The 57671-nt window shown below is 64.0% G+C and carries 52 protein-coding genes (2 of these 52 running past the window's edge); 36 read left to right on the top strand and 16 right to left on the bottom strand.

Translation table 11 applies throughout. The annotated features are described in order from the left end of the window. From IE116_RS14620 to hslU, 6 genes are all read left to right on the top strand, one after another. Positions 1 to 902 carry the 3' portion of a CobW family GTP-binding protein gene (locus tag IE116_RS14620; protein ID WP_189613528.1) on the top strand. The gene continues 244 nt to the left of window position 1, outside the view, so 902 of the gene's 1146 nt are visible here — the last part of the coding sequence; its start codon lies off the left edge, out of view; its stop codon occupies positions 900 to 902. 154 nt (positions 903 to 1056) lie between these two features. After that, positions 1057 to 1434, top strand: coding sequence for an RNA polymerase-binding protein DksA (dksA, locus tag IE116_RS14615; RefSeq protein WP_229828472.1), 378 nt, complete (start codon positions 1057 to 1059; stop codon positions 1432 to 1434). A gap of 202 nt (positions 1435 to 1636) precedes the next feature. Beyond that, positions 1637 to 1849: an AbrB/MazE/SpoVT family DNA-binding domain-containing protein gene (locus IE116_RS14610; RefSeq protein ID WP_189613523.1), complete on the top strand. Its 213-nt coding sequence runs from the start codon at positions 1637 to 1639 to the stop codon at positions 1847 to 1849. Next, positions 1849 to 2178, top strand: coding sequence for a type II toxin-antitoxin system VapC family toxin (locus IE116_RS14605; RefSeq protein WP_229828182.1), 330 nt, complete (start codon positions 1849 to 1851; stop codon positions 2176 to 2178). Before IE116_RS14610 ends, IE116_RS14605 begins: the two co-directional genes overlap by 1 nt. A 186-nt stretch (positions 2179 to 2364) precedes the next feature. After that, positions 2365 to 2901 (top strand): ATP-dependent protease subunit HslV, encoded by a 537-nt coding sequence (hslV, locus tag IE116_RS14600; RefSeq protein ID WP_189614663.1) that lies wholly within the window; start codon positions 2365 to 2367, stop codon positions 2899 to 2901. A 2-nt stretch (positions 2902 to 2903) separates the two neighbouring features. After that, positions 2904 to 4220 carry an ATP-dependent protease ATPase subunit HslU gene (hslU, locus tag IE116_RS14595; protein WP_189614662.1) on the top strand — a complete coding sequence of 439 codons (1317 nt, stop codon included), beginning with the start codon at positions 2904 to 2906 and terminating at the stop codon, positions 4218 to 4220. 54 nt (positions 4221 to 4274) lie between these two features. On the opposite strand, the gene IE116_RS14590 is transcribed toward hslU, so the two are convergent. From IE116_RS14590 to IE116_RS14575, 4 genes are all read right to left on the bottom strand, one after another. After that, positions 4275 to 4859, bottom strand: coding sequence for a TetR/AcrR family transcriptional regulator (locus IE116_RS14590; RefSeq protein ID WP_189613521.1), 585 nt, complete (start codon positions 4857 to 4859; stop codon positions 4275 to 4277). A 114-nt stretch (positions 4860 to 4973) separates the two neighbouring features. Beyond that, the gene (locus IE116_RS14585) at positions 4974 to 5261 is read right to left on the bottom strand and encodes a copper-binding protein (protein WP_189613519.1); all 288 of its coding nucleotides are present in this window, start codon (positions 5259 to 5261) and stop codon (positions 4974 to 4976) included. A 148-nt stretch (positions 5262 to 5409) separates the two neighbouring features. Then, entirely contained in the window at positions 5410 to 5820 is a 411-nt protein-coding gene (gene cueR / locus IE116_RS14580) for a Cu(I)-responsive transcriptional regulator (protein WP_189613518.1), read from the bottom strand. 1 nt (position 5821) lies between these two features. Continuing rightward, the gene (locus IE116_RS14575; RefSeq protein WP_189613515.1) at positions 5822 to 8101 is read right to left on the bottom strand and encodes a heavy metal translocating P-type ATPase; all 2280 of its coding nucleotides are present in this window, start codon (positions 8099 to 8101) and stop codon (positions 5822 to 5824) included. Between the two features lie 274 nt (positions 8102 to 8375). Between IE116_RS14575 and argB the strand changes: the two genes are divergently transcribed. The 3 genes from argB to slmA all read left to right on the top strand — a co-directional run bounded on the left by argB (position 8376) and on the right by slmA (position 10777). Beyond that, the gene (gene argB, locus IE116_RS14570; RefSeq protein ID WP_179583787.1) at positions 8376 to 9311 is read left to right on the top strand and encodes an acetylglutamate kinase; all 936 of its coding nucleotides are present in this window, start codon (positions 8376 to 8378) and stop codon (positions 9309 to 9311) included. Continuing rightward, positions 9311 to 10126, top strand: a complete 816-nt coding sequence (locus IE116_RS14565) for a pyrimidine 5'-nucleotidase (protein WP_189613513.1) — start codon at positions 9311 to 9313, stop codon at positions 10124 to 10126. The genes argB and IE116_RS14565 overlap by 1 nt, the downstream gene beginning before the upstream one ends. Positions 10127 to 10195: 69 nt before the next feature. Continuing rightward, positions 10196 to 10777 carry a nucleoid occlusion factor SlmA gene (slmA, locus tag IE116_RS14560; protein ID WP_189613511.1) on the top strand — a complete coding sequence of 194 codons (582 nt, stop codon included), beginning with the start codon at positions 10196 to 10198 and terminating at the stop codon, positions 10775 to 10777. Between the two features lie 13 nt (positions 10778 to 10790). Here the strand turns inward: slmA and IE116_RS14555 are convergent, their stop codons facing one another. The 4 genes from IE116_RS14555 to gpmA all read right to left on the bottom strand — a co-directional run bounded on the left by IE116_RS14555 (position 10791) and on the right by gpmA (position 15396). Then, a complete protein-coding gene (locus IE116_RS14555; protein ID WP_189613509.1) occupies positions 10791 to 11540 on the bottom strand; it encodes a HesA/MoeB/ThiF family protein in 750 nt (249 codons plus the stop codon). Positions 11541 to 11550: 10 nt separating this feature from the next. Beyond that, entirely contained in the window at positions 11551 to 13068 is a 1518-nt protein-coding gene (locus tag IE116_RS14550; protein ID WP_189613507.1) for a S41 family peptidase, read from the bottom strand. Positions 13069 to 13201: 133 nt separating this feature from the next. Next, positions 13202 to 14647: a murein hydrolase activator EnvC family protein gene (locus IE116_RS14545; protein WP_229828181.1), complete on the bottom strand. Its 1446-nt coding sequence runs from the start codon at positions 14645 to 14647 to the stop codon at positions 13202 to 13204. Then, a complete protein-coding gene (gene gpmA, locus IE116_RS14540; RefSeq protein WP_189613505.1) occupies positions 14644 to 15396 on the bottom strand; it encodes a 2,3-diphosphoglycerate-dependent phosphoglycerate mutase in 753 nt (250 codons plus the stop codon). Before gpmA ends, IE116_RS14545 begins: the two co-directional genes overlap by 4 nt. 160 nt (positions 15397 to 15556) lie before the next feature. On the opposite strand from gpmA, the gene IE116_RS14535 reads away from it, so the two are divergent. From IE116_RS14535 to IE116_RS14510, 6 genes are all read left to right on the top strand, one after another. After that, a complete protein-coding gene (locus IE116_RS14535) occupies positions 15557 to 16018 on the top strand; it encodes a rhodanese-like domain-containing protein (protein ID WP_229828180.1) in 462 nt (153 codons plus the stop codon). Positions 16019 to 16022: 4 nt separating this feature from the next. Beyond that, positions 16023 to 16286, top strand: coding sequence for a glutaredoxin 3 (gene grxC, locus IE116_RS14530; protein ID WP_189613503.1), 264 nt, complete (start codon positions 16023 to 16025; stop codon positions 16284 to 16286). 130 nt (positions 16287 to 16416) lie between these two features. Next, on the top strand, positions 16417 to 16941 hold the full coding sequence (gene secB / locus IE116_RS14525; protein WP_179583794.1) for a protein-export chaperone SecB: 525 nt from the start codon (positions 16417 to 16419) through the stop codon (positions 16939 to 16941). A gap of 22 nt (positions 16942 to 16963) precedes the next feature. Next, the gene (locus tag IE116_RS14520; protein WP_189613501.1) at positions 16964 to 18016 is read left to right on the top strand and encodes an NAD(P)H-dependent glycerol-3-phosphate dehydrogenase; all 1053 of its coding nucleotides are present in this window, start codon (positions 16964 to 16966) and stop codon (positions 18014 to 18016) included. Further along, positions 18017 to 18601: an LOG family protein gene (locus IE116_RS14515; RefSeq protein WP_189613500.1), complete on the top strand. Its 585-nt coding sequence runs from the start codon at positions 18017 to 18019 to the stop codon at positions 18599 to 18601. It abuts the gene before it with no gap. 43 nt (positions 18602 to 18644) lie between these two features. After that, the gene (locus IE116_RS14510; RefSeq protein ID WP_373303000.1) at positions 18645 to 19649 is read left to right on the top strand and encodes a Bug family tripartite tricarboxylate transporter substrate binding protein; all 1005 of its coding nucleotides are present in this window, start codon (positions 18645 to 18647) and stop codon (positions 19647 to 19649) included. A 14-nt stretch (positions 19650 to 19663) separates the two neighbouring features. Here IE116_RS14510 and IE116_RS14505 read toward each other — a convergent pair whose 3' ends face one another. From IE116_RS14505 to IE116_RS25940, 6 genes are all read right to left on the bottom strand, one after another. Continuing rightward, a complete protein-coding gene (locus tag IE116_RS14505; RefSeq protein WP_189613498.1) occupies positions 19664 to 20134 on the bottom strand; it encodes a tRNA (cytidine(34)-2'-O)-methyltransferase in 471 nt (156 codons plus the stop codon). Between the two features lie 2 nt (positions 20135 to 20136). After that, positions 20137 to 21726 carry an efflux transporter outer membrane subunit gene (locus IE116_RS14500; protein ID WP_189613496.1) on the bottom strand — a complete coding sequence of 530 codons (1590 nt, stop codon included), beginning with the start codon at positions 21724 to 21726 and terminating at the stop codon, positions 20137 to 20139. Beyond that, the gene (locus IE116_RS14495) at positions 21723 to 24836 is read right to left on the bottom strand and encodes a multidrug efflux RND transporter permease subunit (RefSeq protein WP_189613493.1); all 3114 of its coding nucleotides are present in this window, start codon (positions 24834 to 24836) and stop codon (positions 21723 to 21725) included. The genes IE116_RS14500 and IE116_RS14495 overlap by 4 nt, the downstream gene beginning before the upstream one ends. Further along, positions 24833 to 27949 carry an MdtB/MuxB family multidrug efflux RND transporter permease subunit gene (locus tag IE116_RS14490; protein WP_189613491.1) on the bottom strand — a complete coding sequence of 1039 codons (3117 nt, stop codon included), beginning with the start codon at positions 27947 to 27949 and terminating at the stop codon, positions 24833 to 24835. Before IE116_RS14490 ends, IE116_RS14495 begins: the two co-directional genes overlap by 4 nt. Next, the gene (locus tag IE116_RS14485) at positions 27949 to 29295 is read right to left on the bottom strand and encodes an MdtA/MuxA family multidrug efflux RND transporter periplasmic adaptor subunit (RefSeq protein ID WP_189613488.1); all 1347 of its coding nucleotides are present in this window, start codon (positions 29293 to 29295) and stop codon (positions 27949 to 27951) included. The genes IE116_RS14490 and IE116_RS14485 overlap by 1 nt, the downstream gene beginning before the upstream one ends. Before the next feature lie 95 nt (positions 29296 to 29390). Next, positions 29391 to 30269 carry a ComFC family protein gene (locus IE116_RS25940; RefSeq protein WP_229828179.1) on the bottom strand — a complete coding sequence of 293 codons (879 nt, stop codon included), beginning with the start codon at positions 30267 to 30269 and terminating at the stop codon, positions 29391 to 29393. Positions 30270 to 30423: 154 nt separating this feature from the next. On the opposite strand from IE116_RS25940, the gene IE116_RS14475 reads away from it, so the two are divergent. The 7 genes from IE116_RS14475 (at position 30424) to IE116_RS14450 (ending at position 36340) form a co-directional block, all read left to right on the top strand. Continuing rightward, positions 30424 to 31371 (top strand): methyltransferase domain-containing protein, encoded by a 948-nt coding sequence (locus IE116_RS14475; RefSeq protein ID WP_229828178.1) that lies wholly within the window; start codon positions 30424 to 30426, stop codon positions 31369 to 31371. Between the two features lie 190 nt (positions 31372 to 31561). Next, positions 31562 to 32722, top strand: coding sequence for a cytochrome c oxidase subunit II (coxB, locus tag IE116_RS14470; protein ID WP_189613484.1), 1161 nt, complete (start codon positions 31562 to 31564; stop codon positions 32720 to 32722). Between the two features lie 112 nt (positions 32723 to 32834). Further along, a complete protein-coding gene (gene ctaD / locus IE116_RS14465; protein ID WP_189613482.1) occupies positions 32835 to 34442 on the top strand; it encodes a cytochrome c oxidase subunit I in 1608 nt (535 codons plus the stop codon). After that, positions 34439 to 34552 carry a cytochrome oxidase small assembly protein gene (locus IE116_RS25935; protein ID WP_229828177.1) on the top strand — a complete coding sequence of 38 codons (114 nt, stop codon included), beginning with the start codon at positions 34439 to 34441 and terminating at the stop codon, positions 34550 to 34552. Before ctaD ends, IE116_RS25935 begins: the two co-directional genes overlap by 4 nt. Before the next feature lie 9 nt (positions 34553 to 34561). Continuing rightward, positions 34562 to 35164, top strand: coding sequence for a cytochrome c oxidase assembly protein (locus tag IE116_RS14460; RefSeq protein WP_189613481.1), 603 nt, complete (start codon positions 34562 to 34564; stop codon positions 35162 to 35164). Then, the gene (locus IE116_RS14455) at positions 35161 to 35382 is read left to right on the top strand and encodes a DUF2970 domain-containing protein (RefSeq protein ID WP_189613480.1); all 222 of its coding nucleotides are present in this window, start codon (positions 35161 to 35163) and stop codon (positions 35380 to 35382) included. Before IE116_RS14460 ends, IE116_RS14455 begins: the two co-directional genes overlap by 4 nt. An 82-nt stretch (positions 35383 to 35464) precedes the next feature. After that, positions 35465 to 36340, top strand: coding sequence for a cytochrome c oxidase subunit 3 (locus IE116_RS14450; RefSeq protein WP_189613479.1), 876 nt, complete (start codon positions 35465 to 35467; stop codon positions 36338 to 36340). Positions 36341 to 36468: 128 nt separating this feature from the next. On the opposite strand, the gene IE116_RS14445 is transcribed toward IE116_RS14450, so the two are convergent. Further along, positions 36469 to 36669, bottom strand: a complete 201-nt coding sequence (locus IE116_RS14445) for a twin transmembrane helix small protein (RefSeq protein ID WP_179583819.1) — start codon at positions 36667 to 36669, stop codon at positions 36469 to 36471. A 75-nt stretch (positions 36670 to 36744) separates the two neighbouring features. Between IE116_RS14445 and IE116_RS14440 the strand changes: the two genes are divergently transcribed. The 5 genes from IE116_RS14440 to IE116_RS14420 all read left to right on the top strand — a co-directional run bounded on the left by IE116_RS14440 (position 36745) and on the right by IE116_RS14420 (position 40944). Next, positions 36745 to 37596, top strand: a complete 852-nt coding sequence (locus IE116_RS14440; protein ID WP_308428235.1) for an SURF1 family protein — start codon at positions 36745 to 36747, stop codon at positions 37594 to 37596. Further along, entirely contained in the window at positions 37565 to 38218 is a 654-nt protein-coding gene (locus IE116_RS14435; protein WP_229828176.1) for an SCO family protein, read from the top strand. The genes IE116_RS14440 and IE116_RS14435 overlap by 32 nt, the downstream gene beginning before the upstream one ends. Positions 38219 to 38243: 25 nt before the next feature. After that, the gene (locus IE116_RS14430) at positions 38244 to 39350 is read left to right on the top strand and encodes a COX15/CtaA family protein (RefSeq protein WP_189613478.1); all 1107 of its coding nucleotides are present in this window, start codon (positions 38244 to 38246) and stop codon (positions 39348 to 39350) included. Between the two features lie 14 nt (positions 39351 to 39364). Next, the gene (gene cyoE, locus IE116_RS14425) at positions 39365 to 40258 is read left to right on the top strand and encodes a heme o synthase (RefSeq protein WP_189613477.1); all 894 of its coding nucleotides are present in this window, start codon (positions 39365 to 39367) and stop codon (positions 40256 to 40258) included. 65 nt (positions 40259 to 40323) lie between these two features. Then, positions 40324 to 40944, top strand: a complete 621-nt coding sequence (locus IE116_RS14420) for an SCO family protein (RefSeq protein ID WP_373302999.1) — start codon at positions 40324 to 40326, stop codon at positions 40942 to 40944. Between the two features lie 409 nt (positions 40945 to 41353). Here IE116_RS14420 and rpoH read toward each other — a convergent pair whose 3' ends face one another. After that, a complete protein-coding gene (rpoH, locus tag IE116_RS14415; RefSeq protein ID WP_189613476.1) occupies positions 41354 to 42265 on the bottom strand; it encodes an RNA polymerase sigma factor RpoH in 912 nt (303 codons plus the stop codon). A gap of 311 nt (positions 42266 to 42576) precedes the next feature. On the opposite strand from rpoH, the gene IE116_RS14410 reads away from it, so the two are divergent. The 9 genes from IE116_RS14410 to mlaD form a co-directional block, all read left to right on the top strand. Continuing rightward, positions 42577 to 43314, top strand: coding sequence for a hypothetical protein (locus IE116_RS14410; RefSeq protein ID WP_189613475.1), 738 nt, complete (start codon positions 42577 to 42579; stop codon positions 43312 to 43314). A 346-nt stretch (positions 43315 to 43660) separates the two neighbouring features. Then, positions 43661 to 48436 (top strand): glutamate synthase-related protein, encoded by a 4776-nt coding sequence (locus IE116_RS14405; protein ID WP_189614654.1) that lies wholly within the window; start codon positions 43661 to 43663, stop codon positions 48434 to 48436. 88 nt (positions 48437 to 48524) lie between these two features. Continuing rightward, positions 48525 to 49994: a glutamate synthase subunit beta gene (locus IE116_RS14400; RefSeq protein WP_189613474.1), complete on the top strand. Its 1470-nt coding sequence runs from the start codon at positions 48525 to 48527 to the stop codon at positions 49992 to 49994. A gap of 556 nt (positions 49995 to 50550) precedes the next feature. Beyond that, positions 50551 to 52473 carry a PrkA family serine protein kinase gene (locus IE116_RS14395; protein ID WP_189614653.1) on the top strand — a complete coding sequence of 641 codons (1923 nt, stop codon included), beginning with the start codon at positions 50551 to 50553 and terminating at the stop codon, positions 52471 to 52473. Between the two features lie 12 nt (positions 52474 to 52485). After that, complete coding sequence (locus IE116_RS14390; RefSeq protein ID WP_189613473.1) at positions 52486 to 53745, top strand: YeaH/YhbH family protein; 1260 nt, start codon at positions 52486 to 52488, stop codon at positions 53743 to 53745. After that, on the top strand, positions 53742 to 55280 hold the full coding sequence (locus IE116_RS14385) for a SpoVR family protein (protein ID WP_229828175.1): 1539 nt from the start codon (positions 53742 to 53744) through the stop codon (positions 55278 to 55280). Before IE116_RS14390 ends, IE116_RS14385 begins: the two co-directional genes overlap by 4 nt. Positions 55281 to 55577: 297 nt before the next feature. Then, positions 55578 to 56429 (top strand): ABC transporter ATP-binding protein, encoded by an 852-nt coding sequence (locus IE116_RS14380; RefSeq protein ID WP_189613472.1) that lies wholly within the window; start codon positions 55578 to 55580, stop codon positions 56427 to 56429. Positions 56430 to 56442: 13 nt separating this feature from the next. Continuing rightward, positions 56443 to 57231, top strand: a complete 789-nt coding sequence (gene mlaE, locus IE116_RS14375) for a lipid asymmetry maintenance ABC transporter permease subunit MlaE (RefSeq protein ID WP_189613471.1) — start codon at positions 56443 to 56445, stop codon at positions 57229 to 57231. Positions 57232 to 57331: 100 nt separating this feature from the next. Further along, positions 57332 to 57671: the 5' portion of an outer membrane lipid asymmetry maintenance protein MlaD gene (gene mlaD, locus IE116_RS14370; RefSeq protein ID WP_189613470.1), read on the top strand. Its footprint extends 251 nt past the window's final position; the window shows 340 of its 591 coding nt (coding positions 1-340); its start codon is at positions 57332 to 57334; its stop codon lies beyond the right edge, outside the window.

The following is a 57671-nucleotide window of genomic DNA, read 5'->3' as shown; positions in this document are numbered from 1 at the left end:
TGGTGCGCATCCTGCTCGAACTGAAGGCCAAGCGCTACGCCGGCAAGCTCAATTTCGAGCGTGTGATCATCGAGACCACCGGCATGGCCAACCCCGGCCCGGTGTGCCAGACCTTTTTCATGGACGACGACGTGTCGTCGTACTTCAAGCTCGACGCCGTGATCACGGTGGTCGATGCCAAGCACGGCATGACGACGCTGGATGAACAGCCCGAAGCCCTGAGCCAGGTCGGCTTTGCCGACCGCGTGCTGGTGTCGAAGATCGATCTGGTGGCCGATGCCGAGTACCAGGCGCTGCGCTCGCGACTGTTGCGTATCAACCCACGCGCAACGATCACGCCTGTAAATTTTGGTGAGGTCGACCTCAAGGAAATCATCGATATCAATGGCTTCAATTTGAATGCCATCCTTGATATCGACCCCGAGTTCCTGGCCGAAACCCACCCCGACGCCAAAGAATCTCACGACCACGATCATGGGCACGACCACGATCATGGGCATGACCACGGACACGAGCACGCGCACGACGATCACGACGCCGCGACGTGCACCGATCCGACCCACGATCACGGGCATGGCCACGCACATCATCACCATCACGACGACGCCATCGGCGCCTTCGTTTTCAAGTCGGATAAGCCTTTCGACTCCATGCGTTTGGAGGAGTTTCTGGGGGGCATTGTGCAGGTGTACGGAACGGATTTATTGCGGTACAAGGGAATTCTGTATATGGACGGCGTCAACCGTCGCATGCTGTTCCAGGGCGTGCACATGCTGATGGGCGCAGATGTCGGTCGGGCCTGGGGTCCGAACGAAAAGCGCTCCAGCAAAATGGTGTTCATCGGCCGTAACCTGCCGAAGGACGTCTTCATGCACGGGCTGGAGCAGTGTCTGGCTGCTTGAGCCCGCTCAACGCCATATTGGCACTCGAAGCGCGGGGCATGCGATGGTAACGAAAGCGGCACCAAAAACCCAAGAAGTCACTCAGGAGGACGCGTTGGAAAGCGTGATTACCAAACCGGCCACGGCCGTGATCTCGGAACAAGCGCTGTTGGCCATGCCAGAAGCCGAGTACATGAACGACGTGCAGCTCGCCTTCTTCAGGGCCCGTCTGCAGGAAATCGAACGCGAACTGCTCCAGAACGCCGGTGAAACCACCGAGCATCTGCGCGAAACCCCCTTCGTGCCCGATCCCGCCGATCGCGCCACGATCGAGGAAGAACATGCGCTGGAACTGCGCACCCGCGATCGTGAACGCAAGCTGCTCAAGAAAGTGCAGCAGGCGCTGCAGCGCATCGACGGTGGCGACTACGGCTGGTGCGAAGAGACCGGCGAGCCGATCGGTGTGCCGCGCCTTCTGGCCCGTCCGACCGCCACGCTCTCGCTCGAAGCGCAGCAGCGCCGTGAGCTTCGCCAGAAGCTGTACGGCGACTGAGTCCGCATTTCCGCCGGCCCACGCCGGCGGCGTATCACGCTGTCCATGAATCCCTGCGTCAGGCCCGCCCGTGTATCGGGCCGGTCAACGACGCGGGGATTTTTTTATCCTGCCGAACCGGTGTGTGCGCAAAGCAAAACTGCTAACGTAATGAAGCAGGATTATTCTTACCATATTGCGATCGGTGCTTAAGAGGTATGAAGTGGCAGCTACCGCGACGTTGTCCAGCAAGTTCCAGATCTCGATTCCCAAGGCCGTGCGCGAAGAGCAGCATTGGGAAGCAGGGCAGGAGCTGGTGTTCATTCCCAAGGGCGCGGGGGTGCTCGTCATGCCTGTCCCCACGTTCGACCAGCTGTCAGGCATTGCCAAGGGCGCGCGAACTGACGACGTCCGCGACCGCAAGGACCGCTACTGATGGCGACCGCGTGGCGGGTGGTCGATACCTCTGCCTGGATCGAGTGGTTGACAGGCAGCCCGCTGGGAAAAAAGCTGGGGAAGCAGTTCCCGGACAAGCCGCAGTGCATCGTGCCGACTATCGTGCAGCTGGAGCTCTCGAAGTGGCTGAATCGTGAGCTGGGCGAAGACCAGGCTGACCAAGTCATTGCCTACACGCAAAAGTGCGTCGTGATCCCCTTGGACACCTCCATCGCCCTGTTGGCTGCGGAGCTGCATCGCGACCACAAGTTGGCGACCGCCGATGCCATTGTCTACGCGACTGCACGCATCAGCGTGCGGAACTGCTGACGTGCGATGCCCATTTCAAGGGCCTTCCTGACGTCGCGTTCTTCTCTAAAACGGCATAAGGGCGCCTGCAAACGGTCCCGTGCATCAGGCCGGTCAACGACGCGAGGATTTTTTTCGTCCATTTTTCGTTCCGGGGTCTTGCCTGGTCCGCGGGCTGTCCCCATCTGTCCTGACATGGAAAAAGACATCGAACAATTTCACGGCACGACGATCGTCAGCGTTCGTCGTGGCAGCCGCGTCGCCATCGGCGGCGACGGACAGGTCACCCTCGGCAACATCGTCATGAAGGGCACGGCCCGCAAGGTCCGCCGCCTGTACAAGGATTCGGTCCTGGCAGGCTTCGCGGGCGCGACCGCCGACGCCTTCACCCTGATCGAACGGTTCGAGGCCAAGCTGGAAAAGCACCAGGGTCACTTGCTGCGCGCCGCCGTCGAACTGACGCGCGACTGGCGCACGGACCGGGTGCTGCGCAAGCTTGAAGCCATGCTGATCGTGGCCGACGCGACGACCACGCTGGTCTTGACCGGCAACGGCGACGTGCTCGAGCCCGAACACGGGCTGGCCGCGATCGGATCCGGCGGCTCGTATGCGCATTCGGCCGCACTGGCCCTGCAGCAGAACACCGACTTGCCGCCCGAAGAGATCGTCAAGAAGGCGCTGACCATTGCCGGCGACCTGTGCATCTACACCAATCAACACCACACGATCGAGGTGTTGGGATGAACATGACCCCTAGTGAAATCGTTTCCGAACTCGACAAGTTCATCGTTGGCCAGAACAAGGCCAAGCGCTCGGTCGCCGTCGCGCTGCGCAACCGCTGGCGCCGCCAGCAGGTGCCCGAGCCCCTGCGTCATGAGATCCACCCCAAGAACATTCTGATGATCGGACCGACGGGTGTCGGCAAGACCGAGATCGCCCGCCGCCTGGCCAAGCTGGCCGACGCGCCGTTCGTAAAGGTCGAAGCGACCAAGTTCACCGAAGTGGGTTACGTGGGCCGCGACGTCGAAACCATCATTCGCGACTTGGCCGAAGTGGCCGTGAAGCTGGTGCGTGAAAACGAAATGCGCGGCGTGCGGACGCAGGCCGAAGACGCTGCCGAAGACCGCATCCTGGACGTGCTGGTGACGCCGCCGCGCGATGCATCGGGCAATCCGATCCGCGAAGACAATGCCGCGCGCCAGACCTTTCGCAAGCGCCTGCGTGAAGGCCAAATCGACGACCTCGAAATCGAGATCAACGTCGCGCAGACCGCGCCGCAGATGGAAATCATGTCGCCGCCCGGCATGGAAGACATGACCGAGCAGATCCGTGGCATGTTCGCCGGCATGGCGCAGGACAAGAAAAAGCCGCGAAAGATGCGCGTGAAGGAAGCCTTCAAGCTGCTGGTGGAAGAAGAGGCCGGCAAGCGTGTGAACGAAGAAGAACTGCGCACCAAGGCGATCGCCGCGGTGGAGCAGAACGGCATCGTGTTCCTGGACGAGATCGACAAGATCGCCACGCGCCAGGAAACCAGCGGGTCCGATGTGTCCCGCCAGGGCGTGCAACGCGATCTGCTGCCGCTGGTGGAAGGTACGTCGGTCAAGACCAAGTACGGCATGATCAACACCGACCACATTCTGTTCATTGCGTCGGGTGCATTCCACCTGTCGCGGCCGTCGGACCTGATCCCGGAACTGCAGGGGCGCTTCCCGATCCGGGTCGAGCTCGATTCGCTGTCGGCGCAGGACTTCGTGCACATCCTGTCGGATACCGATGCGTCGCTGATCAAGCAGTACACGGCGCTGCTGGGCACTGAAGAAGTCACCCTTGAATTTACGCCCGACGGCATCGAAAAGCTGGCCGAGCTGGCGTTCGCGGTCAATGAAAAGACCGAGAACATCGGGGCGCGCCGCCTGTACACGGTGATGGAAAAGCTGCTGGAAGACCTGTCGTTCGACGCCACCAAGAAGTCCGGCGACGTCATCCGCATCGACGCGCCGTACGTGGTCGAACGCCTGCAGGAAGCCGTGGCGCAGCAGGACCTGGCGCGCTACGTGTTGTAAGGCTGCCGGCCTTCAGGGGGGCAGGCCTTCAAGCCTGAAGGCCCGTCCGCCGGCTCATCGGGCGGACGTCTCGCCCAGCAGCAGGTCCGTCATCAGATCGGCGACCGCGGAAATGTTCCGTGCGTCGCCGCTTCTCTGATTGATCACGAATCCGTCAAACGCCATCCAGATGACATGCGCCAGGATGCCGTTCCTGGCCAGTGCCTGACGTTTGGGCGGCAGGCTTTCCAGGATCATCTCGGTCAGGAAGGTTTCGACGGCGGCGAGCAGATCGGCGGGCTTGCCTGTGTTCCGCGGCGCCGAGGCCAATGCCTCGATCAGCGCGTTCGCGAACGACGGTTCCGCCTTCGGAATGTCGTCCCAGATCCCCATGAAGATACGCTTGAGCTTGCTGCGCGGCGAGCGCGACCGGCGCACGGACTGCCGCAGCGTATCCAGCTGTCCGCCCAGCCAGGGGCAGTAGATCTCGTACAGGATCAGCAGCTTGGAATCGAAATACACATACAGGTTGGCCACGGTCATGTTGGCTGCCCCGGCGATCTCCGCCATGGTCGTGGCGGTATAGCCTTGTTGCGAGAAGAGGTGGAAGGCAGCTTCCACGATCGCTTCCCGCATCCCCTGTTTCTTGACTTGCGGCACGGTGTCTCTTTGCTTTCGTAAGGGTGGTCTGGATGCGGGCAGTGTAGAACAGCCCCGCGTCCTTCCTCACGTCTGCAGCAAGACGTTGTAGCGCTGCACCAGGGGTAAAAACGATCAGCGCTCCAGCGCCGTAATCGTGTATTGGCCGTTGATCTTGTCGGCGGCAAAGCGGACCTTGTCGCCCGGCTTCACGTTCTGCAGCATGGCGGGGTCGGCCACGTGAAAGACGAGCGTCATGGCGGGCAGATCCAGGTTGGAAATGGCGCCATGCTTGATGGTGATCTTGCCCGCGGCGGCATCGATGCGACGCACTTCGCCGCTGGTGGTGGCCGAGGCGGCCATGACCAGGCTGGTGGCCAGCAGCGCGGCGGCTGCGGCAATAACGGTCAACGTTCGTTTCATGCGGTCTCCTTGAGACGATGGTGCAATGCACATGCTATCAGGCCAGCGCGCGCCGCACCGGCGTGGGTATGACGAGGTGTAAATGCACGCGGTGGGCGATCGGGGCGGGCTCGATCCTGATGCGTGGCCGCGCCTGTCAATGGCGCCGTCAACCCGCCTCCGCGCGTCCCTCCAGGCCGGCAAGAATCGGGCAGTCTGGCCGATGGTCGCCATGGCAGTGCGACGCGAGGTTTTCCAGGGTGTCGCGCATGGCCTGCAAGGCGCGGATCTTGTCGTCCAGTTCCCGGACGTGGCCCATCGCGAGCGCCTTCACATCCGCACTGGGCCGGCCCCGGTCCTTCCACAACTGCAGCAGCGTGTCGATCTGCGCAATCGAAAAACCCAGGTCCCGCGCGTTGCGAATGAACTGCAGCGTGTGGATGTCGTCGTCCTGATACAGCCGGTAGCCGGCGTCGGTGCGGCGTGCCGCGGGGATCAGGCCGATGGACTCGTAGTGACGGATCATCTTGGCCGATACGCCCGACGCTTTTGACGCATCGCCGATATTGAGCGCGCTCATGTCAGACCTCTTTGGCCAGTGCGGTGGTGACGACCCGCGATGCAGCCGGGGCCGGTGCCGGCGCGCGGCGCGGTGCGGGGGACCAGCGCCGCAGCAGCACGGCATTGCTGACCACGCACACACTGCTCAGCGCCATGGCCGTGCCGGCCAGGACCGGGTTCAGCCATCCCATCGCGGCCAGCGGGATGCCGACGACGTTGTACGCAAAGGCCCAGAACAGGTTCTGATGGATCTTGCGCGTCGTGCGGCGCGAGATCTCGATCGCGTCCGCAACCAGCCCGGGGTCGTTGCGCATCAAGGTGATGCCCGCCGTCTGCATGGCCACGTCGGACCCGCTTGCCATCGCGATGCCGACATCCGCGGTCGCCAGGGCAGGCGCGTCGTTGATGCCATCGCCGACCATCGCGACCCGCCGTCCTTCGGTGCGCAAGCGCGCCACGGCGGCAACCTTGTCGGCCGGCAGCATCTGGCTTTCCACATGATCGATGTTGAGCGCATCGGCCACTGCCGCGGCGCTGCCGGCGTTGTCGCCGGTCAGCAGCACCACCTGCACGCCCAGGCGGTGCAATTCCGCCACCGCCGCCGCCGATTCGGGGCGGATCGTGTCACCAAAGGCGAGCAGGCCGAGGAGGGCGGGCGCAGCCGGCTCCGCTCCGCCGGCAGCCAGCCACGACACCGTGTGGCCTGCCGCTTCGGCCTCTCGCGCCGCCAGCGCCAACGCGTCGGTCGACACGCCCAGTTCCCGCATCAAGGCCCCGCTGCCCAGCCATACGCTGCGACCTTCCACGTCGCCGCGCAGGCCCTTGCCCGGCAAGGCCTGCGTCTGGTTGCTGGCGGGCACGTCGCCGCCTTGCGCCTTTTGTGCATCCAGCACCGCCTTTGCCAGCGGATGCTCGCTGCCGCGTTGCAGGGCGGCCGCCAGCCGCAGCACGGCGGCATCCGACGCGGTCCCCCCGACCGACTTGATCACCGTCAGCGTCGGATGCCCGGCCGTCAAGGTCCCGGTCTTGTCGAAGGTCACGCAATCGACCCGGTGCGCGGTTTCCAGCGCCTGACCGTCCTTGATCAGGATGCCGTGACGGGCAGCCACCCCCGTCCCCGCCATGATGGCGGCCGGCGTGGCCAGTCCAAGCGCGCAGGGGCAGGCAATTACCAGCACGGCCACGGCATTGAGCAGCGCCTGCGGCCAGTCGTGCGTGGTCAGCCCCCACCCCAGCAGGGTTACCAGCGCGATCAGCAGCACGATGGGGACGAAGATGGCGCTGACGCGATCAGCCAGCCGCTGCAGCGGCGCCTTGGTGGCCTGCGCGTCTTCCACCAGCCGCACGATGCGCGCCAGTGTGGTCTGGCTGCCGATGGCGCGCGTGCGCACCGCCAGCAGGCCATCGCCATTGATCGATCCTCCGGTCACCCGGTCGGCCACGGTCTTTTCCACCGGCCGGCTTTCGCCCGTCAGCATGGATTCATCGGCATAGCTGCGGCCTTCTTCGACCTCGCCATCGACCGGAATCCGCGCGCCGGGCTTGACCAGCACCAGGTCACCCACCCGCACCTGGCCGATGGGAATCTCGATCTCGCCCTCGGCTTTGCCCTCGCCCTGCGCACGCCGCACCCAGGCGGTATCCGGCCGCAAGGCCTGCAGCGCCCGCAGCGCCTCGGTGGTTTGCCGGCGCGCCCGGGTTTCCAGCCACTTGCCCAGCAGCACCAGGGTGATGACCGCGGCCGACGCCTCAAAGTACAGATGGGGCATGTGGTCGCCGCCATGCTGCAGCAGTTGCCACACCGACAGTCCATACGCCGCCGAGGTCCCCAACGCAACCAGCAGGTCCATGTTGCCGGTGCCGGCCAGCGCTGCCTTGGCCCCCGCGCGGTAGAAGCGCGCGCCCAGCCAGAACTGCACCGGGGTGGCCAGCAGCCATTGCAGCCAGCCTGGCAGCATCCAGTCCCGACCCGCCACCATGCCTACCATGGGCAGGATCAGCGGCGCCGTCAGGACCGCCGCGACCACGACCGGCCAGGCGTCGGGCAGTTTGCTGGAGGGTGGGGCGGTGTCATCGGCCAGCGCGCGGGCCTCGTAGCCGGCCTTTTCGATGGCGGCCGTCAGGGCTTCGACCTGCACGCCGGGCGCATCGACGTGTGCCTGTTCGGTCGCCAGGTTGACTGAGACATCGCGTACGCCGGGCAACTTGCGCAGCGTGCGCTCGACGCGGCCTACGCACGAGGCGCAGGTCATTCCCCCGACCGACAGGCGGTGCGTGGCGTGAAAGGCAGCGGCATCCATGGCACAACTCCAGAAGACAAGGACTTCACTTTCAAGCCTACCATGATGTCAAGGTCAAGCCCTGCCGCCCGGCCCGGTGCACAACCCTGTGGGCAAGCTGTGGACGACCGGTGGACAGCCGGTGGACAGTGCGGGAAAACCGGTGAACAAAGGCGTGGACAAGCCTGGGGATGGCGTGTGGACAAGCCCAGGTCACCCTTGCGTACATTCGTGTCACGCCGCAGTGGCTACAATCGGGTTTTTCGTCGCTCGACACTTTCCTTCAGGCGCCTTCATGACAGATTTCACGCAAGCAGATTCCTCGTACGCCGAGAAGGCCGGTCCGCTGGTTACAACGCTGACGCCGCGCATCAAGGCCGAGGTGCTGGCCGAGGCGCTGCCCTATATCCGCCGCTTCCACGGCAAGACCATCGTCGTCAAATACGGCGGCAACGCCATGACCGAAGAGCGCCTGCAGCGCAGCTTCGCGCATGACGTCGTGCTGCTCAAACTGGTCGGCATCAACCCGATCGTCGTCCACGGCGGCGGCCCGCAGATCGACAGCGCCCTGAAGCGCGTCGGCAAGCAGGGCACGTTCGTCCAGGGCATGCGCGTCACCGACGCCGAAACCATGGAAGTCGTGGAATGGGTGCTGGGCGGCGAAGTCCAGCAGGACATCGTGATGATGATCAACGAGTTCGGCGGCAAGGCCGTCGGACTGACCGGCAAGGATGGCGGCCTGATCCGCGCCAACAAGATGCGCATGCCCGACAAGAACAACCCGGGCGCTTTCCTGGACCTGGGCTTTGTCGGCGAAATCGCATCGATCGACCCGTCGGTGGTCAAGGCCCTGCAAGACGACCAGTTCATTCCGGTCATCTCGCCCATCGGTTTCGGTGAAGACGGCCTGGCCTACAACATCAACGCCGACCTGGTGGCCGGCAAGATCGCCGAAGTCCTGCGCGCCGAAAAGCTGGTCATGATGACCAACACTCCGGGCGTGCTGGACAAGAATGGCAACCTGCTGACCGGCCTGACGGCCAACAAGATCGACGAACTGTTCGCCGACGGCACCATCTCGGGCGGCATGCTGCCCAAGATCTCGTCGGCGCTTGAAGCCGCCAAGAGCGGCGTCAATTCGGTGCACATTGTCGACGGCCGCGTCGAACACGTGCTGCTGCTCGAAATCCTGACCGCGCAGGGCGTTGGCACGATGATCCGGTCGCACTGATGACCGACCACCTCGTCGTCAGCGATGCGGCGGCGCGCGCCACCGGCGTGCCCGCCCTGGGCGATTTCCGGCGGCAGGTGAAGCGCCCGCTTGGCCGGGTGCGCGCCAGCCGCCGTGTGCTGCCCGCCGGCAGATCCAGGGAACTGGTCTGGTTCTTTGACCTGGACAACACGCTGCACGACGCGTCGCACGCCATCTTTTCGCACATCGATTTGTCGATGACGGCGGCGGTTCGCGAAACATTGAACGTGTCCGAAGAGGAAGCCCACGCGCTGCGCAAGAAGTACTGGCAGCGCTACGGGGCCACCCTGATCGGCATGGTGCGGCACCACGGCGTGTCCTCGGCGGAGTTCCTGCATCGCAGCCACAACTTCGATATCCGGCCTTTGGTGCGCGCAGACAAAGACCTACGCAATCGCCTGGACAAGCTGCCGGGCCGCAAGGTGCTGCTGACGAACGCTCCGCATAATTACGCACGGACAATCCTTTCGCATCTGGGTATCCTGCGTTGCTTCGACAGCCTTTGGGCCGTCGAAGACATGCGCTTCCATGGCGACTTCAAGGTCAAGCCGTCACCCGCCCTGATGCGTCATGTGCTGGCGCACGAAGGGGTCAGCGCCCACCGTGCCGTGCTCGTCGAAGACACTGCCGCCAACCTTCGGGGCGCGCGTCAGGTTGGAATGCGCACGGTCTACGTCAGGCACCCCGACACCCCGTTCGCCAAGACCCACCGTGGCCGGCCGATGTTCATCGACCTTCAAGTAAACTCGGTCAGTCACTTGTTGTTACAGCGTCGCCTGCTCCGTCGCGTGTAGTCCTGCCCCCGGGTGAGGGCCACCCGGGACAGCGACGAAGATTCCTTCTTTACACGGATTCAGCGCGTTATGGCGGCCATCAAGTCAGGCGAAAGAAAGACCCAGATCCTTCAGATGCTTGCAGAGATGCTCGAGCACCCCAAAGGCGAGCGCATCACCACCGCGGCCCTGGCTGCCCGGCTCCAGGTGTCCGAAGCGGCGCTCTACCGCCACTTCGCCAGCAAGGCCCAGATGTTCGAAGGGCTGATCGATTTCATCGAAACGTCCATCTTCGGCCTCATCAACCAGATTGCCGACAGCGAAGCCAGTGGCATCGCCCAGAGCCGCAAGGTCATCTCGCTTTTGCTGTCCTTCGCGGAACGCAACAAGGGGCTGACGCGCGTGCTGGTCGGGGATGCGCTGGTGATCGAAGACGAGCGCTTGCAGGAACGCATGAACCAGTTCGTCGACCGCATCGAAGCGTCCTTGCGGCAAGGCCTGCGCAATGCCTTGTCGTTAGGCGAACTGCCGCCGGCCGACGACATCCACGCGCGCGCCAGCCTGATCCTGCATTTTGTGTTGGGACGGTGGCAACGGTATGCCAAGACCGGCTGGAAAAAGTCCCCGACCGAATTCCTGGATTCGCAGATGGTGTTGATGCTGCGCGCGTAGCGCCGCGGAAACGTCAGCGGCCTGAGCAGACCGGGCAGCCCGGATCCCGGGCCACGCGCACGCTGTGCCACTCCATGCTGAGCGCTTCCAGCATCAACAGCCGGCCTGACAGGCTTTTGCCCACGCCGGCGATGAGCTTGATCGCTTCGGCCGCCTGCATCGATCCAACGATGCCCACCAGGGGTGAGAACACGCCCATGGTGGCGCAGCGTTCCTCCTGGACATCATCGCCATCGGGAAACAGGCAGTGATAGCAAGGCGCAGTGGCGTCCCGCAGATCAAAGGTACTGACCTGCCCGTCGAACCGGATGGCCGCGCCCGATACCAGCGGCGTGCCGTGCGCCACGCAGGCGCGGTTGACCGCATGGCGCGTCGCAAAGTTGTCGGAACAATCCAGCACCACATCGGCCTTGGCCACTTCGGCAGCCAGCGCGTCGCCCGCCAGCCGCACCGTCAGCGCGATCACCTCGACGTCGGGGTTGATGGCATTGAGCGTGCGCCGGCCCGAGTCGGCCTTTGGCTGGCCGATACGGTCGGTGGTATGAAGAATTTGCCGCTGGAGGTTGGTCAGATCGACCGTGTCGTCGTCGGCCAGCACGAGCGTGCCGACCCCGGCCGAAGCCAGGTAGTAGGCGGCAGGCGATCCCAGACCGCCTGCGCCGATGATCAGGACCCGCGACGCGATAATCCGCGCCTGTCCTTCGATCCCGAGTTCATCGAGCAGGACGTGGCGCGAATATCGCAATAGCTGGTCGTCGTTCACTTCGCCGGGTTCACTTCGCCGGCGCGGGAGTCGGCTTGATCACATCCACAGGCTTGTCGGCCTTGTCACCGTCGGACGGACGGTTCGGCTTCGAGCCCTTTTCTTCGTTGGCCTTGGACGCGGCCTGCTGCGCCGCTGCCTTGGCAACGTCTTCGGCCTTGGCCACCTGCACCGGACGGCCGGCCAGCTGGTTCAGCGCCTGCTGCAGCTGGAAGTCGTCGGCGCCACCGAACTCGATCGGCTTGAGCGCGGCCTTGCGTTGTTCGGCCAGCTTTTCAGGGTCCAGGACTGCGGACTTCTTCTCTTCCGGATCCTTGTCATTGATCAGGTGCTTGGCCAGGTCGGCCTCGCGAGGACGCTCGAACAGATCGCCGTCGGGCGTTTCGGTCACGGCCAGATCCGGGATGATGCCCTTGGCCTGGATCGAACGACCCTTGGGGGTGTAGTAGCGCGACGTCGTCAGCTTGATGGCCGATTCGCGCGAGATCGGCAGGATCACCTGCACCGAGCCCTTGCCGAAGGTTTGCGTACCGAGCACCTTGGCGCGGTCCGTGTCCTGCAACGCGCCGGCCACGATCTCCGAAGCCGATGCCGAGCCGGCGTTGACCAGGACGACCATCGGCACGGTCTTGGCCCACGTCGGCAGACGCTTCATGTAGTCGTCGCTGCTGCGCAGGTAATCTGCCGGCACCGATTCGTACTTGCGCTTGGAGTCGGGCGTGCGGCCGTCGGTCGTCACGATCACCGAACCCGGCGGCAGGAAGGCGCCCGCAACACCGATGGCGCTGTGGAGCAGGCCGCCCGGATCGTTGCGCAGGTCGAGCACGAGGCCCTTGGGGGCGCCGTTCTTGCCCAGGCGATCCAGGTGCGTGATCAGGTCCGCGCCAGTCTGTTCCTGGAACTGCGACACGCGCACGTAGCCCACGCCGTTGTCCAGCGTCTTGCTGCGAACGCTCTGCACCTTGATGACGTCACGCTCGATCTTGACGACCAGCGGGACGTCGGCGCCCTTGCGTACCAGGGTCAGCACGATAGGCGTCTTGGGCTTGCCGCGCATCAGCTTGACGGCGTCGTTCAGCAGCAGGCCCTTGGTGGACTTGTCATCGATCTTGATGATCAGGTCGCCCGCCTTCACGCCGGCGCGTGCCGCCGGAGTGTCTTCAATCGGGGAAATCACTTTGACAAAGCCGTCTTCGGTGCCGACTTCGATACCCAGGCCACCGAATTCACCCTGCGTCGTGCTTTGCATTTCGCGATAGGCGTCGGCGTCCAGATAGGCCGAATGCGGATCCAGGTCGGACAGCATGCCGGCGATCGCGCCGTCGATCAGCTTCTTGTCCTCGACAGGTTCGACGTAGCTGCTCTTGATCGTGGCGAAAACGCTGGAGAACTGGCGGAGTTCTTCGAGGGGCAGCGGGCCACGCGTGTCGCGCTGGGCGACGGCGGTCAGGCCAACGCTGACCAGAACGCCTGCCACGACGCCCACGCTGACCAGGCCAATACTGCGAACTTTACTTTTGCTGCCCATGTATTCCTCCGGGGCTACGATCGGAATGATCCACGGTTGGACATCCGACTGGCCTGCGGGTTCGGTTGGAGGTTGAAAATGATGGATACGGCGATGCGCCGCGCTGATGACAGGATTATCCGGTTCTTGCGCGTTAACGCAATGCAGTCCATTTGAGTGGATCGAACGGGGCGCCGCGGAACCGGAGCTCAAAGTATAGGCCCGATTCCGACTGCCCCCCGGTCGCGCCTACATTGGCGATCACATCGCCGCTGGAGATGCTGTCGCCGACATGTTTGAGGATGGACTGGTTGTTACCATAAATCGACAAATACTGACTTCCATGGTCGACGATCACCAGATTGCCGAATCCCCGGAGCCAGTCGGCAAACACCACCTTGCCCGGGGCGACGGCATGCACCGTCGTCCCTTCGCCGGCGCGGATGAACACCCCGCGCCAGCTGCCACCCTCGCCACGCGGCGAGCCGAAGCGCCCGACCACGTCGCCGCGCACCGGCAGCCGCAGCCGGCCGCGCAGTTTTTCGAACTGGCCGGACAGCGATGCATCGGGCACATCGTCATTGCGGGCCACGGCGGTTTCAGGCGGTGGCGGCGGGGGAGCGGGGCGCACGGCCACCGGAGGCGGCTCGGGCGGCGGGGTGCGGCCCTGGCGCGCCGCTTCGGCCCGCGCACGGGCCTGGGCCTGCGCCTGGGCTTTGGCCGCCGCCTCGGCACGACGCGCTTCGGCCGCAGCGGCTGCCGCCACGCGCCGGGCTTCGTCTTCGCGCCGTTTCTGCTCGGCGATCCGCTTCTGGCGGGCCTCTTCGGCCTGCCTGGCAAGCATGCGCGTCAGATCGTCGATCACGCGCGACAGGCGCTGCTCGTCGCGGGCGACCGCGGTGGCTTCCTTGCGCTGGCTGTCGAGCTGCGCCGAGATCGTTTCCATGACCTTGCGGCGTTCGGCGGATTGCTTGAGCAATTCTTCGCGCTGTTTGCCCTCTTCCTTGGCCAGCGTGTCGAGTTCCGCCCGCCGGTTATCGGCCTGGTTGCGCAGCTGGTTCAGCTGTTCCAGTTCGGAACGCAGGTCGACGACGGCCGCGGCGCGAGCCTGCGACACATAGCCCAGATAGGACAGATTGCGGCCCAGCCGCTGGGGGTCGTCCCCCGACAGCAGGGCGCTCCACGGCGTGATCCCGCCGGTGGCGTATTGCTTGCGCAGCAGGTCGCCCAGGTTGTCCTGGCGCCGGGCCAGTAGGGCTTCCTGCGTCGCAATCTGCGAATTCTTGGCATCGAGTTCCGCGCGGGCCTTGGCCTGCGAGGCGGAAAGCTCGGTAAGGCGCCGATTGGTGCGGGAAATGGTCTGTTCCGATTCCTTCAGCGCATCGGCGGCATCGGATTTGGCCTCTTCCTGCTCCGCAATGTCTTTCTTGAGGGCTTCCAGGCGGGTGCGCAGCGCTTCCCGCTCGCGCGCCACCACCTTGGGATCGGAAGGTGCCCCGGACGGGGGCGTGGTGGCGGACTGCGCCGCCACCGCGGCCGACGTGCCGCTGGCCACCAGGACCAGCGCAGCCAGCGAAAACGTCGCCGCGTGCAGGATCACTGGGGCTTCGCCTTGCCTTGTGCGGCCACGGCGGCCATGGCGGCTGCGATCTCATCCGCATTGCCGAGGTAGTAGTGCTTGATCGGCTTGAGGTTTTCGTCGAGCTCGTACACCAGCGGCTGCGCGGTCGGGATGTTCAGGCCCACGATTTCGTCGTCGGACACGTTGTCCAGGTGCTTGATCAGGGCGCGCAGGCTGTTGCCATGCGCCGCGATCAGGACACGCTTGCCGGACTTGATGGCGGGGGCGATCGACTCGTTCCAGTAGGGCACGACGCGCTCCACCGTATCCTTCAGGCATTCGGTGGCGGGCAGTTCGGCGGCGCTGAGCGTGCTGTAGCGCGGGTCGAACCGCGGGTGGCGCTCGTCGTCCATGTCCAGCGGGTTCGGCGCGATGGCGTAGGCACGGCGCCAGATCAGCACCTGCTCGTCGCCGTACTTGGCGGCCGTTTCCGACTTGTTCATGCCTTGCAGGGCGCCGTAGTGACGCTCGTTCAGGCGCCAGCTGTTGACCACCGGCAGGTACATCGCGTCCATCGTGTCCAGGGCGATCCACAGCGTGCGGATGGCGCGCTTGAGCACCGATGTGAAGGCGATGTCGAAGCCGTAGCCCTCGCGTTGCAGCAGTTCGCCTGCCTTGCGCGCTTCATCGCGGCCTTTTTCGGTCAGGTCGACGTCTGTCCAGCCGGTGAACCGGTTGTCAAGGTTCCATTGGCTTTCGCCGTGACGCATCAGTACGATTTTGTACATGGGATAGGGGCGGCGCTGCCGCAAAGGTGAAGGTTGAATACAATCCGGCGTCCCGATCCATTTGGGCCGGGACGCCGCCGAAAGCTTGAAATTTGGCACGCAACCCCGACATTTTATAATCCTGCGGCAAATACCAACATCCATCGTGATGGCGAGTCGCTTGCAGGACATACCGAGTCCGGGGCGTTCTATCAGATCTCCTCTTCAGGATCCTCTAGTGAAATTCTTAATCGATAACATCTTTCTGGTTGCCCTGGCGGCCGTGTCCGGTCTCATGCTGCTGTTGCCGACCCTGCGCAACGGCAAGCGGGGCGGGGCCGTCACGCCCGTCGAAGCCACCCAGATGGTCAACCAGCGCCAGGCCGTGTTCGTCGATGTCCGTCCGCCCGCCGAGTTCGCCGAAGGCCGCATTGCGCAGGCACGCAATGTGCCGGAAGCGGAAATTGAGCAGAAAGCTGCTGCTCTTCCCAAGAACAAACCCTTGGTCCTAGTCTGCATGAACGGAAAGGCCTCTGCAAAGACAGTTGAAAAATTCCGTAAGCAAGGCTTTTCCGAAGTCACCAGCCTGGCTGGCGGCATCGCAGGATGGGTCCAGGCCGGGTTGCCAATCGCCAAAGGATAACGCCATGCAAAACGTTGTGATGTACGCCACGGGCTATTGCCCCTACTGTCAACGCGCCGAAATGCTGCTCACGCAGCGCGGTGTGGAAAACATCGAGAAGATCCGCATCGATGTCGACCGGACCAAGCGTGACGAGATGATCGAGCGCACTGGCCGCCGCACCGTGCCGCAGATCTACATTGGCGACACACACGTTGGCGGCAGCGACGACCTGGCGGCGCTCGACCGGGCCGGCAAGCTGCTTCCGCTGCTCAACGGCGAAGCGTGACGTTTTTGTCCCGGCGCGTCTGATATGCCTGCCCGGCCGGTGTATCGTGCCGGGCTGAGATGTTTTTTCCGTTCCGGCCGCCTGCGGCCGGATTCTGCCCTCCGGCTCCCGTTTATCGCGAATTCCGTCCATGTCCGACATCCAAGACCAAGAAGCTCCCGCTCCTGTTTTCAACATCCAGCGCGTCTACCTGAAAGACCTGTCGCTCGAGTTGCCCAATTCGCCGCAGATCTTTCTTGAACAGGAACAGCCCGCGGTCGAAGTGTCGATCGACGTCGGCGCCGCCGCCCTGGCCGAAACGGTGTTTGAAGTGACCGTGACGGCAACCGTCACGACCAAGATCAACGACAAGGTGCTGTACCTGGTCGAAGGCAAGCAGGCCGGCATTTTCGAACTCGCGAACCTGCCGGCCGAACAGCTGGATCCGGTACTGGGCATCGTGTGCCCGGGCATCGTCTACCCCTACCTGCGTTCGAACATCGCGGACGCGATCAGCCGTGCCTCGATGGCGCCGCTGCATCTGGCCGAAGTCAACTTCCAGTCCATCTACGAGCAGCGCATTGCCGCCGCGATGGAACAGCAGGCTGCCGCCGAAGCCGCCGGCAATGACAGCGGCATCATCCTTCCGGGTGGCGCTGGCGACATCAAGCACTGATCGCCCGACCGGAGCGGTGCTCATGACTGGTACGCACCGTCCGCTGCGTGTGGCCGTGCTGGGCGCGGGCAGTTGGGGCACTGCCCTGGCTGCCGCCAGCGCCCGCAACCAGCCCACCCTGCTGTGGGCGCGTGACCCGGCCATGGCGGCCAGCCTGGCGGCATCGCACGAAAACACCCGCTACCTGGCGGGTGTGCCGCTGCCTGACACGCTGGCCTACACCAGCGAACTGGACGCCGTTTTTGGCCACCTCGACCATGCGGACACCGATGCCCTGATCATTCTCGGCGTGCCGGTGGTCGGCATGGCGGGCGCCTGCCGCATGCTGGCCGATGCGCTGGCGCGGCGGCCGCTGGCCAGGCTGTCGGTCGTCTGGACCTGCAAGGGCTTTGACGCCGACACGGGCCGCTTGCCGCACGCCGTGGCCGCCGAAGTGCTGGGCGGCATGCCTGGCGTGTCGACCGGCGTGCTGTCGGGGCCGTCGTTCGCGCGCGAGGTGGCCCAGGGGTTGCCGGTGGCGCTGACGGTGGCAAGCAGCAGCGCCGACCTGCGCGAGCAGGTCACGCATGCGCTGCACGGCGGCGCGATCCGCGTCTATGCCAGCGACGACGTCGTGGGTGTGGAAGTGGGCGGCGCCGTCAAGAACATCATGGCCATTGCCTGCGGCATTGGCGATGGCCTGGGCATGGGCGCCAACGCCCGTGCCGCATTGATTACCCGCGGACTGGCCGAAATGACCCGGCTGGGCGTGGCGCTTGGCGCGCAGGCCGATACCTTTTCAGGTCTGACCGGCCTGGGGGACCTGATCCTGACCGCCACCGGCGACCTGTCGCGCAATCGCCGCGTCGGGCTCGAAATTGGCCGGGGCGCCTCGCTCGACGCCATCCTGGCTGACATGACGCAGGTTGCCGAAGGTGCGCGCTGTGCGCCGGCCGTGCTGGCGCTGGGCCGGCGCCATGGCCTGCAGATGCCGATCACCGAGGCGGTCTGCGCGGTGCTGTTCGACCGCGTCCCGCCCGCCCTGGCCGTTTCCCGTTTGCTTGCACGCGATCCGCGTGCCGAAGGAGCTGTATAGATGGATGCGATCTGCGTCTATTGCGGATCGAGTCCCGGGACCGATCCGCGTCATGCCGAGGTCGCCCGCGACTTCGGCACCGCATTGGCCCGCCGCAATCTGCGGCTGGTGTATGGCGGCGGCAACGTCGGCCTGATGGGCGAAGTGGCCAATGCCACCCTTGCCGCCGGCGGCACGGTTACCGGCATCATCCCCGAGCGCCTGTGGGAAAAGGAAGTGGGCCATCGCGGCCTGACCGACTTGTTCGTGGTTCCGACGATGCATGCGCGCAAGGCGCGGATGGTGGAACTGTCGGACGCGTTCGTCGCCTTGCCGGGCGGCTTCGGCACGTTGGACGAGCTGTTCGAAGTGTTGACCTGGCAGCAGATCGGCTACCACCAGAAGCCGGTCGGCCTGCTCAATGTGAACGGCTACTACGACGGCCTGATCGAATTCGCGCGCCATGCGCATGCCCAGGGCTTCGTGCGTAAGGAACACCTGGACTCGATGATTATCGATACCGACATCGAGTCACTGCTCGACACCCTGGTCAACGCCGAGCCGGTGCGAGTGGAAAAGTGGTTGAATCACGATGTGCCGGTCTGAGCACCGGGACATCGTCAAAAAACAAAATCTCTGGAGACACCCCATGACATCCCGTACGACGTCGGCGCCGCGCCGCACTCTGATGCTGGCCGCGCTGACGGCCGTCGTGGCCGGCGCCTTTGCCGCGCCCGCCGCCTATGCGCAATCGGACTGGCCCAACCGGCCGATCAAGATGATCGTGCCGTTCCCGGCCGGATCGTCGCCTGACACGCTGGCGCGCATGATCGCGCAGCCGCTCGGCAAGGCGCTGGGCCAGGCCATCGTCATCGACAACAAGCCGGGCGCCGGCGGCAACATCGGCACGGCCGCGGTCGCGCACGCGCAGCCTGATGGCTACACCATCCTGTACACGATCAACGGTCCGCTGGTCACTGCGCCCGCGTTGTACACCAAGCTGCCGTATGACCCGGTCAAGGACCTGGCCCCCGTCACGCTTGTTGCCACCAGCCCCAATGTGCTGGTGGTGGACCCGGCGCTCAAGGTCGACTCGGTGTCGGCACTCGAAGCCCTGGTCAAGAAAGAACCGGGCAAGCTGAATTACGGGTCGGTCGGCGCCGGCAGCTCGGCCCATCTGGCCATGGAATTGTTCAAGGGCCGCCAGGGCCTGGACATCCTGCACGTGCCGTACGCGGGCTTTCCTCAGGTGATCACCGCCATGCTGGGCAACCAGGTGCAGGCCGCGTTCATGGTGCCCGCGATCGCGATGCCGCAGGTGCGCGATGGCCGCGTCAAGGCGCTGGCCGTGACCAGCTTGCAGCGCAGCCCGACGCTGCCCGATCTGCCCACCATGGTGGAGCAGGGCTCGCCCGGCTTCGAGGCGATTTCGTGGAACGCCGTCCTGGTGCCGGCCGGCACGCCGCAAGCGCTGGTGGATCGCCTGAACACGGAACTCGTCAAGATCATTCGCAGCGACGAAGCCAGGACGCTGTTCACGGCGCAATATTTCACGCCAGTCGGCTCGACGCCTGCCGAATTGAGCGCGTTGATCAAGAAGGAAACGCAGGTGTTGGGCGGCGTGATCAAGCGGTTGAACCTGACGCTGGATTGAGCCCGCGGGCGGGATTATCCCCCGCCCGCATACCCCTGCTGCCGCCAGGCCTCGAACACCACCACGGCCACCGAGTTGGACAGATTCAAGCTGCGCTGCCCGGGCTGCATGGGCAGCCGCAGCCGTTGATCCTCGGGAAACGTGTCGCGCACTTCGGGCCTGAGCCCGGCCGTCTCGCTGCCGAACACGAATGCGTCACCCGGTTCGAACGCCACGCCCGCAAAGGATCGTGATCCCTTGGTCGTGAAGGCAAAGACCCGCTCGGTCCGTGCGCCTGTGGCCGCGATGGCGTCGGCAAAGTGGTCATGCACCTTGACCGCGGCCCACTCGTGATAATCCAGGCCGGCGCGCCGCAGCTTGGCGTCGTCCAGTTCGAAGCCCAGGGGCCTGACCAGGTGCAGTTGCACGCCGGTGTTGGCAGCCAGGCGGATGGCGTTGCCCGTGTTGGGCGGGATCTCCGGAGAGACGAGTACGACGTGGAACACGATCAGTCCTGGGGTCGGGGTTTGACGGGGGGCGCAAGGTTCTGATCCCAGCCACCACCAATGGCGGCGATGAGCGAGACGCTGGCCGCGAGGCGGTTGCCAAGCAGCGTCAGGTTCGTGCGCTCATTATTGAGCGCCGTCGTCTGGACCGTGACCAGGCTCAGGAAGTCGATGATGCCGGCTTCGAACTGGTTGGTGGTCAACCGCAACGATTCACGCGCGGCGTCCAGGGCCCGTTGCTGCACGACCTGTTCGCTGGCCAGCACTCGCAATTGAACCAGATTGTCTTCGACTTCACCCAGGGCGGTCAGCACGGTCTGCCGGTACGCGGCCACCTGCGCATCGTAGGCGGCTTCGTTCTGCGAGACCTGCGCGCGGCGCAGGCCCCCGTCAAACAGCGGCGCGGCCAGGGCCGGGCCCAGCGACCAGAAACGTGCCGGCGCCGTCAGCCAATCCGCAAAGGTGGAGTTGCGATAGCCGCCGCTGGCCGACAGGGTCAGGGTCGGGAAGTAGGCCGCCTTGGCCACGCCGATCCGCGCGTTGGCCGCCTGCATGGCGCGTTCGGCCGCGGCAATGTCGGGCCGCCGTTCCAGCAGTTCCGAAGGCAGGCCGACCGGCACGTCGGGCAGCGCGGTATTCAAAGGCGCCGGCGCAATCGCGACATTGGACGGGGGCTGCCCGGTCAGGATCGCAATGGCGTGTTCCAGTTGCGCGCGCTGCCAGTCCAGATCGATGGCCTGGGCGCGCGCGCCTTCCAGCTGCGCCCGCGCCTGGACGATGTCGGCGCGTGCACTGACGCCCACGTCATACCGGTTTTCGTTCAGCCGCAGCGACCGTTCATACACCTTGATCGTGGCTTCGAGCAGCCGCTTCTGTTCGTCCATCACGCGCAACTGGAAGTAGTTGCGGGCCAGGGTGGACTGCGCGCTCAGGCGGGCGGCGGCCAGGTTGGCGGCGCTGGCCTGCACGCTGGCCGAATCGGCTTCGACACCGCGTCGGATGCGGCCCCACAGGTCCACTTCCCAGCTCGCGCTCAGGCTGGTGCTGAACTGATTGCGGATGCTGGAACCGCTGCTGGGCGTGCTGATGATGGTGGTGCCGGTGCCGGTGCCAGTCCCGGTCCCCGTGCCGGTTCCGATCCCGGTGCCGGTCGTGGTGGTCGTCGTGCCGCTGCTGACGCCGTTGCCGCTGCGCGTGGCCGACGCATTGCCGTTCAGGGTCGGCAGCTCGCCCGCACGCGTGCCGCGCAGCACGGCAATCGCCTGGCGGTACTGCGCTTCGGATTGCGCCAGCGTCTGGTTGGCCGCTTCGACCTGGGGCATCAGCCGGTTCAGAACCGGGTCGTTATAGATTTCCCACCAGGCGCCGCGTGTGATGTCGTCGCTGGGTTGGGCGGCTTTCCAGCCTTCGGTTTCCTTGAATTCGATACCGATCGGCGCAGTGGGCCGATGGTAGTCCGGCCCGACGGCGCACCCTGCAAGCAGGGCGGCCAGGGTCAGTCCGGCCAGCAAATTCAGGGCGGCGGGGCGCGATGGCCGGAGCACGCGGGCGTTCACGACGGAACGCGGCGCCACGGTCAAGGGCTGCTTCATAGATTGCCTCCAGGGAGCGGCAGGGCAGGCGCGGGTGTGCCCCAGCGCCGATGCGCCCAGTGGCGCATCCGGTCAAGATAGAGATAGACCACCGGAGTGGTGTACAGGGTCAGCAACTGGCTCAGGAACAGGCCGCCAACGATCGTGATGCCCAGTGGCTGGCGCAGTTCGGCGCCCGCGCCGGTGCTCAGCACCAGCGGCAGGGCGCCCAGCATGGCCGCCATCGTCGTCATCAGGATGGGACGAAAGCGCATCAGGCAGGCCTGATAGATGGCTTCGCGCGGGGACAGGCCCAGCCGCCGTTCGGCGTCCAGGGCAAAGTCCACCATCATGATGGCGTTCTTTTTCACGATGCCGATCAGCAGGAACACCCCGATCAACGCAATCAGCGTGAACTCCTTGCCCAGCACCATCAGCGCCAGCAACGCCCCGATACCCGCCGACGGCAGGGTCGACAGAATGGTCAGCGGATGGATATAGCTTTCATACAGAATGCCCAGCACGAGGTACATGGTGATCAGCGCGGCCAGGATCAGCCAGGGCTGCGCGCTGAGTGTCGACTGCAGTGCCTTGGCGCTGCCCGCAAAGCCCGCCTGGATTTCGGTCGTGGGCAGGCTGATGCGCGCGATGGCCTGTTCGATGGCCGCGGTGGCCTGGCCCAGCGACACGCCAGGCGCCAGGTTGAACGAGATGGTGTCCGCCACGAACTGGCTGTCGTGTTGCACGCTCAGGGGGGCATTGGTGGTCTGCCATTTGGCAAAAGCCGACAGCGGCACGCGCGTGCCCGCAGCCGTGATCACGAATACCTTGCTGAGCGCATCGGCGTTCTGCGCATAGCGCTGATCCACTTCCATGACCACCCGGTACTGGTTCAAGGTGTTGTAGATCACCGAAACCTGCCGCTGCGTGAACGAGTTGTTCAGCACCGCCGCAATGGTGGACATGTCCACGCCCAGCCGCGTGGCCGTTTCGCGATCGATCTGCAGCGAGACCTGCTGGCCCTTGTCTTCGATGTCGGTATCCACATCGGCCAGCTCCGGCATCTTCACGAGCGCCTGCTGCACCTTGGGCATCCACTCGCGCAGCGCCGACAATTCCGATGCCATCAGCGTGTATTGGTACGACGATCGCGATGATCGCCCGCCGATGCGGATGTCCTGGTTCGGCACCATGAACATCTGCGCGCCGGCAATGTTCGACAGCCGCATCCGCAGGCGCGCGATCACCTGGTCGACGTTTTCCTTGCGCTGCGTGATCGGCTTCAACTGGATCATCATGAAGCTGGAATTGCTGCCGCCGCGCCCGCCGCTGTAGCCCACCATGCTCTCCACGGCAGGGTCCGACAGCACAACCTTGCGGAAGTATTCCAGTTTCGGACCCATGGCCCGGAACGACGTGCCCTGGTCGGCACGCACGAAGCCCATCAGCTGCCCGGTGTCCTGCTGCGGGAAAAAGCCCTTCGGGACCTTTACGTACAGATAGACGTTCAACCCGACGGTCAGGCCAAGCACGATCACGGTCAGCAGCGAGTGCTTCAAGGCCCAGGTCAGGCTGCGGTCATAGCCGCGCAGCAACGCATCGAAGAAGCGGCCCAGCGCGCGCGACACCCGGCCTGGCGGCTTGGTCTGCGCAGGCGTCTTGAGCAGCCGCGCACACATCATGGGCGTCAGGGTGAGCGACACCACCAGCGACACCAAAATGGCGGCCGACAGCGTGACGGCAAACTCGCGGAACAAGCGGCCAACGATGTCGCCCATCAGCAGGATCGGGATGAACACGGCGATCAGCGACAGACTCATCGACAGCACGGTAAAGCCGACTTCGCGCGCGCCCTTGAGCGAGGCGCGCAGCGGCGACATGCCTTCTTCGATATGCCGGGAAATGTTCTCGAGCACCACGATCGCATCGTCGACCACGAAGCCGGTCGCCACGATCAGCGCCATCAGCGACATGGTGTTGAGCGAATAGCCGCACAGCCACATCACGATGAACGTGCCGATCAGGGACACCGGCACGGCCACGCTCGGGATCAGCGCCGCGCGCCCGTTGCGCAGGAACAGCAGCACCACCATGATGACCAGGCCCACGGCAATGACCAGCGTATGTTCGGCTTCCTTGAGCGATGCGCGGATGCTGGGGGTACGGTCCTGCGCGACCGTCAGTTCGACATCGCCCGGCAGCATCGACCGCATCTGTGGCAGCGCATCGCGAATGCGGTCCACGGTCTCGATGATGTTCGCATTGGCCTGCCGGCTCACCACCAGCAGGATCGCCCGCTGGTTGTTGTAGAAGCCCATCTGGAACAGGTCTTCGACCGAATCCTCCACCCGCGCGACGTCGCTCAGTCGCACGGCGGCGTTGTTGCGGTACGCAATGACCAGTTCCTGGTACTGGCTGGCCTTGCGCAACTGGCCGTTGGTGGCCACCTGCCAATGCGTGGTGTCGTTTTCAAGCACCCCTTTGGGGCCGTTGGCATTGGCCCCGGTCACAGCCAGCCGCACGGTATCCAGCGGAATGTCGTACTGATTCAGCAGATCCGGGTTGAGTTCGATCCGCACGGCCGGCAGGGAACTGCCGCCCACCTGCACTTCGGCCACGCCCTGGATCTGCGCGATGCGCTGCGCCATGATGGTCGAGCCGACGTCGTACAGCTGGCCCTGGTCCAGCGTCTTGCTGGTCAGCGCCAGCACCATGACCGGGGCCGACGACGGGTTGCGTTTGTTGTAGGTCGGATTGCTGCGCAGGGCCGACGGCAGCATGCTGCGCGCCGCGTTGATCGCGGCCTGCACATCACGCGCCGCGCCGTCGATGTCGCGGCTCAGGTCGAACTGCAGCGTGATCCGGGTGGATCCTTGCGAACTGCTCGACGTCATCTCGCTGACCCCGGCAATGCTGCCCAGCGACCGTTCGAGCGGCGTCGCCACACTGGACGCCATCGTTTCCGGATTGGCGCCCGCCAGGCTGGCCGACACCGAGATCGTCGGGTAATCGACCTGCGGCAAGGGCGCCACCGGCAGCATCAGGAAGGCAAGCACGCCCGCCAGCACGATGGCCAGCGTCAGCAGCGCGGTCGCCACCGGCCGCATGATGAAGGGCGCCGACAGGTTCATGCCGTCTGGTCTCCGGTCACCGGCACGCCATCCTTGCGCGCGCGGCGGTCACGCACGCGCTGCCCCAGGCGATCGAACATCAGATAGATGACCGGCGTGGTGAAGAGCGTCAGCACCTGGCTGACCAGCAGGCCGCCCACCATCACGAGGCCCAGCGGCTGACGCAGTTCCGCGCCGGTGCCGGTGCTCAGCATGAGCGGCACCGCGCCGAACAGCGCGGCCAGCGTCGTCATCAGGATGGGGCGAAAGCGCAGCAGCGCCGCCTGGTGGATCGCGTCCCGCGGGCTCATGCCCTGCTTGCGCTCGGCGTCGCGCGCAAAGTCGATCATCATGATCGCGTTCTTTTTCACGATGCCGATCAGCAGGATGATCCCGATGATGCCGATCATGTCCAGATCACTGCCCGCGATCATGAGCGCGAGCAGGGCGCCCACCCCCGCCGACGGCAGCGTCGACAAAATGGTGATCGGATGGATGTAGCTCTCATAGAGCACACCCAGCACGATGTACATGGTGGCGATCGCCGCAATGATCAGCAGCAACGTGCTGTCGAGCGAGGTCTGGAAGGCCTGCGCCGCGCCCTGGAAGCGGGTCTGGATCGCGGTCGGCATGCCGATCTCCTGCTCCGCTTTCAGGATGGCTTCCACCGCGCCGCTCAGCGAGGCCCCCGGGGCCAGGTTGAACGAGACAGTGGCCGACGGGAATTGCCCGAGGTGGCTGATCGCCAGCGGCGTGTTCCGTTCCGACACCTTGACGATGTTGGTCAGCGGGACCTGCTTGCCGTCGGCCGACGCCACGTGGATCTGCGACAGCGACGACGGGTCCTGGCGGAACTGGGGCTGCACTTCCAGCACCACGCGGTACTGGTTCGACTGCGTGAAGATGGTCGAGATCAGCCGCTGCCCAAGCGCGTCGTACAGCGCCGCGTCGATCGTCGTGGCGGTGATGCCCAGCCGCGACGCCGCGTTGCGGTCGATCTCGATATAGGTCTGCAGCCCCTGGTCCTGCAGGTCGTGGTTCACGTCAGCCAGCTGCGGCAGCGTCGACAGCTGCTCGACCAGCTTGCGGGTCCACACCCCAAGGTGCGTCAGGTCGGGGTCCTGCAGCGTGAACTGGTATTGCGTGCGGCTGACGCGGTCTTCAATGGTCAGGTCCTGCACCGGCTGCATGTAGAGCTTGATGTCGGGCACATCCTGCAGGGCATGCTGCAGCCGCTTGATGATCACGGGCGCCGTATCGGAACGGTTGCTGCGCGACTTCAGGTTGATCTGGATGCGGCCGCTGTTCAGCGTCGCATTGCTGCCGTCCACGCCAATGAACGACGACAGGCTTTCCACGTCCGGGTCTTCCAGGATCACCTTGGCCGCCGCCTGCTGGCGCTGCGCCATGGCCGAGAACGATACCGACTGCGAGCTTTCCGTGATCGCCTGGATCACGCCCGTGTCCTGCAGCGGAAAGAAGCCCTTCGGGATCAGCACGTACAGCAGCACGGTCAGCAGCAGCGTCGCCAGCGCAACCAGCAGGGTCAGCGGCTGATGCGCCAGCACGCGCTGCAGCATCCGGTCGTAGCCCGCAATGATGCGGTCGAACACGGCGCCGCTTTTCCGATAGAAGCGCGTCTGCCGTTCTTCCGGAATGTGCTTGAGAAACTTGGCGCACATCATCGGCGTCAGCGTCAGCGAAATGACGAGCGAGATCAGGATCGACACCGCCAGCGTGACCGCAAACTCACGGAACAGCCGTCCGATCACGTCGCCCATGAACAGCAGCGGGATCAGCACGGCGATCAGCGACACCGTCAACGAAATCAAGGTAAAGCCGATCTGCGCGGCGCCCTTGAGCGCGGCATGCAACGGCGTATCGCCTTCTTCCAGATAGCGCGCAATGTTCTCGATCATCACGATCGCATCGTCGACCACGAACCCGGTCGCCACCGTCAGCGCCATCAGCGTGAGGTTGTTCACGCTGAAGCCGGCCAGGTACATGATGCCGAAGGTCCCGATCAGGGACAGCGGCACCACCACGCTCGGGATCAGCGTTGCCGTGAAGTTGCGCAGGAACACGAAGGTCACCATCACCACCAGCGCAATCGCCAGCAGCAATTCGAACTGCACGTCTCGCACCGATTCCTTGATGGTCTCGGTCCGGTCCGACAGCACCGCCACGTCCAGCGTGCTGGGCAGGCCGGCCTGCACGTCGGGCAGCAGCTTGCGGATGCGGTCGACCACGTCGATCACGTTGGCGCCCGGCTGGCGCTGCACGTTGATCAGAATGGCCGGCTTGCCGTTGGCCCATGCAGCCTGCCGGGTGTTCTCGGCGTCTTCGACCGTCTCGGCCACGTCCGACAGGCGCAGCGGCGCGTTGTTCTGGTACGAGATGATCAGGTTGCGATACTGGTCGATCGTCTTGAGCTGGTCGTTGGCGTCCAGTGTGGTCGCGCGGCTCGGGCCATCGAAATTGCCCTTGGGCTGATTGACGTTGGCGCCGGTAATGGCCGTGCGCACATTGCTCAGGTTCAGGCCGTAGGCCGCCAGCGCCTGCGGATTGGCGCGGATCCGCACCGCGGGCCGCTGGCCCCCGGCGATGCTGACCAGCCCGACGCCCGACACCTGCGCGATCTTCTGGGCCATGCGGGTGTCGACCAGATCGCGCACCTTGTACAGCGGCAAGGTCGGCGACGAAATCGCCAGGGTCAGCACCGGCGTGTCAGCCGGATTGACCTTGTTGTAGATGGGCGGGGCGGGCAGGTCGCTCGGCAGCAGGTTGGACCCGGCATTGATCGCGGCCTGCACTTCCTGTTCGGCAATATCCAGCGCCAGGTCCAGGTTGAACTTGAGCGTGATCACCGACGCGCCGCCCGAACTGATCGACGACATCTGGTTCAGGCCCGGCATCTGCCCGAATTGGCGTTCGAGCGGCGCGGTCACCAGCGACGTCATGACATCCGGACTGGCGCCCGGGTACTGGGTCGTCACCTGGATGGTCGGGTAATCCACTTCCGGCAGCGCCGACACCGGCAGCAGCCGATACGCGATCAGCCCGGCCAGCAACAGCGCAATCATCGCCAGGGTCGTGGCGACCGGGCGCAGGATGAAGATCCGTGACGGATTCATCAGGGTCTCGGGGTCTGTCCGCGGTTCGGGCGGGGGCCGCCTTCACCACTGCGTTGCAACTGGCTGCCGGCGGCAGCCGGGACATCGGAAGCGCCGGTCACCACTTCTACCTTGGCGCCGGCGCGCAGGCGGTCCACGCCCTCGACCACGACCGGCTCGCCGGGTTTCAGGCCTTCCGTGACCGCGACCCGTTCACCATTCGGCTGCCCGAGCTTGATCACGCGCACGTCGATCGTGTTGTCGGGCTTGACGACATACACAAAGGTGCCCGGAGTGCCCCGCTGCACGGCGGCGGTCGGGATGACGGTGGCGTCTTTCAGTGTGCGCACTTGCAGGCGCGCATTGACGAACTGGTTCGGGAACAGCGATTCGTCCTTGTTCTCGAATCGCGCTTTCATCTTGACGGTGCCGGTCGTGACGTCGATCTGGTTGTCGAGCGTGTCGAGCACGCCGTCGGCGATCTTGACGAGGTCGGCCCGGTCAAAGGCTTCGACCGCCAGGCGATTGCCGCCGCGCAGTTGCTGCAGCACGCGCGGCAGGTCGGCTTCGGCAATGGTGAAAATGACGGAAATGGGCTGTGTCTGGGTGATGATGACCAGGCCGTTGGTATCGCTGCTGCGCACCAGGTTGCCCTGGTCCACCTGGCGCAGGCCGACCCGGCCGGCGATCGGCGCCGTGACCCGGGTGTAGTCGAGCTGCAACCTGGCGTTGTCGACCGCGGCCTGGTTGGTCTTGATGGTGCCTTCGTATTGGCGCACCAGCGCGGCCTGCGTATCGACCTGCTGGCGGGCGATCGAGTCCTGCGAGAACAGCGTCTGGTACCGGTCCAGGTCCTTCCTGGCGTTTTCCAGCTGCGCCTGGTTCTGCTGCAGCGTGCCTTGCGCCTGCGACAGCGCCACCTGATAAGCGCGCGGATCGATCTGGGCGATCAGGTCCCCCGCCTTGACCCGCTGGCCTTCCTTGAACAGCACTTTCATCAGTTCGCCGTCGACCCGGCTGCGCACGGTAACGGTATTGAACGAGGTGACGGTGCCAAGCGACTTGATGAAGACATCCAGGTTTTCGGACCGGGCGGCTTCTACCTTGACGGGAATCGGGGGCATCGCAAAGGCGCCTGCGCCCGGCGGACCTCCGGCGCCCGCGGCGCGTGGGCCGCGCGCACCCGCCGCGCTGGGCGCGCCAGGGGCTGCTTCCTGGGCCGTCCGCCCCTGCCACCACCACCAGCCGACCGCGGCAAGAATGAGCAGAAGCGCCACGATCCACGGCCACCGCGCGCGGCGGGGCAGGGGACGGGACGGGGACGCTGGGTCGCCGGAGCGATCGGGCGCGGGAGAAAGATCAGCCATGGTGTTCCAGGAGGGGCCTTTGCGTGACCGTTAAGGTAGACCAGAAGCGGTCGAAAGTCGGCGGGATCATCGGGGTTTGAAATGGATCGAAATCGTTATTCACGTTGTCTGCGCAAATTCGCCACAGACTTGCGAACTTCCGCCCGGGCGATCGTTCCGTCGGCGGGCGGATGGGGCGTGCGCGCCGCCACCAGCGCCGTGACACTTGCCGCGCCCGCGGCCTTCAGCGCAAGCGCGATTTCGTGCAGGGTGCTGCCGGTCGTCATCACGTCGTCGACGATTCCCAGATGCCTGCCACGCATGCCGGGTGCGCAAGCATACAGGCCCTGCGCGGCCTCTCGCCGTTCCAGCCTGCCCAGGGTGTGCTGCTGCGCCTGCTGCCGGGTACGCGCCAGCCAATCCAGGCGCACGGGCAGTCCCAGGTCCCGCCCCAGCGCCCGGGCAATCTCGGCAGCCGGATTGAAGCCCCGCGCCCGCAAGGCGGACCGGCTGGCGGGCACGGGCAACAGCACGGTCCCGTCGGGCAGCCCGCGTCCGTCATGGCGGATGGCTTCGGCCAGCAGGTTGCCGAGCAGGTCGCCCTGGGCATAGTGCCGCCCCGCCTTCATGCGCAGGATCAGCGCGTCGGCAGGCGGAAGGTAGTCGAGCGCGATCACCGTCCGGTCGAAGGCCGTGTGCCGGTCCGCGCAATCCGGGCACGGGCTGTCGTGCTCGGGCAAACCCAGCGCGCACCGCGGGCAGCGCCAGGTCATGCCGGTTCCGGCCGCGCTGCGCAGCAGGCCCGCGACGTCGTGATCGCACGGCCCGCACAGCGCCCCGCCGCGCGCCAGCGCGCCGCACAGGGGGCAGTCGGTCGGCAGGCGGGCGCGTGCGATCGCCAAGGCGTCGGCGGCGCGGGCGCGCCAGCGGCCCGCGCCTGGAAAGCGGGGCGGCGTCCAGCGTGGCAGCGGGAACCGGGGCAGGTGCATGGGCATGAAGAGTGCGGGTGTGCAGGCGTGGCGACGTACCGTAAACGTGAGCCGTGGCAAGCCATGGCATGATGAGAGGGCAGCGCAGTCCGCCCGATGCTCTGCCGTAGTGTAAAGACTCCCTTGATATGTGTGCCTACCCGCAATGACAGAAACATCCATGCCTGCCGCCGTGCCTGCAGCCGCGCGGCTTCCCGCCTTACCGCTGGTCGGGCAGCATGTCGTGCGCCAGTTCGATCGCCGCGGCGACCTCGAAGCCGCGCAATTCCTGTATGGCGAGATCGCGCGGCGCATGCTCGAGCGCCTGGACTACATCCGGGTCGACCCGGCCGCGCTGCTCGATGCCGGGTGCGGCGCGGGCGCGGCGCTGCCCGTGCTGCGCGAGCGTTACCCTGCGGCTCACTACACCGGGGTGGACCTGAGTCCGTCCTTGCTCGACCACGCGCGCCGCAAATTCCTGCCGTCGGCGGTCACCCGCATGCGGCAATCCGTGATGGGACTTGTCGGCCGGGCTGGCGCCGCCACCCCCGAATTCCGGGAAGCCGACCTGGCCGCCACCGGCCTGCCGCCCGAGCAGTTCGACATGGTGTGGTCCAACCTGGCCCTGCACTGGCACGCCGAACCCCACCACGTGCTTGAAGAATGGCGCCGTATCCTCAAGGTCGGCGGACTGGTCATGTTCAGCTGCCTGGGCCCCAATACCTTCAAAGAATTGCGGGACGCCGTCGCACAGGCCGGCCTGGACACCGCCACGCCTCCCTTCGTGGACATGCATGATTTTGGTGACCTCCTGATCGAAAGCGGTTTTGCCGACCCCGTCATGGACCAGGAAATCCTGACCCTGACCTACACCGACCCCGCCTCGTTGCTGCTGGACGTGCGCCGCCTTGGGGGAAATCCGGCGGCAGGGCGTCGGCGCGGCCTGGCCGGCCGGGCCTGGCGCGACCGACTGGCGGCCGCGCTCGATGCCCGGCGGGCGCCCGACGGCCGCATCCACCTGACGCTGGAAGTGGCGTATGGTCATGCGTGGCGGGCCGGCTCTCACAAATTGGCTACAGGGGAAACCCGACTATCCGTGGCGTCGATCGGACGTTCGGTGAAACGATGAGCAGCATGGGACACGCAGCGCATTTGCTGCGGCTTCGCCCGTACCCGTATAATCCGGCGGTTCTAAGCATTAACCTGCTAAGACACCGCATATAACAATTAATTTAGTGGTTGGCCGGGGGTGTGCTGCGAGGAGATACGCAGCCGGGGCTCGACTGCCTGAAAGTAAACGATGTTCTTCGAGGTCGGACATGAAGAAGTGGTTGAGTGGGTGGGTAGGAGCCTTGTTCGCAAATTTGCTGGCCAGCAGCGCAGCGCTGGCGGTCAACGACAGTGTGGGCGGCCCGAAGGTCAATCAACTCAACCTGCATGAGCCGGTCACGAGCATCGCCTCGCAGATCCAGTGGCTGCACTGGATGATGCTGGCGATCTGTCTGGTGATCTTCATCGGCGTGTTTGCGGTGATGTTCTATTCGATCTGGGCTCACCGGAAATCGCGCGGCGCCAAGCCCGCGACCTTCCACGAAAGCATCGGCGTCGAAATTGCCTGGACGATCATTCCCTTTGTCATCGTGATCGGCATGGCGCTTCCGGCGACCAAGACCGTCGTCGCGATGAAGGACACCACCAACGCCGACCTGACCGTCAAGGCCACCGGCTACCAGTGGAAGTGGGGCTACGACTACCTCACCGGCGAAGGCGAGGGCATCGGTTTCCTGTCCAACCTGGCCACGCCGGCCGACCAGCGCGACGGCACCGTGCCCAAGGGCGACAACTACCTGATGGAAGTCGACAATCCGCTGGTGGTGCCGGTCGACAAGAAGATTCGTGTGGTGACCACCGCCAACGACGTGATCCACTCCTGGATGGTGCCGTCCTTCGGCGTCAAGCAGGATGCGATTCCCGGCTTCGTGCGGGATACGTGGTTCCGTGCCGAAAAGATCGGCGAGTTCCGCGGCCAGTGCGCCGAACTCTGTGGCAAGGACCACGCCTTCATGCCCATCGTGGTGAAGGTCGTGTCCGCCGAAGACTACACAAAATGGGTCGAAGAGAAGAAGAAGGCGATGGCTGCACTCGCCGACGATCCCAACAAGGTCTGGACCGCCGACGAGCTCAAGACGCGCGGCCAGACGGTCTTTGCCTCCAACTGCGTGGCCTGTCACCAGGCGACCGGCAAGGGCGTGCCCGGCACGTTCCCCGCGCTGGACGCCGACCCCGCCGTTCTCGGACCCAAGGCCCGGCAGATCGAGACACTGCTGAAAGGACGTCCAGGCACGGCGATGGCATCGTTCGCCCACCTGTCCGACACTGAACTTGCTGCCGTCATCACCTATACCCGCAATGCCTGGAGCAATGCCGGGAAAGGGACCGATCCGGTCGTGCAACCCGCTGATTTGAAAGCCGCCCGCTGATCGCTCCGGCCGGCCGCCTAAGGCCTTGTAGCCAGGGATTTCAGGTTTCGTATTCGAATGGATGTCCATCGTCACGCACGATGACAGCAGTACAGAGCAGCAAGGAGCCATCATGAGCAGCACCGCGATCGACCACGCCCACGGGCATGATCATGCGCACGACGACCACGCCCACGCACGTCCGACCGGGTGGCGTCGCTGGTTGTTCGCAACCAACCACAAAGACATCGGTACGATGTACCTGATCTTTTCGTTCACGATGCTGCTGATGGGGGGCGTGCTCGCCCTGCTGCTGCGCACCGAACTGTTCGAGCCAGGCATCCAGTTCTTTCAGCCCGAACTGTTCAACCAGTTCACCACCATGCACGGCATCATCATGGTGTTCGGCGCGATCATGCCGGCCTTCGTGGGCTTTGCGAACTGGATGATCCCGCTGCAGATCGGCGCATCCGACATGGCCTTTGCCCGGATGAACAACTTCAGCTTCTGGCTGCTGCCCGTGGTGGGCATCCTGCTGAGCGCATCGTTCTTCGTGCCAGGCGGCGCCACCGCCGCAGGCTGGACCCTGTACGCACCGCTGTCCGTGCAGATGGGCCCCGGCATGGACATGGCCATCTTTGCCCTGCACATTGCCGGCGCATCGTCGATCATGGGCGCCATCAACATCGTCGTCACCATCCTGAACATGCGCGCGCCTGGCATGACCCTGATGAAGATGCCGCTGTTCTGCTGGACCTGGCTGATCACGGCCTACCTGCTGATCGCCGTCATGCCCGTGCTGGCCGGCGCCATCACCATGGTCCTGACCGACCGTCACTTCGGCACGTCGTTCTTCAACGCAGCCGGCGGCGGCGACCCGGTCATGTACCAGCACATTTTCTGGTTCTTCGGGCACCCCGAGGTGTACATCATGATCTTGCCGGCCTTCGGCATCGTCTCGGCCATCGTGCCGGTGTTCGCCCGCAAGCGCCTGTTCGGCTATGCGTCCATGGTGTACGCAACCTCGTCCATCGCCATCCTGTCCTTCATCGTGTGGGCGCACCACATGTTTACGACCGGCATGCCGGTCACCGGCCAGCTCTTCTTCATGTACGCGACCATGTTGATCGCGGTGCCGACCGGCGTGAAGATCTTCAACTGGCTCGCCACGATGTGGCGCGGTTCCATGACGTTCGAGACGCCGATGCTGTTCGCGGTCGGCTTCATCTTCGTGTTCTCGATGGGCGGCTTCACGGGCCTGATCCTGGCCGTCGCGCCGATCGACATCCAGGTGCAGGACACGTACTACGTGGTGGCCCACTTCCACTATGTGCTGGTGGCCGGCTCGCTGTTCTCACTGTTTGGCGGCGCCTATTACTGGCTGCCCAAGTGGACGGGGCGCATGTATGACGAAAAGCTGGGCAAGATCCACTTCTGGTCGTCGCTGATCTCGTTCAACATCACCTTCTTCCCGATGCACTTCCTGGGTCTGGCCGGCATGCCCCGCCGTTATGCCGACTACGCCGCGCAGTTCACCGACTTCCACCAGATCGCCACGATCGGCGCCTTCTGGTTCGGCCTGTCGCAGCTGCTCTTCCTGTACGTCGTGCTCAAGGCGTTTGCCGGCAAGGGCGAAGTAGCGCCCGCGAACCCCTGGGGCGCCGAAGATGGCGGCCTGGAATGGTCGGTGCCATCGCCCGCGCCGTTCCACACGTTCGAGACGCCACCGCTGGTCAAATGATGGTCACGCCGGAACAACGCCGCAACAATCGGCGACTGGGCATCATCCTTGCCGCAGTCGCCATCGGATTCTTCCTGATGGTCTTCATCAGGAAGGTCTATTACGGCTAGAGGTACGACATGACGACACCGCAAGAAAAAACGCCAGGGCCCGCAAGCGACAACCGTCGCATGCTGGGCAAGCTTGCGGTCGTCATCCTGCTCATGTTTGGCTTTGGTTACGCCCTGGTGCCGATGTACAAGGCGATCTGCGAAATCACCGGCATCAACTTTCTGACCAAGATCGACGATGACGCCGCCGAGTTCGCCAAGAACACGCAGGTGGACGCGTCGCGGACCATCAAGATCGTGTTCGACGCCAACATCCACGGCCCCTGGCGCTTCCGGCCGGTGCAGACGTCGATGGAAGTGAACCCGGGTGAACTCGCCACGATCACGTACGAAATCGCCAACCAGCAGGACCGCGAGATGGTCGGGCAGGCGATCCCGAGCTACGCGCCCATGGCGGCAGGACAGTATTTCAAGAAGATCGAGTGTTTCTGCTTTACGCAGCAGGACTTGAAGGCGCGTGAAACGCGCCAGTTTCCGGTGGTCTTCGTGGTCGACCCGAAGCTGCCGAAAGAAGTGACCACCATCACCCTGTCGTACACGTTCTTTGAAGTGGCCGGTCGCACGGCTGCCGGCAAGGACGCTGCGGCAGGTGCGGGGGCGGGGGGCGTATGACCGATCCGCGCGTGGATTCTCGCGCGACGGCGCGCAAGCTCAATTTCTTCCAGACGGTCCAGGCCGTGTTGTGGTCCTTTATCGGATTGCGCCGCGGCAAGGATTACCAGCAGGACATGGCCAACCTGAACCCGGTTCACCTGGTGATCGCGGGGGTGCTGATGGCGGCGCTGCTGGTGCTGGTGCTGGTTGGAATCGTGCAGGCGGTGGTAGGGTAGAGGCAGCACGGCGGCCGCGACGCGACCGCCCCGACTTTCATAAAAAGAACGTATTACATAGACATCGCGAAGGAGAGTTGTGATGAGTGCAGGTCACTCGGTTGAGGGCACGGAGGCGCCGTACTACTTCGTGCCAGCCCCGTCCGTTCATCCGGCCACGGGAAGCCTGGCGCTGCTGTTCTTCGGCGGCGGCATGGTCATGTGGGTCAACGACATCGCGATCGGACCCTGGGTGGTCCTGGCCGGGGTGCTCGGTTTCCTGTTCGTGCTCTACCAATGGTTTGGCGACGCCATCGCCGAGTCCGAAGGCGGGATGTACAGCCGGCGCGTCGATGTCTCCTACCGCTGGAGCATGAGCTGGTTCATCTTCTCTGAAGTGATGTTCTTTGCGGCATTCTTTGGCGCCCTGTTCTATACCCGGGTGTTCACCACGCCCTGGCTCGGCAACTTCGACCACCGCCAGGTGCTGTGGCCGGCGTTCTCGGCCGTCTGGCCCAACCAGGGTCCGGCAGGCGTGGTCGAGGCATTCGCCACGGTCGGCCCGTTCTGGCTGCCGACGATCAACACGGCGCTGCTGCTGACCTCCGGCATCACGCTGACGATCTCGCACCACGCCCTGCGGGAAAACCTCCGCAGCAAGTGCATCACGTGGCTGGCGATTACCGTACTGCTGGGCCTGACCTTCGTCTGTGTCCAGGCCTACGAGTACTACCACCTGTACACCGAATTGAACCTGCGCCTGACGTCGGGTGCCTACGGGTCGACGTTCTACCTGCTGACCGGCTTCCACGGTTTCCACGTGTGCCTGGGCGCCCTGATGCTGGCGGTGATATTGCGCCGGCTGATCAAGGGCCACTTCACGGCCGACCAGCATTTCGGCTTCGAAGGCGCCGCCTGGTACTGGCACTTCGTGGACGTGGTGTGGCTGGGCCTGTACCTGTTCGTGTACTGGTTCTAAGGTCTTTGCACCGTCAAGGCCTGCGGTCCCGGCCAGCACGGTCATGAATCGACAGGGCGGATGGCAGCGGCACGGACCGCAGCCATCCGCCTTGTCTTTTCAGGGTCCGGCCTTGCTGGCAGGGCGCGCTAGCGCAAGCCGGTGCTCTGGATCCACCCCATCCAGTGTGCGAACAGCACGAATAGAAACAACATGACCGACAGTCCGATCCGGGCAGTCAGTGCATTGACGGTCCGGTTGGTCTTGCCCTTGTCCCGCATCAGGAAAAACAGGGCGGACGCCAGGCTGTACAGAATGCCGATAAAGGCAATGGCAACAATGATGCGCATCAAACTCCTCCCGCAAGCGTCGATTATCGCAGTGCCACGGGCCTGATGGGGGTTCCGCCGGTGCAACAAAAGGCTATGCCCCCGTCAAACGACACGGTGCCCACCCCAACCGGGGCGATGGCTGGCGCCAGCAAGGCGCGGCCCAGCCGAGGTCGTGTCATCGTCGCGCTTGTATTGCTGGCCATCACGATGCTGGTGTGTGTGTCGCTGGGCCGCTGGCAGGTCGCGCGGGGCAAGGAGAAGGCGGCGCTGCTGGCTCAGGTGGAGGATGGCAAACGCCAGGCGCCGTTGCAGGTGGTGCCGGCCACGCCTCCTGCCGAGCTGACTGCCTGGCGGCCCGCGTCGGCAACCGGCGGATGGCTGCCGGGCTTGACCGTGCTGCTGGACAACCGGACCGCCGGCGGCCGGCCCGGGTTCTGGGTGGTGACGCCGCTACGCTTGGACAATTCGTCCGAGGCGCCAAAAGCGCCCCCCGGCTACACTGACAGTGGCCCGGTGATACTGGTGCTGCGAGGCTGGCTGCCCCGGCAATTTCCGGATCAGCCGCTCAGCACGGTGCCGACGCGCGCCGGCCAGGTCACGGTGTCCGGTACGGTGCTTTCCCACATTCCTCGCCTGCTCGAATTGTCGAGCCTGGGCGCCGGCAAGGCGGCCGTGCTGCCCGACAGGCTGCCGGCCGACGGTCCGCTGCCGCGGGTGCAGAACCTGGATATCGCCGCCTTTGCGCGCGCCAGTGGCCTGACCGTGTTGCCTGCGGTGCTGCAGTCCTCGCCATCCGATGGCAGCCTGGTGCAGGACTGGCCCGCGCCGCCGGCCAACACCGACATGCATCGCGGCTATGCGCTGCAGTGGTTTTCTTTCGCGGCCATTGCCGCCATCGCTTTTGGAGTGCTTCTTGTCCGACACCTCCGTTCCTCGCGCCGCTGATCCGCGCGGCCGCAACGCGCCGCCTGCGAAGCGCTCGAACCTGACCCTGTTCCTGGTGTTGCTGGTGTGCGCCGCGCCGGTGCTGTTCGCAGCCGCTGCCTATTTCCTGAACTGGCGGCCTGCCGCCACGACCAACTATGGCCAGCTGATCACGCCGCAGCGGCCGGTGCCCGACGCCGCGCTCTTGCCGCTGACCAACCTGGATGGCACGCCGTTCGACCTGCGCAGCCTGTACGGCAAATGGGTGCTGATCAGCAGCAACTCCGGCGCGTGCGACGAGGCCTGCGCAAAGAACCTGTTCATCATCCGCCAGACGCATGCCAGCACGGGCAAGGAAATCGGCCGCATCGAACGGGTCTGGCTGATCAACGACAAGCAGCCGGTGCCGACGATCGTCATCCGCGCCTACGAAGGCATGCGCTTCGTACGGGGCGACGCGCGCCAGATCGCCGACTTCCTCGCCCTGCCTGAGGGCGCGGCCAACCCCCCCGAGGCGCTGAAAAAGCACATCTGGCTGGTCGACCCGCGCGGCAATCTGATGATGCGCTTCCCAGAGAACCCCGATCCGGCCGAACTGCGCAATGACATCGGCAAGCTGCTGAAAGCCTCGCGGATCGGGTAACGGGATACAGGCCAACAAGGTAAGCATGACGTCCGTTTCTTCTTCCGCCGCCGCTCCTCCGCCCGCGACCAACGCCGGCCCCACTCCGGGCCGCTTTGCCCGTATCCGGGCGCGGTATGCCAGGCTCGTCGCGGTCACGATGTTCCTGACCTTCGACCTGATCATGTTCGGCGCGTTTGTGCGGCTGTCGGATTCGGGTCTGGGCTGCCCGGACTGGCCCGGCTGCTACGGCAACGTGACGCCGATCGGCGCGCGGGCGGACATCCATGCCGCGGTGCAGGCGATGCCCGATGGCCCCGTCACCGTGCCCAAAGCCTGGATCGAGATGATCCACCGTTACGTCGGCACCTTGCTGGGCATCCTCATCATTGCGATCGTGTTCATGGCCTGGCGTCATCGCAAGGCGCTGGCGCAATCCCCCTGGCTCGCAACGATCATTTTGCCGGCGGTCTGCCTGCAGGGCGCGTTTGGCGCCTGGACCGTCACGCACCAGCTGATGCCGGTGGTGGTGACCGCTCACTTGCTGGGCGGCATGATCCTGCTGTCCTTGCTGACGTGGCTGTCGGCCAACCAGCAGGCGCACATCCCTATCCCGGCGGACGCCAGGCGATGGCGGACCGCGGCCATCATCGGCCTGGTGCTGCTGTTTACCCAGCTGGCGTTGGGGGGCTGGGTCAGCACGAACTACGCGGCCCTGGCCTGCCTGGAATTTCCGACCTGCCACGGCGAGTGGGTGCCGCCCATGGACTTTCAGGGCGGCTATTCCATCATCCGCGCGCTGGGCGAGCTGCCAAGCGGTGAAATCATCTCGCAGGACGCCCTGACGGCCATCCACTGGACGCACCGGAACTTCGCCTTTGTCGTCCTGATCTATCTTGGGTGGCTGGCGTTCAAACTGAAGCGCATACCTGGAACGCGCGGCCCCGCCCGCCTGCTGAACGTCATGCTGCTCGTCCAGCTGCTTACGGGCCTGACCAGTGTTTTCCTGCAATGGCCTATAGTGATTGCCGTGCTGCATAACGGCGGCGCGGCGGTTCTGACCATCCTCTGCATCACCCTGATCGTGCGCCTGTCCCACGCCGGACGGGCCGATACGCCCCCTGCGGGCGCTGTCGCCGGCACGAACGCTTGAGTTAACCTTCAGCCATGGCAAGCCTTACCGCGTCGCGCGCCAACCTGCGCATCCGTCAATACCTGGTCCTGACCAAGCCCCGGGTCACCCAGCTGGCCGTCTTTTGCGCGGTCATCGGGATGTTCCTGGCGTCGCCCACGCTGCCGCCCTGGCAGACCGTGCTGTCGGCAACCGTCGGGATCTGGCTGCTGGCGGCGGCGGCGTTTGCAGTCAACTGCCTGATCGAAGAGCAGGTCGATGCCAAGATGACGCGCACCGCCCATCGGGCATCGGCCCGTGGCGAGATCAGTGCGCCGCATATCCTGCTGGTGTCCGGCATCGTGGGTGGCGCCGGCATGTTCGTGCTGTACCGATGGGTCAACCCGCTGACGATGTGGTTGACCTTTGCCACGTTTGTTGGCTACGCGATCATCTACACCATCATCCTCAAGCCGCGCACGCCCCAGAACATCGTCATCGGTGGCCTGTCGGGCGCCATGCCGCCCGCCTTGGGCTGGGCCGCGGTGGCCAACAGCGTGCCGGCCGAAGCCTGGCTGCTGGTGCTGATCATCTTTGTGTGGACGCCGCCGCACTTCTGGGCGCTGGCGCTGTACCGCACCCGCGATTACGAAAAGTCCGGCCTGCCGATGCTGCCGATTACCCATGGCGAAGCGCTGACCCGGCTGCACATCCTGCTGTATTCGATTGCGCTGCTGGCGACGACGCTGCTGCCCTACGTGATCCGCATGAGCGGCTGGATCTACCTGCTGAGCGCGCTTGCCTTGGGGGCCGTGTTTGTCGGCTACGCATGGAAGCTGTACCGGCAGTACAGTGACGCGCTGGCGCGCAGCATGTTCAAGTTCTCGATCCTCTACCTGGCCCTGCTTTTCGGTGCACTGCTGGCCGATCACTGGCTCCTGAACGTCTGATCCCCGGTTCTTTCCGATCTTCTGATCTTTCCGACCTCTTGCGGCGCCTTGATGGCGTCCTGCCCATGACTCCTTCCTTTTTCTTGCACCGGCGCTCCGTCCTGCGTACTGGCGCCGCCTTGGCAATGGCTGGCCTGATGGCCGCTTCGATGGCCGGCTGCCAGCGCAAGGAACTCGCATTCAACAGTACGGACGTGACCGGCAGCGATATCGGCAGCGACCTGAACCTGACCGATCACAATGGGGTCAAGCGCGGAATGGCCGACTTTCGCGGCAAGGCAGTGGTGGTGTTTTTCGGATTTATCCAGTGCCCCGATGTCTGCCCCACGACGCTGGCGAACTTTGCGGAAGTGATGAAGCGGCTCGGGCCGGATGCCGACAAGGTGCAGGTCGTGTTCGTGACAGTCGACCCGGAACGCGACACGGCCGCCGTCATGAAGGACTATGTGACCCAGTTCGACCCACGCTTTCTGGGTCTGTCGGGTTCGGCGGAGGACACCGCGCGGGTCGCCAAGTCATTCAAGGTTTTCTACGCCAAGGTCCCTGGCAAGGAACCGGGCTCCTACAGCATGGACCACTCGGCCGGTATCTACGTCTTCGACCCCAAAGGCAATCTGCGGCTGTACGGCCGGCACACTGCAACGCCAGACGCGCTGGTATCCGACATCCGGCAATTGCTGGACTGACCGAAGGAAGGCTGGCGACAGGCATAAAAAAACGGGGCACCTTGCGGTGCCCCGTTAACATATCCGCCTCGAGTGGGGGGGAGGGAGGAGAAATACAGAGGCGGACGTACGTTGGTGCCGATAAGACTATCCGGGAGAACGGCGTGAAGGCGGGGGGGCCTCACGACGTCCGACACAAGGCATTGCGCCTGTTTGTGCCCCAACTGATAGTTAGGCGCCTGCGAAAGCCAGAAGTTTCCCGGTTGTCGCTTTTTTCTTCAAAAAATGCGGCCCACGAGGTAACAGATTGTGTCAAACCGGAGTTCAGCTCTAAACAGGTGTATGACCAGAAATGAAAAAAGCGGCCAGGGCCGCTTTTCTCATTCCATCCGCTTGAGCACGCCGTAGGCGTCAAGCCGCCTTCGCCCGCTCAGGCGTATTCGGCCAGCGCACCGCGCATCTTGACCATGGCGCGCGCTTCGATCTGGCGAATGCGTTCCGCCGACACGCCGAACTCGGATGCAAGTTCCTGCAGCGTCAGACCGCCTTCGTCCTTCAACCAGCGCGCTTCAATGATGCGACGCGAACGGTCGTCCAGGGTGTCCAGCGCCGAGTGCAGGCCAACGCCATGCAGTTCGTCGCGGCGGCGTCCTTCCAGCACCTGGGTCGGCTCATGCTGCCCTTCGTCCGACAGGTAGGCGATCGGCGCAAAATCGGTTTCGCCGTCGTCGGTCCCGCGGCCTTCAAGCGCCATGTCCTGGCCCGACAAGCGCACTTCCATGTCGGTCACGTCCTGCGGACGCACGTTCAGGGCCGTCGCGATCTCATTCACCTGATCAGGCGTGAGCGACCGCGAGTCCTTCTTCATGCTGCGCAGGTTGAAGAACAGCTTGCGCTGAGCCTTCGTGGTCGCAACCTTCACAAGCTTCCAGTTCTTCAGGATGTACTCGTGGATTTCGGCCTTGACCCAATGGATCGCAAACGACACCAGACGCACGCCGCGTTCCGGATCAAAACGCTTCACGGCCTTCATCAGGCCCACGTTGCCTTCCTGGATCAGGTCCGCATGCGGCAATCCATAGCCCAGATACTGGCGAGCAATGGCCACCACCAGGCGCAGGTGCGACAGGACCAGCTCGCGGGCGGCGCCCAGGTCTTCGGTTTCCTGATAGCGGCGGGCCAGCGAGGTTTCCTGGTCGGCAGTCAGCACCGGCAGGCGGTTCACCGCGCCGATATACGCCTCGATCGTGCCGAGCGCACCTGGATTGGCAATTGCCATGGCCAGCGCTCCGGGGCCGAAACCGGCAGGGACGACGGGGGACTGCTTCAACGATTTATTCATGGATTCATACCTCCCAATGCATCAAGGTTAGCACTCCAGCAAACCGAGTGCTAATGCGTCTTTTTGATAGCTGCGATAGCCTGGATGTATGGTGTAGCCGCGACGGCTGGCGTCGCGTGCTGCGGTGCACTGGCACCGCCAATCTACCCTGACCCGGTATGCGCATTCACCTTGAGTGCGCGCGGATAACCAACGTACCCGACCTATAAGAATAGACAGCTTTTCTGGCCGGATGTTCTGTAAAAATTCGCAAAAATGCGGCGGCACGGTAAGCGCGCACCATCTGTCCCTTTTTATTGTAACCTGACCGGATGGCTCGTCTACCCCGACTCTATGCACCCGGCCTGCCGCACCTTGCGCAGGCCCGGTTTACCTCACCGCTGGCCCCTTCCGAAGGTTCGGTGGCGGCGCTATTTGATCGTATCGCAGGCTGGCTGGCCGATGAAGCCCGCATGCACGGCGTTGCCATTCATGGGTGGACGCTGGCGCCCGACCAGTTACTGCTGCTTGCAACGCCCACCGGCCCAACAGGGCTGGCGGCGCTGCTGCAGGCCATCGGCCGCCGGCTGGCCGCGCACCTGCGGTCAGGGCCCGTGTTCCAGGGACGGTACCGGTCGACCCTGGTCGAACCCGGCGCGTGGGTCCTGCCAGCCCAAGCCTGGATCGAGACCCTGCCGCTGCGATTGTCCCTGACAGACGATGCCGAACAATGGCGATGGTCGTCCGCAGCGGCGCACATGGGCGGCGCCAAGCAAGCTTTCCTGCATGACCACGGTGACTACTGGGCCTATGGCAACACGCCATTCGACCGCCAGGCCGAATATCGCCGCTATATATTGGCAGGCCTTTCGTCGCGCGAGTCCGATGCCATCGGCCGGGCGTTGCAAGGGCAGTGGGCCCTGGGATCGGACGCGTTTCTGAACATGCTGGGCGCGGGCGCGGCCAGCCGGCGGCCAGTTGCCGCCCGGCGGGGGCGACCACGCAAGTCCTTGCCGACGCCAATCAATGGCGAGGTGGAGCCTGCTGGCCGGAAGGACGAGGCTGCGTGAACGGCTCGAATTGTGCGAGACGCGTCCTGGATAGCAGGAAACCCGCGTCGCTGCTGGGGATTCGGACCTTCAACTGGCGATGCGTCCCTAATTAAATTCCTCGTCGGTCAGTGATGAAATAATAAAAGGGACAGTCCCCTAATTATGTCCTTGCACGGGCTGCTGCGCCGCAGTATCGTCAGGTTATCGGTGCCGCCAGGCGTACTCTTTTTGACTCGCCCGGACGCGACTTCCCCATCCTGTCAGACCTGTGCCGACTTGTCCTTTTCAGGTCGCTTTACCGGAGCGTTTCATGCCCCATTCCCACCAGGATCCCTCCTCGGTGTCCCCGTCGTCGCAAGGCCAGATGGCTGTCATCGACGCCAGCCGCATCGGTTTCAACGGTCACACCCGGGCAGCCGCCGCCGCCGCGCCAGCCATTCATACCGCGCCCGAAGCGCAAGGCATGTACGACCCTGCCAATGAACACGACGCCTGTGGTGTCGGTTTCGTCGCGCACATCAAGGGCAAGAAAAGCCACTCCATCATCCAGCAGGGTCTGAAGATCCTTGAAAACCTGGACCACCGGGGTGCGGTGGGCGCCGATCCGCTCATGGGCGACGGGGCCGGCATCCTGATCCAGATTCCTGACGCGTACTACCGCGAAGAAATGGCGCGCCAGGGCGTGAACCTGCCCCAGCCGGGCGAATACGGCGTGGCCATGGTCTTTTTGCCGAAGGAAATCGCTTCGCGCCTGGCCTGTGAACAGGAACTCGAGCGCGCCGTGCGCGCCGAGGGCCAGGTCGTCCTGGGCTGGCGCGATGTGCCGATCGACACCGACATGCCCATGTCGCCCACCGTGCGTTCCCACGAACCTGTCATCCGCCAGCTGTTCATCGGCCGCGGTGGCGACGTCATGGTGCCCGACGCGCTGGAACGCAAGCTGTACGTGATCCGCAAGATGGCGTCGCACGCCATCCAGGCGATGCGCCTGAAGCACGGCAAGGAATACTTCGTGCCGTCGATTTCGACCCGTACCGTCGTGTACAAGGGTCTGCTGCTGGCCGACCAGGTCGGCCGCTACTATCGCGATCTGGCCGACGAACGCGCCGTGTCGGCGCTCGCCCTCGTCCACCAGCGGTTTTCCACGAACACCTTCCCGGCCTGGCCGCTGGCGCACCCCTACCGCCTGATCGCGCACAACGGCGAAATCAACACGGTCAAGGGCAACTTCAACTGGCTGCGCGCCCGTGAAGGCGTCATGCAGTCGCCCGTGCTGGGCGACGACCTGAAAAAGCTGTACCCCATCGTCTACGAAGGCCAGTCCGATACCGCCACGTTCGACAACTGCCTCGAACTGCTGGTCATGTCGGGCTACCCGATCGCCCACGCGATCATGATGATGATCCCGGAAGCCTGGGAACAGCACACCGAAATGGACGAGGCCCGCCGCGCCTTCTACGAATTCCATGCCGCCATGATGGAACCGTGGGACGGCCCCGCCGCCATCGCGTTCACCGATGGCCGCCAGATCGGCGCCACGCTGGACCGTAACGGCCTGCGCCCCGCCCGCTATATCGTGACCGACGACGACCTGGTCATCATGGCGTCGGAATCGGGCGTGCTGCCCGTACCGCAAAGCAAGATCGTCAAGAAGTGGCGTCTGCAGCCCGGCAAGATGTTCCTGATCGACCTGGAACAGGGCCGCATCATCGATGACAAGGAACTGAAAGACCAGCTGTCGAACAGCAAGCCCTATCGTCAGTGGATCGAGCGCCTGCGCATCAAGCTGGACACGCTGGCCGAACCCGCGGCCGAAGAAATCGCCGAAAGCCGCTCGTCGGTGCCGATGCTGGATCGTCAGCAGGCCTTCGGCTGGACGCAGGAAGACTACAAGTTCATCCTGCGCCCCATGGCCGAACTGGGTGAAGAAACCACCGGTTCGATGGGCAACGACTCGCCCCTGGCCGTGCTGTCGAACCGCAACAAGAGCCTGTACAACTACTTCCGTCAGCTGTTCGCACAGGTCACCAACCCGCCGATCGACTCGATCCGCGAAAACCTGGTGATGTCGCTGGTGTCGTTCATCGGCCCCAAGCCCAACCTGCTGGACATCAACAACGTCAACCCGCCGCTGCGCCTGGAAGTCGCGCAGCCGGTGCTGGACTTCGCCGACATGGCGCAGATCCGTCATATCGAACGCGTCACGGGCGGCAAGTTCAAGAGCTTCGAGCTCGACATGACCTATCCGGCGGCGTGGGGCAAGGAAGGCATTCAGGCCCGCGTTGCCGCGCTGTGCGCGCAGGCTGTCGATGCGGTCAAGAGCGGCTACAACATCCTGATCGTGTCGGACCGCCTGGTCGACGCCACCCGCGTGCCGATCCCGGCGCTGCTGGCCACGTCGGCGGTGCACCAGCACCTGATCCGCGCCGGCCTGCGCACCAGCACTGGCCTTGTCATCGAAACGGGCTCGGCGCGTGAAGTGCATCACTTCGCGCTGCTGGGTGGCTACGGCGCCGAAGCCGTGCATCCGTACCTCGCCATGGAAGCGCTGCTGGCCGAACACGCCAACGACCCCAAGGTGTCGGGCGAAAAAGCCATCTACAACTTTACGAAGGCGGTCGGCAAGGGTCTGCAGAAGGTCATGGCCAAGATGGGCATCTCGACCTACATGTCCTACACCGGCGCGCAGATCTTCGAAGCCATCGGCCTGAGCAGCTCGCTGATCGAGCAGTACTTTCCGGGCACGTCCAGCAACATCCAGGGCGTGGGCATTTTCGAGGTGGCCGAAGAATCGATCCGCATCCACCGTGCGGCCTTCGGCAATGATCCGATGCTGGAAAACGCGCTGGACGAGGGTGGCGAGTACGCCTTCCGCGTCAAGGGCGAGGACCACATGTGGACGCCCGATGCGATCGCCAAGCTGCAGCACGCCAGCCGCGCGAACAACTATCGCACCTATAAGGAATACGCCCAGCTCATCAACGACCAGAGCAAGCGCCACATGACGCTGCGCGGCCTGTTCGAGTTCAAGTTCGACCCGGCCAAGGCCATTCCGCTTGAAGAAGTGGAATCCGCCAAGGACATCGTGACGCGTTTTGCAACGGGCGCCATGTCGCTCGGCTCGATCTCGACCGAAGCGCACTCGGTGCTGGCCGTGGCCATGAACCGGATCGGCGGCAAGTCGAACACCGGGGAAGGCGGCGAAGACGAAATCCGCTATCGGGCCGAAATGCAAAGCGGCCAGTCGGCGATCAAGGACGGCGACACACTGGCTTCCGTGCTGGGCGCCGATCGGATCGTGGCCGACGTGCCGCTGCTGGCCGGCGATTCCATGCGCTCCAAGATCAAGCAGGTGGCGTCGGGCCGGTTCGGCGTGTCTGCCGAATACCTGGCCAGCGCCGACCAGATCCAGATCAAGATGGCGCAGGGCGCCAAGCCTGGCGAAGGCGGCCAACTGCCCGGCCACAAGGTCACCGACTACATCGCCAAGCTCCGCTTCTCGGTGCCGGGCGTGGGCCTGATCTCGCCGCCGCCGCACCATGACATCTACTCGATCGAAGACCTGGCACAGCTGATCCACGACCTGAAGAACGCCAATCCGCAGGCATCGATCTCAGTCAAGCTGGTGTCCGAATTCGGCGTCGGCACGGTGGCGGCGGGCGTGGCCAAGGCCAAGTCCGACCACGTCGTGATCGCCGGCCATGACGGCGGCACGGGCGCATCCCCGATCTCATCGATCAAGCATGCCGGCACGCCGTGGGAACTCGGTCTGGCCGAAACGCAGCAGACCCTGGTGCTGAACCGCCTGCGCAGCCGTATCCGCGTGCAGGCCGACGGCCAGATGAAAACCGGCCGCGACGTCGTGATCGGCGCGCTGCTGGGCGCCGACGAATTCGGCTTCGCCACCGCGCCGCTGGTGGTCGAAGGCTGCATCATGATGCGCAAGTGCCACCTGAACACCTGCCCGGTGGGCGTGGCCACGCAGGATCCGGTGCTGCGTGCCAAGTTCCAGGGCAAGCCCGAACACGTCGTGAACTTCTTCTTCTTTATTGCCGATGAAGTCCGCGAACTGATGGCGCAGCTGGGTATCCGCAAGTTCGATGATCTGGTGGGCCGTGTCGACCTGCTCGACACCCGTGCCGGCATCGAACACTGGAAGGCCCGCGGTCTGGACTTCACCCGTGTCTTCTTCCAGCCCAACGTGCCGGCCGACGTGCCGCGCCGTCAGGTCGAAGAACAGGATCACGGCCTGGCCAAGGCGCTCGATCATCAATTGATCGAACGCAGCCGTCCGGCGCTGGATCGCGGCGAAAAAGTGTCCTTCATCGTGCCGGTGCGCAACGTGAACCGCACGATCGGCGCCATGTTGTCCGGCACGGTTGCCCGCAAGTACGGCTACGACGGCCTGCCCGACGACACCATCCATATCCAGTGCACCGGAACGGCCGGCCAGAGCTTCGGCGCCTTCCTGGCGCACGGCATCACCCTGGACCTCGTGGGCGAAGCCAACGACTACGCCGGCAAGGGCCTGTCGGGCGGCCGCATCATCGTGCGTTCGCCCAACGACTTCCGCGGCTACGGTCCGGAACACATCATCGCCGGCAACACGGTCATGTACGGCGCGCTGTCGGGCGAAGCGTATTTCAACGGCGTGGCCGGGGAGCGTTTCGCGGTCCGCAACTCGGGTGCGGCCACGGTGGTGGAAGGCGTGGGCGACCACGGCTGCGAATACATGACTGGCGGCACCGTGGTGGTGCTGGGCGAAACCGGCCGCAACTTTGCGGCGGGCATGTCCGGCGGCGTGGCCTTCGTGTGGGATCCGGACGGCACCTTCCGTTCGCGGACCAACCTGGCCATGGTCGACCTCGAACCGGTCATGACCAGCGCGGCGCAGGAAAAGGAAAACGCCCAGCGCCTGCGTCACAGCATGGTGCGCGGCGGCGAGCAGGAAACCGACGAAGCGATCCTGCGTCGCCTGGTCGAAAACCACTTCCGCTACACGGGCAGCTTCCGCGCCCGCGACATGCTGGACAAGTGGGAAGTCTCGCGCGGCAAGTTCGTCAAGGTCATGCCGACCGAATACCGCCGTGCCCTCGGCGAGATGTGGCAGGCACAGAACGGACAGCAACTGGCGGCCTGAGGCTCGCGCAGCACCCACTCAACATCATTGGCCACCCGACACGCGCATCGCGCCCCGGGTGGCCGCAACGAATCGTCAGGATATAGCCATGGGTAAGGTCACTGGATTTCTCGAGTTCGAACGGCTGAAGGAAGCGTCCGAAGCGCCGGGCTCGCGGGTCAAGCACTGGAAGGAATTCGTCGTTCGTCTGGATGACACCGCTGCCAAGCAGCAGGGCGCCCGCTGCATGGACTGCGGTATTCCGTTCTGCTCCAGCGCATGCCCGGTCAACAACATCATTCCAGACTGGAACGACCTGGTGTTCCGCCAGAACTGGAAGCAGGCGATCGATGTCCTGCACATGACCAACAACTTCCCGGAATTCACGGGCCGCGTCTGCCCGGCGCCATGCGAAGCGGCATGTACGCTGAACATCAACAACGACGCCGTCGGCATCAAGTCGATCGAGCACGCGATCATCGACAAGGCCTGGGAAAACGGCTGGGTCGTGCCGCAGCCGCCCAAGCTCAAGACCGGCAAGAAAGTGGCCGTGGTGGGTAGCGGTCCGGCCGGACTGGCCTGTGCGCAGCAACTGGCGCGCGCCGGCCACGACGTCACGCTGTTCGAAAAGAACGACCGTATCGGCGGCCTGATGCGCTACGGCATTCCCGACTTCAAGCTTGAAAAATGGCTGATCGACCGCCGCATGGCGCAGATGGAACAGGAAGGCGTGACGTTTGCGCCGTCCACCTTCATCGGCAGCCAGGAAGACGCAGCGGCCTATGGCGGCAAACTGACCTGCAAGACGCCGGACGAACTCAAGGCCGAATTCGACGCCGTCGTGATTTCGGGTGGCGCCGAAACGCCGCGCGACCTGCCGATCGAAGGCCGGGACCTGAACGGCGTGCACTTCGCCATGGACTTCCTGCGTCAGCAGAACAAGGCCAACGCCGGTGACAAGATCAAGGGCCAGCTGTCGGCGGCCGGAAAGCACGTTGTCGTGATCGGTGGGGGTGATACCGGTTCCGATTGCGTGGGTACCAGCAACCGTCACGGCGCCAAGTCCGTCGTGCAGTTCGAAGTCATGCCGCAGCCGCCTGAATCCGAAAACAAGGCGCTGACCTGGCCCTACTGGCCGACCCGCATGCGCACCTCGTCGTCGCACGAAGAAGGCGCGGAGCGCGACTGGAGCATCACCACACGCAAGTTCGTCGGCAAGGACGGCAAGATCACCAGCCTCGTCGGCAACAAGGTCGAGTGGGTCAAGGATGACACGGGCCAGATGAAGATGGTCGATGTGCCCGGCTCGGAATTCGAAATCCCTGCCGATCTGGTCTTGTTCGCCATGGGCTTCGTATCGCCCGTGCAGAAGATGCTGGACGGTTTCGGCGTCGATCGCGATCAGCGCGGCAACGCGCGGGCCAACGCCGAAGACTATCGCACCAACGTCGACAAAGTCTTCGCAGCCGGCGACATGCGCCGCGGGCAATCCCTGATCGTGTGGGCGATCCGCGAAGGCCGCCAATGCGCGGCTGCCGTGGACACCTTCCTGATGGGTGCAACCGAACTGCCGCGTTAAGCGCGGGCAGCATGCAGTACCGAAATGCCGCTGAGTTCCAGCGGCATTTTTTATTCGCGATTGTCCAAGATTGACCCTGCGATTGGCAGGGATTCGCAGTGCCGATCGGTGCGTCAAATTACCCTGTCATCCGGAGGGAAAACAATGCAGCATAGGCAGGACAGAAACGACTCATCCTCCACGAAATAATTTGTTCGAATCGTCCTTATTGAGGAACTCGCGCCTTGCGGGGGGGCCTTACTTCAATGCACGATGTGACAAAGCGTCGTGAAGTGTGCGAAAGCAACATCAATTGCGTTGCATGAATGGTGGCTACGCACGAAGATATACCCAAGGAGGCCTCTGTCTGGGCAAGACCCAGGGCATCACCGGGGGCAGAAAGATTTGACCAATCTACTCCGCACCATTCAGCGTTACAGCGAGCCCATCACCGCCGTACCCTACGCCTTGCTGCAAAACTGAACGCCAAGCCGGCACAGACCCGGCGCCGAGACCACCTCGGCAGACGAGAACGGAGTTTCAAGACCTTTTCCATTGCTGTTGGAGGTTTTCCGTGCTGAATATTGTCGAAGGCTTTAAGTCGCAGTATGCAAAAACCCAAGAGACCGAAATGTCTCTTGAGGACTATCTCAACCTTGCTAAACGCGACCCGATGGCTTACTCCAGTTCCGCGGAACGGATGTTGGCAGCCATTGGTGAGCCTGAAATCGTTGATACCCGCAACGATCCGCGTTTGTCCCGTCTGTTCTCGAATCGCGTCATCAAGCGTTACCCGGCATTCAAGGAATTCTTCGGCATGGAGGACGTGATCGCCCAGATCGTCGCGTTCTTCAAGCATGCGGCGCAAGGCCTCGAAGAACGCAAGCAGATCCTGTATCTGCTCGGCCCGGTCGGTGGCGGCAAGTCGTCCATCGCCGAACGCCTCAAGGTGCTGATGGAAGCGTATCCGGTCTACGCGCTCAAGGGTTCGCCCGTCAACGAGTCGCCCCTGGGCCTGTTCCACCCCGATCGTTTTGGCGACCTGCTCGAAAACGAGTACGGCATTTCCCGGCGTTACCTGACCGGCATCATGTCGCCCTGGGCGGTCAAGCGGCTGCGCGAGTTCGATGGCGACATCTCGAAATTTCGTGTCGTGCGCCTGAACCCGTCGGTGCTGCAGCAGATCGCCATCGCCAAGACGGAACCGGGCGACGAAAACAACCAGGATATTTCGTCGCTGGTCGGCAAGGTCGACATCCGCAAGCTCGACCGCTACTCGCAAGACGATCCTGATGCGTACAGCTATTCGGGTGGCTTGTGCCTGGCCAATCAGGGTCTGCTTGAATTCGTTGAAATGTTCAAGGCCCCGATCAAGATGCTGCACCCGTTGCTGACCGCGACGCAGGAAGGCAACTTCAAGGGCACGGAAGGATTTTCGGCCATCCCGTTCAACGGCACGATCCTCGCCCATTCGAATGAATCCGAATGGCAGACCTTCCGCAACAACAAGCACAACGAAGCTTTCCTCGACCGGATCTACATCGTCAAGGTGCCGTATTGCCTGCAGGTGTCTGAAGAGGTTCACATCTACGACAAGCTGCTGCAGAACAGTTCTTTGAAGCAGGCGCCGTGCGCGCCGGGGACGCTTGAAATGATGGCGCAGTTCTCGGTGCTCACGCGCTTGAAAGAGCCCGAGAACTCGAGCATCTATTCGAAGATCCGGGTGTACGACGGCGAAAGCCTGAAAGACGTCGATCCGAAGGCGAAGGCGCTGCAGGAATACAAGGATTACGCCGGCACTGACGAAGGCATGAACGGGGTGTCGACGCGGTTTGCGTACAAGATCCTGTCGGCGGTCTTCAACTATGACCAGACCGAAGTCGCCGCCAATCCGGTGCACCTGATGTACGTGCTCGAGCAGAAGATCGGCCGGGAAGACTATCCGGAAGAAACGCGCCGCAAGTACCTGGACTACATCAAGGGTTACCTGGCACCGCGCTACGCCGAGTTCATCGGCAAGGAAATCCAGACGTCGTACCTGGAATCGTATTCCGAGTATGGCCAGAACATTTTTGACCGGTATGTGACGTTTGCCGATTGCTGGATCCAGGACGAAGAGTTCCGCGATCCGGAGACCGGTGAAAGCTTCGATCGGGCCTCCTTGAATGCCGAACTCGAAAAGATCGAGAAGCCGGCAGGCATTGCGAACCCGAAAGACTTCCGCAACGAGATCGTCAACTTCGTGCTGCGTGCCCGCGCCAACAACGGCGGCACCAACCCGACCTGGACGAGCTATGAAAAGCTGCGCGAAGTCATCGAGAAGAAGATGTTCTCGAATACCGAAGATCTGCTGCCCGTCATCTCGTTCAATGCCAAAGCCTCGGCCGAAGACCGCAGCAAACACCAAAGCTTCGTCGAGCGGATGGTGGACAAGGGTTATACCGAAAAGCAGGTGCGTCTCCTCTGCGAATGGTATCTGCGGGTGAGGAAGTCTTCCTGAACAAAGGTGAATATGAATTCACTTATCGATCGTCGTCTTAACGGACGTAACAAGAGCGCCGTCAATCGAGAGCGCTTCCTGAGGCGGTACAAGGACCAGGTTCGCAAGGCCGTCCGCGAACTGGTGCAGGAGCGTTCCATCGAACAGATGGACCAGGGCGGGGAGATCAACCTTCCCGCCCGGGACATCTCCGAGCCCAGTTTCCGCCATGGCATGGGCGGGGACCGCGAAATGGTTCACCCGGGCAACCGGGAATTCGCAAAGGGGGACAAGATCGACCGTCCCCGCGGCGGCGGCAATGCGTCCGGCAGCGATCCTGGCGAGGGGGAGTCGGTGGACCAGTTCACCTTCACCCTGTCTCGCGAGGAATTTCTCAACCTGTTCTTCGAAGACCTGGAACTTCCTCATCTGGTGCGCACGCAACTTGGCGACGTGCATCAAAAGAAGTTCCAGCGTGCCGGCTACACCACCTCCGGTTCTCCCAGCACCCTGAGCGTCGGCCGTACGCTCAAGACGTCGTTGTCTCGCCGCATTGCGCTCAGCGTCCCGGCCCGCAGCGAGCTTGAACTGGCCGAACTCAAAATGGAAGAGGCGAGGGCGTCGGGCGCCGATGCCGACACGCTTGCGTCCATCGAAATCGAAATCGAAGAAGCCCGGGCGCGGCTGGCCCGGGTGCCCTTCCTTGATGAGCTGGACCTGCGCTACCGCAACCGGGTGTCAGTGGCTGCGCCGATGGCGCGCGCCGTCATGTTCTGCCTGATGGATGTGTCGGGCTCGATGGATGAGCCCAAGAAGGACATTGCCAAACGGTTCTTTACGCTGCTGTACCTGTTCCTGTCGCGCAAGTACGAGCATGTCGACCTGGTTTTTATCCGGCACACCGACAATGCCGAAGAAGTGGACGAAAACACCTTTTTCCACGACCCGAAAAGCGGCGGGACGGTGGTGCTGTCGGCGCTGGAACTGATGCGTGAAATCATGCACGAGCGCTATCCGCCATCGACCTGGAACGTGTATGCCGCGCAGGCGACCGACGGCGATTCGTTTGGCGCCGACGCAGGCAAAAGCGCGCGGTTTCTGGCCGAGCACCTGTTGCCCGCCACTCGCTATTACGCCTATATCGAGATTCCGGACCCGGGCGATGCCCGCAAGACCAGCTTGTGGGCCGAGTACGAGCAGGAATCGGCGCCCCATTTCGTGATGCGGCGTATCCGTGAGCGCGGAGAGATCTTTTCCGTGTTCCACGATTTGTTCAAGAAGGAGCTCGCATGAGTGCCGTCATCGAACCCAAGGCCGCTCCCATGGCCCATGCCGGGACGGGCCCGATTTCACGCGGGTCCGAATGGACGTTCGAGCTCATCCAGCGCTACGACGACGCGATCGCCGAAGTCGCCCGGGAATACAAGCTCGACACCTACCCGAACCAGATCGAAGTCATCACGTCCGAGCAAATGCTCGACGCCTATGCCTCGGTGGGCTTGCCCATCGGGTACCCCCATTGGTCGTACGGCAAGGAATTCATCCGGAACGAGCAGGCCTACCGCAAGGGCGCGCAGGGCCTGGCTTATGAGATCGTCATCAACTCCAGCCCCTGCATTTCTTACCTGATGGAAGAAAATTCCATGGCCATGCAGGCGCTGGTGATCGCGCATGCCTGCTATGGACATAACTCCTTCTTCAAGGGCAACTACCTTTTCAAGCAGTGGACCGACGCCGAAGGTGTGCTGGACTACCTGGTGTTCGCGCGCAACTATGTGATGCAGTGCGAAGACCGCCACGGCATCGGCGCGGTGGAAGAGCTGCTGGATTCCTGCCATGCCCTGATGCCGCATGGGGTGGATCGCTACAAGCGGCCCAGCCCGATGTCCATGCGTGAAGAAGCCGCGCGCATGGCCGCCCGTGCCGAACACGAACGGGTTCAGTACAACGACCTGTGGCGCACGGTGCCCAAGTCCGACCCGGTGCCCGAGCCCGGCAAGTACGAAAAGTTTCCGGCCGAACCCGAAGAGAACCTGCTGTACTTCATCGAAAAGTATTCGCCCAAGCTCGCGCCCTGGCAGAAGGAACTGGTACGCATCACGCGCAAGGTGTCCCAGTACTTCTACCCGCAGGGCCAGACCAAGGTCATGAACGAAGGCTGGGCCACCTTCTGGCACTACACGATCCTGAACCGGTTGCACGAAAAGGGCCTAGTCGACGACGGCTTCATGATCGAATTCCTGCAGAGCCACACCAACGTGGTGAGCCAGCGTGGCTTCGATCAACGCGGCTACGGTGGCATCAACCCGTACGCGCTCGGCTTTGCGATGATGACGGACATCCGCCGCATCTGCGAACACCCGACGGAAGAAGACAAACGCTGGTTCCCGGATATTGCCGGCGCGGATTGGCTCGAGACCCTGCATTTTGCGATGCGCAACTTCAAGGACGAGTCGTTCATTTCGCAGTACCTGTCGCCCAAGCTGATCCGGGATTTCCGCTTCTTTGCGGTCGCGGATCACCAGGCCAAGGCCAAGCTCGAGATCGACGCGATCCACGACGACGAAGGCTACCGGCGCATCCGCAAGCTGCTGTCGGAACAGCACAATCGCGACAACATGGTGCCGGACATCCAGGTGACCCGCTTCTATCGCGAGTCCGACCGGTCCCTGGTCTTGCGCCACCTGCGGGCCCGCAGCCGGCCGCTGGCTGGCGATGACGCCGATCAGGTCATGAAGCACCTTGCGCGCTTGTGGGGCTTCAAGGTCCGGCTCGAAGAAGTCGAAAGCGACGGGCGGGTGAGTTCTTTCCGCGAAGTCAGCGGCTGATTTCACCTTCGGCCTGATGCCCTGCCCGACGGATAAGGCATCGACGGGTTAGTGAGCACTACAGCGAGGCGCCCCGCGTTTTGGGGCGCCTCGCTGTTTTCCTGTCTCCGGGGCACCACAGGCGGGGAGGGCGAAGACGAACTTTTGTGTCCGTGCGTAAATCTGCTCAGCCTTGCCAGCGTGCTGTCAGCCGTTCTTCGTGACGCAAACTGCTAGAATCAATGGTTGTTACTGATTGCCAACCAGCCAGCTTCCCATGTCGGACGCTGGTGTCACCTACGGTTCACCCTGCCACCCATGCCAGATTCGGCGATACCCCCAACGGCCCGCCCGCCTGTCGACGTCGCGTTGTCTTTCAGAGGACTGTCGGTCGGCTATGGCGACAGGACCATCCTGCGCGATATCGACATGGTGATCCGGCCCGGGCAGGTCGTTGCGATCATGGGCGGATCGGGTTCGGGCAAGACGACGCTGCTGCGTGCCGCGGTCGGGCAACTGGCGCCGCAGAAAGGCACCGTCCAGGCGTTTGGCCAGGATCTGTCGCGCCTGTCGGGCGATGCGGTCTTTGCGGTGCGCAAGCGCATGGGTGTCCTGTTCCAGCAAGGCGCGCTGTTCACCGACCTCGACGTCTATGAAAACGTGGCGTTTCCGCTGCGTGAACATACCGACTGGCCCGAAAGCAGGATTCGCGAAACGGTGCTGGCCAAGTTGCAGGCCGTGGGGCTGAAGGCAGCCGCCTTCCTGCGCACGTCCGAAATATCGGGCGGCATGGCGCGGCGCGTGGCGCTGGCGCGCGCGGTCGTGCTCGACCCCGAACTGATTCTGTATGACGAGCCCTTTGCCGGGCTCGATCCGATTTCGCTGGGCGTGACGGCGCAACTGATCCGCACCATGACTGACCAGCTGGGCTGCGCTTCGGTGCTGATCACGCACGACGTGCAGGAATCCTTCGCCATTGCCGACCAGGTGTATCTGCTGGGCAAGGGGTCGGTCGTCGCCGGCGGATCGCCGGCGTCGTTGTCCGCGTCCCAAGAGCCGTATGTGCGCCAGTTCCTGGACGGCGCGCCCGACGGCCCGGTGGCGTTCGAATATCCCGAGACGCCGGCTTACCTCGATTGGCTGGCCCGCCAACAGGCTGGCAAGCAATGAGGGCAGGCAAGCTATGAATGTCGCAACGCGTTTCCTGACGGCCCTCGGCGCCGGCACCCGGGGCTGGGTCTATGGTCTGGGCACCTTTACCCGGTTCTTTGTCACCCTGCTCGGCAAAAGCGCCACGGCCTTGCGCCGGCCTGGCCTGGTGGTGCAGCAGATTCATTTCATCGGCAACTATTCGCTGGTGATCATTGCGGTGTCGGGCCTGTTCGTCGGCTTCGTGCTGGCGCTGCAGGGCTACTACACCCTGAGCCGCTACGGTTCCGAACAGGCGCTGGGCCTTCTTGTCGCGCTCAGCCTGGTGCGTGAACTCGGTCCGGTGGTCACGGCGCTGCTGTTTGCCGGCCGCGCCGGTACGTCGCTGACGGCCGAGATCGGGCTCATGAAAGCGGGCGAACAGTTGTCCGCCATGGAAGTCATGGCCGTCGACCCCGAACGCCGGGTGCTCGTGCCGCGCCTGTGGGGCGGCATCATCGCTATGCCGCTGCTGGCGGCGGTGTTCTCCATGCTCGGGATCCTGGGCGGGTGGGGCGTGGGCGTCCTGCTGATCGGGATCGACGACGGCGGCTTCTGGTCGCAGATGCAGAACGGCGTCGACGTCTGGAAAGACGTGGGCAACGGCGTGATCAAGAGCCTGGTGTTCGGCGTGGCCGTGACGGTCATTGCGCTGTACCAGGGCTATCACGCCAAGCCGACGCCGGAAGGCGTGTCGCGCGCCACGACGCGCACCGTCGTGGCCGGGTCGCTGGCCGTTCTGGGGCTGGATTTCCTGCTGACGGCGTTGATGTTCGGCAACTGATCGCGGTGTCTGGATGGCGGGCGCAAGCCGGCGGTCACGGACGTTAATGATTCATTTAGGTAGGGTGGCACGCCGCATGGCGTCGCCGGGAGATCACAAGATGTCGCGTGAAAAAGTCGATTTGTGGATGGGGCTGTTCGTATTGCTGGGCGCCGCCGCCATCATTTTCCTGGCCCTGAAGGCCGGCAACCTGAGCACGTTCTCGTTCGGCAAGAGCTACACGATCACCGCCAACTTCGACAATATCGGCGGCCTGAAGTCGCGCGCGCCGGTCAAGAGCGCGGGTGTCGTGGTCGGTCGGGTGTCCAGCGTCAGCTTTGACGACAAGATGTACCAGGGCATCGTGACGCTGGATATGGACAGCAAATACCAGTTCCCGAGCGACTCGTCGGCCAAGATCCTGACCTCCGGACTGTTGGGTGAACAATACATTGGCATCG

Source organism: Pigmentiphaga litoralis (genome assembly GCF_014651835.1).
GTDB classification, from domain to species: Bacteria; Pseudomonadota; Gammaproteobacteria; order Burkholderiales; family Burkholderiaceae_B; genus Pigmentiphaga; species Pigmentiphaga litoralis.
This window is presented reverse-complemented; position numbering and strand designations above follow the sequence as displayed.

Coding starts and splice junctions, on each gene's coding strand:
- IE116_RS14390 (WP_189613473.1), top strand. CDS start 52,486: ATGAATTCACTTATCGATCGTCGTCTTAACGGACGTAACAAGAGCGCC.
- secB (WP_179583794.1), top strand. CDS start 16,417: ATGTCCGACATCCAAGACCAAGAAGCTCCCGCTCCTGTTTTCAACATC.
- IE116_RS14565 (WP_189613513.1), top strand. CDS start 9,311: ATGACCGACCACCTCGTCGTCAGCGATGCGGCGGCGCGCGCCACCGGC.
- ctaD (WP_189613482.1), top strand. CDS start 32,835: ATGAGCAGCACCGCGATCGACCACGCCCACGGGCATGATCATGCGCAC.
- dksA (WP_229828472.1), top strand. CDS start 1,057: ATGCCAGAAGCCGAGTACATGAACGACGTGCAGCTCGCCTTCTTCAGG.
- IE116_RS14515 (WP_189613500.1), top strand. CDS start 18,017: ATGGATGCGATCTGCGTCTATTGCGGATCGAGTCCCGGGACCGATCCG.
- rpoH (WP_189613476.1), bottom strand. CDS start 42,265: ATGAATAAATCGTTGAAGCAGTCCCCCGTCGTCCCTGCCGGTTTCGGC.
- argB (WP_179583787.1), top strand. CDS start 8,376: ATGACAGATTTCACGCAAGCAGATTCCTCGTACGCCGAGAAGGCCGGT.
- IE116_RS14445 (WP_179583819.1), bottom strand. CDS start 36,669: ATGCGCATCATTGTTGCCATTGCCTTTATCGGCATTCTGTACAGCCTG.
- IE116_RS14490 (WP_189613491.1), bottom strand. CDS start 27,949: ATGAATCCGTCACGGATCTTCATCCTGCGCCCGGTCGCCACGACCCTG.
- gpmA (WP_189613505.1), bottom strand. CDS start 15,396: ATGTACAAAATCGTACTGATGCGTCACGGCGAAAGCCAATGGAACCTT.
- IE116_RS14550 (WP_189613507.1), bottom strand. CDS start 13,068: ATGGGCAGCAAAAGTAAAGTTCGCAGTATTGGCCTGGTCAGCGTGGGC.
- IE116_RS14500 (WP_189613496.1), bottom strand. CDS start 21,726: ATGAAGCAGCCCTTGACCGTGGCGCCGCGTTCCGTCGTGAACGCCCGC.
- IE116_RS14400 (WP_189613474.1), top strand. CDS start 48,525: ATGGGTAAGGTCACTGGATTTCTCGAGTTCGAACGGCTGAAGGAAGCG.
- IE116_RS14510 (WP_373303000.1), top strand. CDS start 18,645: ATGACATCCCGTACGACGTCGGCGCCGCGCCGCACTCTGATGCTGGCC.
- IE116_RS14410 (WP_189613475.1), top strand. CDS start 42,577: ATGGCTCGTCTACCCCGACTCTATGCACCCGGCCTGCCGCACCTTGCG.
- cueR (WP_189613518.1), bottom strand. CDS start 5,820: ATGAGCGCGCTCAATATCGGCGATGCGTCAAAAGCGTCGGGCGTATCG.
- IE116_RS14420 (WP_373302999.1), top strand. CDS start 40,324: ATGACTCCTTCCTTTTTCTTGCACCGGCGCTCCGTCCTGCGTACTGGC.
- mlaE (WP_189613471.1), top strand. CDS start 56,443: ATGAATGTCGCAACGCGTTTCCTGACGGCCCTCGGCGCCGGCACCCGG.
- cyoE (WP_189613477.1), top strand. CDS start 39,365: ATGGCAAGCCTTACCGCGTCGCGCGCCAACCTGCGCATCCGTCAATAC.
- slmA (WP_189613511.1), top strand. CDS start 10,196: ATGGCGGCCATCAAGTCAGGCGAAAGAAAGACCCAGATCCTTCAGATG.
- IE116_RS25940 (WP_229828179.1), bottom strand. CDS start 30,269: ATGCCCATGCACCTGCCCCGGTTCCCGCTGCCACGCTGGACGCCGCCC.
- IE116_RS14460 (WP_189613481.1), top strand. CDS start 34,562: ATGACGACACCGCAAGAAAAAACGCCAGGGCCCGCAAGCGACAACCGT.
- IE116_RS25935 (WP_229828177.1), top strand. CDS start 34,439: ATGATGGTCACGCCGGAACAACGCCGCAACAATCGGCGACTGGGCATC.
- IE116_RS14385 (WP_229828175.1), top strand. CDS start 53,742: ATGAGTGCCGTCATCGAACCCAAGGCCGCTCCCATGGCCCATGCCGGG.
- IE116_RS14430 (WP_189613478.1), top strand. CDS start 38,244: ATGACGTCCGTTTCTTCTTCCGCCGCCGCTCCTCCGCCCGCGACCAAC.
- hslU (WP_189614662.1), top strand. CDS start 2,904: ATGACCCCTAGTGAAATCGTTTCCGAACTCGACAAGTTCATCGTTGGC.
- IE116_RS14485 (WP_189613488.1), bottom strand. CDS start 29,295: ATGGCTGATCTTTCTCCCGCGCCCGATCGCTCCGGCGACCCAGCGTCC.
- coxB (WP_189613484.1), top strand. CDS start 31,562: ATGAAGAAGTGGTTGAGTGGGTGGGTAGGAGCCTTGTTCGCAAATTTG.
- IE116_RS14475 (WP_229828178.1), top strand. CDS start 30,424: ATGCCTGCCGCCGTGCCTGCAGCCGCGCGGCTTCCCGCCTTACCGCTG.
- IE116_RS14440 (WP_308428235.1), top strand. CDS start 36,745: ATGCCCCCGTCAAACGACACGGTGCCCACCCCAACCGGGGCGATGGCT.
- grxC (WP_189613503.1), top strand. CDS start 16,023: ATGCAAAACGTTGTGATGTACGCCACGGGCTATTGCCCCTACTGTCAA.
- IE116_RS14380 (WP_189613472.1), top strand. CDS start 55,578: ATGCCAGATTCGGCGATACCCCCAACGGCCCGCCCGCCTGTCGACGTC.
- IE116_RS14495 (WP_189613493.1), bottom strand. CDS start 24,836: ATGAACCTGTCGGCGCCCTTCATCATGCGGCCGGTGGCGACCGCGCTG.
- IE116_RS14520 (WP_189613501.1), top strand. CDS start 16,964: ATGACTGGTACGCACCGTCCGCTGCGTGTGGCCGTGCTGGGCGCGGGC.
- IE116_RS14575 (WP_189613515.1), bottom strand. CDS start 8,101: ATGGATGCCGCTGCCTTTCACGCCACGCACCGCCTGTCGGTCGGGGGA.
- IE116_RS14585 (WP_189613519.1), bottom strand. CDS start 5,261: ATGAAACGAACGTTGACCGTTATTGCCGCAGCCGCCGCGCTGCTGGCC.
- IE116_RS14605 (WP_229828182.1), top strand. CDS start 1,849: ATGGCGACCGCGTGGCGGGTGGTCGATACCTCTGCCTGGATCGAGTGG.
- IE116_RS14450 (WP_189613479.1), top strand. CDS start 35,465: ATGAGTGCAGGTCACTCGGTTGAGGGCACGGAGGCGCCGTACTACTTC.
- IE116_RS14455 (WP_189613480.1), top strand. CDS start 35,161: ATGACCGATCCGCGCGTGGATTCTCGCGCGACGGCGCGCAAGCTCAAT.
- IE116_RS14405 (WP_189614654.1), top strand. CDS start 43,661: ATGGCTGTCATCGACGCCAGCCGCATCGGTTTCAACGGTCACACCCGG.